Source organism: Streptomyces sp. NBC_00045 (assembly GCF_045041095.1).
Lineage (GTDB): Bacteria > Actinomycetota > Actinomycetes > Streptomycetales > Streptomycetaceae > Streptomyces.
This window is the reverse complement of the sequence record NZ_CP108272.1, coordinates 627,107-680,406: the sequence shown is the minus strand read 5'-3', so window position 1 is coordinate 680,406 and position 53,300 is coordinate 627,107. Positions and strand designations below refer to the sequence as shown.

At 66.8% G+C, this 53,300-nt stretch carries 48 protein-coding genes and 4 pseudogenes; 22 read left to right on the top strand and 30 right to left on the bottom strand.

Features of this window, described 5'->3' with window-relative positions:
- The first annotated feature begins 756 nt into the window (after positions 1 to 756).
- Positions 757 to 3,015, top strand: a complete 2,259-nt coding sequence (locus OHA65_RS38950) for a Helicase associated domain protein (RefSeq protein WP_331736560.1) — start codon at positions 757 to 759, stop codon at positions 3,013 to 3,015.
- A gap of 24 nt (positions 3,016 to 3,039) precedes the next feature.
- Positions 3,040 to 4,220, top strand: a protein-coding gene (locus OHA65_RS38945; protein ID WP_331736557.1) for an IS3 family transposase whose coding sequence is annotated in 2 segments (ribosomal slippage) — positions 3,040 to 3,307 and positions 3,307 to 4,220 — 1,182 coding nt in all. Because the reading frame shifts where the segments join, the coding sequence is not laid out codon by codon here.
- A 657-nt stretch (positions 4,221 to 4,877) separates the two neighbouring features.
- Here OHA65_RS38945 and OHA65_RS38940 read toward each other — a convergent pair.
- The 5 genes from OHA65_RS38940 to OHA65_RS38920 all read right to left on the bottom strand — a co-directional run bounded on the left by OHA65_RS38940 (position 4,878) and on the right by OHA65_RS38920 (position 9,199).
- Positions 4,878 to 5,177 carry a hypothetical protein gene (locus OHA65_RS38940; RefSeq protein WP_327286529.1) on the bottom strand — a complete coding sequence of 100 codons (300 nt, stop codon included), beginning with the start codon at positions 5,175 to 5,177 and terminating at the stop codon, positions 4,878 to 4,880.
- A 103-nt stretch (positions 5,178 to 5,280) separates the two neighbouring features.
- Complete coding sequence (locus OHA65_RS38935) at positions 5,281 to 5,712, bottom strand: hypothetical protein (RefSeq protein WP_327286528.1); 432 nt, start codon at positions 5,710 to 5,712, stop codon at positions 5,281 to 5,283.
- A gap of 473 nt (positions 5,713 to 6,185) precedes the next feature.
- Complete coding sequence (locus tag OHA65_RS38930; protein WP_327286527.1) at positions 6,186 to 7,274, bottom strand: type II CAAX endopeptidase family protein; 1,089 nt, start codon at positions 7,272 to 7,274, stop codon at positions 6,186 to 6,188.
- 738 nt (positions 7,275 to 8,012) lie between these two features.
- Positions 8,013 to 8,891 carry a hypothetical protein gene (locus tag OHA65_RS38925; RefSeq protein ID WP_327286526.1) on the bottom strand — a complete coding sequence of 293 codons (879 nt, stop codon included), beginning with the start codon at positions 8,889 to 8,891 and terminating at the stop codon, positions 8,013 to 8,015.
- Complete coding sequence (locus tag OHA65_RS38920; RefSeq protein WP_327286525.1) at positions 8,888 to 9,199, bottom strand: hypothetical protein; 312 nt, start codon at positions 9,197 to 9,199, stop codon at positions 8,888 to 8,890. The genes OHA65_RS38925 and OHA65_RS38920 overlap by 4 nt, the downstream gene beginning before the upstream one ends.
- 223 nt (positions 9,200 to 9,422) lie before the next feature.
- Here OHA65_RS38920 and OHA65_RS38915 point away from each other — a divergent pair, with 223 nt between their 5' ends.
- From OHA65_RS38915 to OHA65_RS38905, 3 genes are all read left to right on the top strand, one after another.
- Positions 9,423 to 10,574, top strand: coding sequence for an ISAs1 family transposase (locus OHA65_RS38915; RefSeq protein WP_327286055.1), 1,152 nt, complete (start codon positions 9,423 to 9,425; stop codon positions 10,572 to 10,574).
- Positions 10,575 to 10,805: 231 nt separating this feature from the next.
- Entirely contained in the window at positions 10,806 to 12,347 is a 1,542-nt protein-coding gene (locus OHA65_RS38910) for an FG-GAP-like repeat-containing protein (protein WP_327286524.1), read from the top strand.
- Between the two features lie 321 nt (positions 12,348 to 12,668).
- A complete protein-coding gene (locus tag OHA65_RS38905; RefSeq protein ID WP_405763671.1) occupies positions 12,669 to 13,949 on the top strand; it encodes an IS256 family transposase in 1,281 nt (426 codons plus the stop codon).
- 836 nt (positions 13,950 to 14,785) lie between these two features.
- Here OHA65_RS38905 and OHA65_RS38900 read toward each other — a convergent pair.
- The 4 genes from OHA65_RS38900 to OHA65_RS38885 form a co-directional block, all read right to left on the bottom strand.
- Positions 14,786 to 15,121, bottom strand: a complete 336-nt coding sequence (locus OHA65_RS38900; protein WP_329317130.1) for a hypothetical protein — start codon at positions 15,119 to 15,121, stop codon at positions 14,786 to 14,788.
- A 155-nt stretch (positions 15,122 to 15,276) separates the two neighbouring features.
- Entirely contained in the window at positions 15,277 to 16,524 is a 1,248-nt protein-coding gene (locus tag OHA65_RS38895; RefSeq protein WP_327286518.1) for a helix-turn-helix transcriptional regulator, read from the bottom strand.
- 838 nt (positions 16,525 to 17,362) lie between these two features.
- Complete coding sequence (locus tag OHA65_RS38890) at positions 17,363 to 17,776, bottom strand: SUKH-3 domain-containing protein (RefSeq protein ID WP_405763668.1); 414 nt, start codon at positions 17,774 to 17,776, stop codon at positions 17,363 to 17,365.
- Between the two features lie 1,367 nt (positions 17,777 to 19,143).
- Positions 19,144 to 19,341, bottom strand: a complete 198-nt coding sequence (locus tag OHA65_RS38885; protein WP_329317079.1) for a hypothetical protein — start codon at positions 19,339 to 19,341, stop codon at positions 19,144 to 19,146.
- Between the two features lie 156 nt (positions 19,342 to 19,497).
- Between OHA65_RS38885 and OHA65_RS38880 the strand changes: the two genes are divergently transcribed.
- Entirely contained in the window at positions 19,498 to 20,220 is a 723-nt protein-coding gene (locus OHA65_RS38880; protein WP_329317077.1) for a GntR family transcriptional regulator, read from the top strand.
- A gap of 70 nt (positions 20,221 to 20,290) precedes the next feature.
- Here OHA65_RS38880 and OHA65_RS38875 read toward each other — a convergent pair whose 3' ends face one another.
- A complete protein-coding gene (locus tag OHA65_RS38875; protein ID WP_329317075.1) occupies positions 20,291 to 21,136 on the bottom strand; it encodes a GntR family transcriptional regulator in 846 nt (281 codons plus the stop codon).
- 259 nt (positions 21,137 to 21,395) lie between these two features.
- Here OHA65_RS38875 and OHA65_RS38870 point away from each other — a divergent pair, with 259 nt between their 5' ends.
- From OHA65_RS38870 to OHA65_RS38850, 5 genes are all read left to right on the top strand, one after another.
- Positions 21,396 to 21,722: a hypothetical protein gene (locus OHA65_RS38870; RefSeq protein ID WP_329317128.1), complete on the top strand. Its 327-nt coding sequence runs from the start codon at positions 21,396 to 21,398 to the stop codon at positions 21,720 to 21,722.
- Entirely contained in the window at positions 21,722 to 23,050 is a 1,329-nt protein-coding gene (locus OHA65_RS38865; RefSeq protein ID WP_329317073.1) for an FtsK/SpoIIIE domain-containing protein, read from the top strand. The genes OHA65_RS38870 and OHA65_RS38865 overlap by 1 nt, the downstream gene beginning before the upstream one ends.
- Positions 23,051 to 23,186: 136 nt before the next feature.
- Positions 23,187 to 24,527 (top strand): replication initiator, encoded by a 1,341-nt coding sequence (locus tag OHA65_RS38860; protein WP_329317071.1) that lies wholly within the window; start codon positions 23,187 to 23,189, stop codon positions 24,525 to 24,527.
- Positions 24,520 to 24,705, top strand: coding sequence for a helix-turn-helix domain-containing protein (locus tag OHA65_RS38855; protein ID WP_329317069.1), 186 nt, complete (start codon positions 24,520 to 24,522; stop codon positions 24,703 to 24,705). Before OHA65_RS38860 ends, OHA65_RS38855 begins: the two co-directional genes overlap by 8 nt.
- On the top strand, positions 24,702 to 25,970 hold the full coding sequence (locus OHA65_RS38850) for a tyrosine-type recombinase/integrase (RefSeq protein WP_329317067.1): 1,269 nt from the start codon (positions 24,702 to 24,704) through the stop codon (positions 25,968 to 25,970). Before OHA65_RS38855 ends, OHA65_RS38850 begins: the two co-directional genes overlap by 4 nt.
- Before the next feature lie 93 nt (positions 25,971 to 26,063).
- On the opposite strand, the gene OHA65_RS38845 is transcribed toward OHA65_RS38850, so the two are convergent.
- The 4 genes from OHA65_RS38845 to OHA65_RS38830 form a co-directional block, all read right to left on the bottom strand.
- Positions 26,064 to 26,525, bottom strand: coding sequence for a hypothetical protein (locus OHA65_RS38845; RefSeq protein ID WP_329317065.1), 462 nt, complete (start codon positions 26,523 to 26,525; stop codon positions 26,064 to 26,066).
- A gap of 78 nt (positions 26,526 to 26,603) precedes the next feature.
- On the bottom strand, positions 26,604 to 26,996 hold the full coding sequence (locus OHA65_RS38840; RefSeq protein WP_405763648.1) for an AHH domain-containing protein: 393 nt from the start codon (positions 26,994 to 26,996) through the stop codon (positions 26,604 to 26,606).
- Between the two features lie 100 nt (positions 26,997 to 27,096).
- Positions 27,097 to 27,627 (bottom strand): hypothetical protein, encoded by a 531-nt coding sequence (locus tag OHA65_RS38835; protein WP_329317063.1) that lies wholly within the window; start codon positions 27,625 to 27,627, stop codon positions 27,097 to 27,099.
- Positions 27,628 to 27,639: 12 nt separating this feature from the next.
- Positions 27,640 to 29,649, bottom strand: a complete 2,010-nt coding sequence (locus tag OHA65_RS38830; RefSeq protein WP_329317062.1) for a polymorphic toxin-type HINT domain-containing protein — start codon at positions 29,647 to 29,649, stop codon at positions 27,640 to 27,642.
- 76 nt (positions 29,650 to 29,725) lie between these two features.
- Here OHA65_RS38830 and OHA65_RS38825 point away from each other — a divergent pair, with 76 nt between their 5' ends.
- From OHA65_RS38825 to OHA65_RS38810, 4 genes and pseudogenes are all read left to right on the top strand, one after another.
- Complete coding sequence (locus tag OHA65_RS38825) at positions 29,726 to 30,034, top strand: transposase (protein ID WP_327280916.1); 309 nt, start codon at positions 29,726 to 29,728, stop codon at positions 30,032 to 30,034.
- The gene (locus OHA65_RS38820) at positions 30,031 to 30,951 is read left to right on the top strand and encodes an IS3 family transposase (protein ID WP_327286476.1); all 921 of its coding nucleotides are present in this window, start codon (positions 30,031 to 30,033) and stop codon (positions 30,949 to 30,951) included. Before OHA65_RS38825 ends, OHA65_RS38820 begins: the two co-directional genes overlap by 4 nt.
- Before the next feature lie 32 nt (positions 30,952 to 30,983).
- A pseudogene (locus OHA65_RS38815) lies at positions 30,984 to 31,154 on the top strand (IS630 family transposase); the annotation flags it as partial.
- Between the two features lie 313 nt (positions 31,155 to 31,467).
- Positions 31,468 to 31,836 (top strand): hypothetical protein, encoded by a 369-nt coding sequence (locus tag OHA65_RS38810; protein WP_331736546.1) that lies wholly within the window; start codon positions 31,468 to 31,470, stop codon positions 31,834 to 31,836.
- 165 nt (positions 31,837 to 32,001) lie between these two features.
- Here OHA65_RS38810 and OHA65_RS38805 read toward each other — a convergent pair whose 3' ends face one another.
- Both OHA65_RS38805 and OHA65_RS38800 read right to left on the bottom strand, forming a co-directional pair.
- The gene (locus OHA65_RS38805; protein ID WP_329317057.1) at positions 32,002 to 32,676 is read right to left on the bottom strand and encodes a DUF721 domain-containing protein; all 675 of its coding nucleotides are present in this window, start codon (positions 32,674 to 32,676) and stop codon (positions 32,002 to 32,004) included.
- A gap of 136 nt (positions 32,677 to 32,812) precedes the next feature.
- The gene (locus OHA65_RS38800) at positions 32,813 to 33,028 is read right to left on the bottom strand and encodes a hypothetical protein (protein WP_329317055.1); all 216 of its coding nucleotides are present in this window, start codon (positions 33,026 to 33,028) and stop codon (positions 32,813 to 32,815) included.
- A gap of 688 nt (positions 33,029 to 33,716) precedes the next feature.
- On the opposite strand from OHA65_RS38800, the gene OHA65_RS38795 reads away from it, so the two are divergent.
- The 3 genes from OHA65_RS38795 to OHA65_RS38785 all read left to right on the top strand — a co-directional run bounded on the left by OHA65_RS38795 (position 33,717) and on the right by OHA65_RS38785 (position 36,071).
- Entirely contained in the window at positions 33,717 to 34,607 is an 891-nt protein-coding gene (locus OHA65_RS38795; protein ID WP_331736542.1) for an SDR family NAD(P)-dependent oxidoreductase, read from the top strand.
- Between the two features lie 66 nt (positions 34,608 to 34,673).
- Positions 34,674 to 35,252, top strand: a complete 579-nt coding sequence (locus OHA65_RS38790) for a TetR/AcrR family transcriptional regulator (RefSeq protein ID WP_329317051.1) — start codon at positions 34,674 to 34,676, stop codon at positions 35,250 to 35,252.
- A 294-nt stretch (positions 35,253 to 35,546) separates the two neighbouring features.
- Entirely contained in the window at positions 35,547 to 36,071 is a 525-nt protein-coding gene (locus tag OHA65_RS38785) for a hypothetical protein (protein WP_327286498.1), read from the top strand.
- On the opposite strand, the gene istB is transcribed toward OHA65_RS38785, so the two are convergent.
- The 5 genes and pseudogenes from istB to OHA65_RS38760 form a co-directional block, all read right to left on the bottom strand.
- Positions 36,068 to 36,841: an IS21-like element helper ATPase IstB gene (istB, locus tag OHA65_RS38780; RefSeq protein WP_331736537.1), complete on the bottom strand. Its 774-nt coding sequence runs from the start codon at positions 36,839 to 36,841 to the stop codon at positions 36,068 to 36,070. The two genes, OHA65_RS38785 and istB, sit on opposite strands and share 4 nt — an antisense overlap.
- Positions 36,841 to 38,303, bottom strand: a pseudogene (istA, locus tag OHA65_RS38775) (IS21 family transposase). The gene istB and the pseudogene istA overlap by 1 nt, the downstream one beginning before the upstream one ends.
- A gap of 114 nt (positions 38,304 to 38,417) precedes the next feature.
- On the bottom strand, positions 38,418 to 38,942 hold the full coding sequence (locus OHA65_RS38770; protein WP_329317047.1) for a hypothetical protein: 525 nt from the start codon (positions 38,940 to 38,942) through the stop codon (positions 38,418 to 38,420).
- A gap of 39 nt (positions 38,943 to 38,981) precedes the next feature.
- Positions 38,982 to 39,602, bottom strand: a pseudogene (locus tag OHA65_RS38765) (helix-turn-helix domain-containing protein); the annotation flags it as partial.
- A 40-nt stretch (positions 39,603 to 39,642) separates the two neighbouring features.
- A complete protein-coding gene (locus OHA65_RS38760; RefSeq protein WP_327286497.1) occupies positions 39,643 to 40,008 on the bottom strand; it encodes a S24 family peptidase in 366 nt (121 codons plus the stop codon).
- Positions 40,009 to 40,190: 182 nt separating this feature from the next.
- On the opposite strand from OHA65_RS38760, the gene OHA65_RS38755 reads away from it, so the two are divergent.
- The 4 genes and pseudogenes from OHA65_RS38755 to OHA65_RS38740 form a co-directional block, all read left to right on the top strand.
- Positions 40,191 to 40,598 carry a hypothetical protein gene (locus OHA65_RS38755; RefSeq protein ID WP_329317045.1) on the top strand — a complete coding sequence of 136 codons (408 nt, stop codon included), beginning with the start codon at positions 40,191 to 40,193 and terminating at the stop codon, positions 40,596 to 40,598.
- Positions 40,595 to 42,082 (top strand): hypothetical protein, encoded by a 1,488-nt coding sequence (locus OHA65_RS38750; protein WP_329317043.1) that lies wholly within the window; start codon positions 40,595 to 40,597, stop codon positions 42,080 to 42,082. The genes OHA65_RS38755 and OHA65_RS38750 overlap by 4 nt, the downstream gene beginning before the upstream one ends.
- On the top strand, positions 42,079 to 42,690 hold the full coding sequence (locus OHA65_RS38745; RefSeq protein WP_329317041.1) for a hypothetical protein: 612 nt from the start codon (positions 42,079 to 42,081) through the stop codon (positions 42,688 to 42,690). The genes OHA65_RS38750 and OHA65_RS38745 overlap by 4 nt, the downstream gene beginning before the upstream one ends.
- Before the next feature lie 932 nt (positions 42,691 to 43,622).
- Positions 43,623 to 44,001 (top strand): annotated as a pseudogene (locus OHA65_RS38740) (site-specific integrase); the annotation flags it as partial.
- A 49-nt stretch (positions 44,002 to 44,050) separates the two neighbouring features.
- Here OHA65_RS38740 and OHA65_RS38735 read toward each other — a convergent pair.
- The 9 genes from OHA65_RS38735 to OHA65_RS38695 all read right to left on the bottom strand — a co-directional run bounded on the left by OHA65_RS38735 (position 44,051) and on the right by OHA65_RS38695 (position 53,059).
- Positions 44,051 to 44,440, bottom strand: coding sequence for a barstar family protein (locus OHA65_RS38735; RefSeq protein WP_405763645.1), 390 nt, complete (start codon positions 44,438 to 44,440; stop codon positions 44,051 to 44,053).
- Positions 44,441 to 45,084: 644 nt separating this feature from the next.
- A complete protein-coding gene (locus OHA65_RS38730) occupies positions 45,085 to 45,372 on the bottom strand; it encodes a hypothetical protein (RefSeq protein WP_327286506.1) in 288 nt (95 codons plus the stop codon).
- 172 nt (positions 45,373 to 45,544) lie between these two features.
- A complete protein-coding gene (locus OHA65_RS38725; RefSeq protein WP_405763642.1) occupies positions 45,545 to 47,188 on the bottom strand; it encodes an ISL3 family transposase in 1,644 nt (547 codons plus the stop codon).
- A gap of 79 nt (positions 47,189 to 47,267) precedes the next feature.
- On the bottom strand, positions 47,268 to 47,615 hold the full coding sequence (locus OHA65_RS38720) for a hypothetical protein (RefSeq protein ID WP_331736527.1): 348 nt from the start codon (positions 47,613 to 47,615) through the stop codon (positions 47,268 to 47,270).
- Positions 47,616 to 48,873: 1,258 nt separating this feature from the next.
- Entirely contained in the window at positions 48,874 to 49,305 is a 432-nt protein-coding gene (locus tag OHA65_RS38715) for a hypothetical protein (RefSeq protein WP_331736525.1), read from the bottom strand.
- 620 nt (positions 49,306 to 49,925) lie between these two features.
- A complete protein-coding gene (locus OHA65_RS38710) occupies positions 49,926 to 50,516 on the bottom strand; it encodes a hypothetical protein (RefSeq protein ID WP_331736524.1) in 591 nt (196 codons plus the stop codon).
- On the bottom strand, positions 50,513 to 51,772 hold the full coding sequence (locus OHA65_RS38705) for a hypothetical protein (protein WP_331736522.1): 1,260 nt from the start codon (positions 51,770 to 51,772) through the stop codon (positions 50,513 to 50,515). Before OHA65_RS38705 ends, OHA65_RS38710 begins: the two co-directional genes overlap by 4 nt.
- A 3-nt stretch (positions 51,773 to 51,775) precedes the next feature.
- Positions 51,776 to 52,528, bottom strand: a complete 753-nt coding sequence (locus OHA65_RS38700; protein WP_405763638.1) for an ATP-binding cassette domain-containing protein — start codon at positions 52,526 to 52,528, stop codon at positions 51,776 to 51,778.
- A 111-nt stretch (positions 52,529 to 52,639) separates the two neighbouring features.
- Positions 52,640 to 53,059: a hypothetical protein gene (locus tag OHA65_RS38695; protein ID WP_331736518.1), complete on the bottom strand. Its 420-nt coding sequence runs from the start codon at positions 53,057 to 53,059 to the stop codon at positions 52,640 to 52,642.
- Positions 53,060 to 53,300 lie beyond the last annotated feature (241 nt).

The following is a 53,300-nucleotide window of genomic DNA, read 5'->3' as shown; positions in this document are numbered from 1 at the left end:
CGCTGCGCGCGTAGGAGAGAGACCGCCTCGCTGCGCTCGGCGGGCTCGGCTTCGCCGAGCTAGGGCCGGCCCTTCGGGCCGGTGTCCTGCGCTTCGCTCCGGACTGGTTCGGGCTTCGCCCGAACGGCTCGCTCCGCGAGCCGGGGTGACCCCGTTTCACGGGGTCTGGGCCTTCGGCCCGTTGGGGTGGGTCCGCTCCGCTCCCCCACTCTGAGCCCTTCCGGCTTCGCCTTCAGGGCGGCCCGCTGCGCGGGCTGCGGGCTGGAAAGGGGAGTGTGTTCCTGTCGAATCCCGGCAGGGGTTGTCAGGTCGAGGATCCCCAGGTGTCCCAGGTCTCGTCCGTTGGCATCCTTCGGCTGTGGAGGCCTGTCTCTCAGGCTCTTTGAGCTGCTCCGTGGTGGGTTCATTCCCCTCAAGAGGAACGTACGACCCGTGATATACGACGCAATCGGTGGGGACGGGTTGAAAGCCGTATCACCCGACCATCAACAGGGTGGCCAGCGCCAGGGAGCCGATGACGTACCCCCGCTCGGGAGGCTTCGAAAGAGGGTTGATCATGTCCCGGATCCTACCGATCACTTCCTCCCGCCGGAGTCGGAGTTGTCCTGGACGACTCTGGTGGACCTCGTTCGCGGTACAGTCATCAGTATGCATCATGCGGGATGTGATGCGTGTAGCTGTGTAGGATCCCGAGAAAACCTCTACCTCCTCCCCTGGTCGGGTTTTCCCGCCGCTTCGTTTTCAGTGGAGTGCCGAATGCAGAAGTCTGGTGACATCGTACTGCGTCCTCACCAGGAGGAGGCGGTGGAGGCGATTGTCCGGGGGCTCGATATTCCGCCCGGGAAGCGGATTCCGGAGGCCGGTCTGCGGGCGACGGTGGTGGCCGCGTGCGGGACCGGGAAGACGTTCATCGCCGCTGCGGCGGCGCTTCGTCTGGCCCGGCACGGACGGGTGTTGGTGCTGCTGCCAACACTGGATCTGCTGACGCAGACGGCCCGGGAATGGCGGCTGGCCGGCCACACCGGGCCCGCGGTGGCGGTGTGCTCGCTGGCGGACGACCCCACCCTGTGGGACCTGGGGGTGCGGGCGACGACGTCGGCGCCGCAGCTCGGACTGTGGCACGGCCGGGGTCCCGTGACCGTCTACGCGACCTACGCCTCCCTGCCGGTCCTGGCCGAGGCACACGAGGGCGCGTACGGGCTGCCGATGGACGTCTTCGACCTGGTCGTCGTCGACGAAGCCCACCGGACTTCGGGCTCGGCCGGTAAGGCGTGGGCGGACATCCACCACCAGGAGGTCATCCCGGCCATGCGCCGGCTGTACATGACCGCCACCCCCAGGATCTGGAAGGAATACCCTCCACGCTCGCGGGCGGAGCAGGAGCTGTACGAGGCGCAGGTCGCCGTCGTGGACGAGGAGACACCCGGTCGGACCCGGCGGGTACGGGACCGGCTGCCGCGTGAGCTGGCCTGCTCGATGGACGACGAGAGCGTGTTCGGGCCCGTCGTCTACGAACTGTCCCTTGCATCGGCCATCTCCCGGGGTCTTTTGGCGAAGTATCAGATCGTCGTCGCCGAGCTGACCGACCCCGTCGTCACCCCGGCCCGGCTCATCGGCGTGGAGCGGTACGAGGAGCAGCTGCGGGGTCAGAGGCTCGCGGCGACGCAGACCGCGCTGTTGGAGACCATGGCCGCGCACGGCCTGCAGACGACGATCACCTTCCACCACCGGACGGTCGAGGCGGAGGCCTTCGCCGCCGGGCTGCCTCGGGTCGCGGCGCGGCTGCATCAGGTGGACCCGGACCGGCACCCGGAGAGGGTGTGGTCGGGGTGGCTGTGCGGGGAACACGAGGGCGTCCACCGGCAGTCGGTGCTCTCCGACTTCGGGCGCCGGGCGGGGCGCGCCGTGCTCAGTAATTGCCGGGTCCTCGGTGAGGGAGTCGATATCCGAGCGACCGACTCGGTAGCCCTGATCGACCCGAAGGGGTCGGCTGTGGACATCGTCCAGGCGATCGGCCGAGCCCTGCGGCAGCAGCCGGGGCAGGGCAAGATGGCGACGCTGATCGTTCCGGTGTTCTTGGCCGAGGATGAGAAGCCGGAGGACATGCTTTCCTCGAACTCGTACCGCCCTTTGATTCGGGTTTTGGAAGGGCTTCGGGCGCACGATGAAAAGGCCGTGGAAATGCTCGCCATTCCACAGGAGGTCCGGAAACGCGTTGTCGATCCGTCGCTTCCGGTCGGTCCGGAGCCCGCCGAGGGCGCGGAGGACGACCGGCTGCTGCTCCGGTTCGCGACCCCCCGAGACCCCGGGCTGATCGCGAAGTGGATCAGCTACACCGTCATCAACACCGAGCGCCAGGACTGGAAGCGGGGCGCGGAAGCCGCGTACCGCTACCGGCAGCGCGAGGAACACCTGGACGTGCCCTACGAACACACCGAGGGCACGTACCCGCTCGGACGGTGGCTCTCCGACCAGCGGCGCGCGTACCGGGCGGGGCAGATGACCGGGGAACGGGCGGCCGAGCTGGAAGAACTGGGGATCGTGTGGGACACCGCCGACGCCGCCTTCGAGCAGAACCTCGCCGCCGCGCGCGCCTACTACGAACTCCACGGAACCCTGGCCGCCCCACGGCACGCCACCGCCCTGGACCGGGCACTCGGGCAGTGGCTGACGAACATCCGGCGCCCCGGCGGGCTCGGGAAAGACCTTGGCCGCGCACGTCGGCGGGCCCAGGAACTCGCCGCGATCGATCCGGACTGGAACCCCCGCGAACTGCGGTGGACGGTCGACTGGCAACGCCACTACGCCTACCTCACCCAGCTCCTCACGGGCGGCGCCCGGCTCGCCGACGTCGTACCCGGGGTCACCCTGCACGGCGAAGACGTCGGACGCTGGCTCACCACCCAACGACGCGACTTCAGCAAGCTCAACGAGGAGCAGCAGCGCAGGCTCGGCAAGCTGGGCGTCAAGGGGCGTTTCCCCGTGATCGTGGACACCCTGATCATTGGATCGTAAGGATCCATAGGACAGGAGTTCCCGTTGGGGACGTCGAAGTACTCGCCTGAGTTCCGGGCCGATGCCGTCGCGCTGTACCACGCCAGTCCGGGTGGGACGTACGCGTCGGTGGCCAAGCATGTGGGCGTCAACCACGAGACGCTACGCACGTGGGTGCGAGACGCGGAGCAGGCAGCCAGTCCGGGGGCGGTGGAGGCCACCGCCATGGAGAAGGAGAACCGGCAGCTGCGGGCTCGGGTGAAGGAACTCGAGCTCGAGCGGGAGATTTTGCGGAGGGCCGCGAAGTATTTTGCGGCCGAGACCAGCTGGTGAGCAGCCGCTTCCAGTTCGTCGACGATCATCGTGGCGCCTTCGGCGTCAAGCGGCTGTGCCGAATGCTGCGGGTCTCGCGTTCCGGCTTCTACCGGCACCTGGCCGGCGCGGACGCGCGGGCTGCCCGGGCCCGGGCGGACGCCGAGCTCGCCGAACGCATCGTTGGAATACACCAGGAATCGGACGGCACCTACGGGGTCCCGCGCGTCACTGCCGAGCTGAAGGACGCCGGGCAGGGGGTCAATCACAAGCGCGTCGAACGCGTCATGCGCAAGTTCAACATCGTCGGGCTGCACCTGCGTAAGAAGGTCCGCACCACCATTCCCGAGCCGTCGGCGACGCCGGTCCCGGACCTGCTGCGGCGCGACTTCACCGCCCAGGCGCCGAACACCAAGTACGTGGGCGACATCACGTATCTCCCGATCGGGGGCGGCCAATTCCTCTATCTCGCAACGGTGTTGGATCTGCATTCGAAGCGACTGGCCGGCTGGTCGATCGCCGGCCACATGCGCACAGAGCTGGTCACCGACGCGCTCAAGGCAGCCGCGGCGGCCCGCGGTGCCGGCGGCCTGCACGGGGCCATCTTTCACAGCGACAACGGGGCGCAATATGTGTCGAAGGAGTTCGCCCAGGTCTGTTCGGAACTCGGCGTGACCAGATCACGCGGCGCGGTGGGCACGAGCGCGGACAACGCCACCGCGGAGAGCCTGAACGCGACCATGAAACGCGAGACGCTCCAGGGACGGAAACGGTGGAACGGGGCCCGGGAGGCCCGGCTCGCGGTCTTCCGATGGGCGACCCGCTACAACACCCTCCGCCGGCACTCCCGCCTCGGCCAGATCAGCCCGATCGCCTTCGAGCAGCGATCAACTACGCTGACCAGCGCCGCATAGCAACCGGTGTCCACGATCAAGGGGAAGCCCCCGTGCGGTGAAGCGATCCGCTGGATCTGGTCGGCCGTGGCCACCTTCAGCACCCCCAGCACGCGCAGCACATCGCCCCGCAGGTCGTTCGAGGATCCCGCTGGATTCGTCAGCCGCTTGCCAGCCATCAGCTCCACCCCTTCGCCGTACGCGACCAGCTGCACCGGTACGCCACAAGCCGGACCCGTCTGGTCGTGGAGGGCGCCGGGCCCCCCTGGAACCCGATGATCTCCTCCCACACGGACAACAAGAGGGGAGAAGAGGGGTGTGACGGCGCAGGCTTCACGCCGATTCGGGCGCTGACCTGCATGTTTGCCACCCTCACGGGTGTCGGGCTCCCAAGTGGGTACCGAAGGAGACTCCGAAGTGCCCCCTCAAGGAGCCCACTTCGGCTTGCCCAGCCAGCGCGGGGCTTGCCCACGTCCCCCGCTCGCCCCAGAGGAAGTCGACCGCGCTTTCGACACGTCCTCGCTCTTCAAATGGGCGGCGGGAACCGCGCCTCCGGCCGCACCGTCTGCTCCGGAGCTGGCCTGCCTACTGCTGCGACTCGCCGAGAACCTAGTCTTCCCCGGGCATAGCAAGGTGGCGGAGCAATTCTTGGGGGTATTCGTCGGGGGCAGTCCGTGATCAGTGGGGCAGGATGCCTCCTACAACCGCCAGTGATGTGCCCAGGCCAAGGTGCGCGACGATCAGCAGCACCCACTCCATGGGGGGCATACGCCACCGGCTGCGGGCTGTCAGCCGCCACTCGTACGTCGCGGAGCCGACGGCAAGGCCGAGCAACGGAGCCCAGAGGAAGGCCCACCAGGACCAGGTGTCAGTGAGGCGGAGCAGCAGGGACAGTGCGCCGATGAGTGCCGCAGTCAGGAACCATCCCGGCTTCTGCTCCCTTTCGCTGGCGTGCGGCACAGCTGAAGAGGTGTTCAACGTCGCATGTCCTCTCGGGTTCGCGGATGGGATGCCGCAAGAGGCGTGCTGCAACCGCAGTTGCAGCACGCCCCTACCGATCAATCAGAGATCGGTTTGTTCGTCAGTGGAACATTTCCCAGATGGTGTAGAGGTTGCCGGCGGCGTTCATGGCGACCAGCGGAGCCTTCCAATACCAAGAGAGGCCGTTGTACCAGGCCTGGAAGTCGCTGAACTTTCCGCCGACGGCCTTGGCGAAGCCAGGCACCTTCTTGAGCAGCTTGACAAGCCCGTCGAACTTGCCGGCGGTAGCGGCCTCGCCGTTCGCGATCGACTGCAGCTCGGCGCGCTCGGCCGCGGTGTACTCGACGGGGGAGTTCAGCAGGGCGGCGGCCAGCGACTGGACGGCCTGCTGCTGCTCCGGCGTGGTCACCGTGATGGTGAGGGCAGGGGTGGCGGAGGGAGCCGTGCTCGCCTGAGCTGCAGTGCCGCCGAGGCCCAGAGCAAGTGCCGCGAGTACTGCGACGCCCCCGATGCGTAACGTGTTGCGCTTCACGTATTCTTCCTTTGCGTTGTGCACAAAGGGGTGCGGAGATCAGGCGCCTGTTCGTGGAGCCGTCGGCTTGGACACTTTCGGCCCCGAACCGCGTCTGACTCCGCCCCCCGTGCAATTTGGCTTCTACCGCGTCAAGTCGACCTGGTCCGGGTCAACTTGATGCGTTCATTGCGAACGTAACGCACCAGTCTGATCTTACCCAAAGAGATACCGGCGTGACTCAAGTCACACGGCGCATTCCGGACGCGGCCTTCAGCTCGTGGATTTCTTCGTTCCGCCCGCGCCGGTGGTTGCTATCAGCGGCTTACTCCGGAGGACGAGCGGATTGCTGCAACTCGGCGATTCGAGAGATGGCTTGAAACGCCTTCTCCGGTTTCCGACAGGAGCACTGCGCCCCTTCCGCGCCGTCGGGGTACTCGCCGGAGCCGCGAAAAGGGCGGACAAGTGCCTGGCGGGCGGAGCCCGGGCAGCCTTCAGCTTGCACGACCGCTGCGGAGGCCGAGGCCCTCTGGTCGACGCGAAGCGACACCACGGGCACTGCTCAGCCGTGCCATCAGCAGGCAGTATGCCGGCGCGCTCACCAGCTCCAGGACCAGTGCCTCCCAAGGCGCGTCCGCGGCGGTGCCCGTCTCTGCCAACTGCCCCAGCGCCATCGCCAGCCCATAGGACAAGATGTTGTTGGCCGCGTGCATGGCGATCACGGCCTCAAGCCCGCCGGTCCGGATGACGAGCCACCCCCACCACAGCGCCGAGTACAGCAGGAGAAGGAAGCCGCTCCAACTGCCGAACCCGTGGGCCAGGGCGAAAAGCACCGAGCCAACACACACCCCCGGCCACGGAGAGCGCAGGAACCCGCCGAAGAACTGCGCGATCCAGCCTCGGAACACGAACTCCTCGGCGGCAGCCTGGAACGAGATGAGCACGGCGAGGAGTACCAGCCCGAACAGAAACTTCCCGAGCCCCGGGGCGTCCCCCTCGAAAACCTCGTCTCCCTCCTCCATCCAGCTCCACAGCGCCAGAACGCCCAATTCCAGGGCCATCAGGGGGAAGGCCACGCCGGCACAGATCCCGAACCAAGCCCACCGCACCCCACCGGTCACCGCCGCCACGGTCCCCGCCGGGCGGTCGCCGCACCACCGCACGGCCAAGAGCACCGCTGGTATACCGGTCGCCAGCGCGAGCAGCCCCACGGCTTCGTCCGCCAAGGGGTTGACCAGCAGTCGGGTGCTGCCATCAGGGGCGAGGTCCAGGCCCACGACCGCGGCCACCTGCATGCTGACCCCGATGGCCACGACGAACCCTGTGACCAGCAGCCCGAACACCGCAAGGGCCTCGCCGAGCCGCCGCGGCCACCGCTGCCGACCATTCCTGGCCTGCTCGTGGTACTCCGTTCCGGACGGCGCCGGGACGGGTCCCGGCCGCGGTCCGTCGGGGTTCAGGGCCGAGCCATGTTGCCCTGGCCAGGACGAGTACGTCCACAGGCTGCCCCCCGACGGCGGGGTGCCGGGCGCGAAGTTCTGCGCGCGGTCTGGTTCCGGCATCTCCGACATGGCCGAAGCCACCTTCCTCTCCTTTACCTCCCCGGTGAAAGGGAGGTCCTGTGGCATAACCGTTCTCGAATCCTGCGCTATCACGTCCCGCTGTGGCGGTGGTTGCGGGGCGAAGGCGGGCTCCTCGGACTTGCATGGCTGCGTACCAGCGTGACCGGCGGACACGTGCAGGTTCTTGCCTGAGATGCGCACGACACTGGCAATGCAGTAGGTGCTGTCACCGCAGACCCCGGTCTCTTGGAAAGGACCGGCCCACCATGGGCAGGGCGTCGAATCGCATGGTCGCCGGTGTCCGCTGGCGCGGCTGCGCGGCATGTCGCCCAAGCTGGCGATCCGGTGCTCGACAAACCTGGCCCGCCAACGACCCGCCGACGACGACCACCTGACGAGCTTGGCATAAAGGCACAGGGGCGCCTCCGGCCCTCTGCGATTGGACGCCTCCGTCGGTCGACAGCTTCAGGGAGGAGCTATCAGACAGCAAATGAACCGTTTGGCAACGGCTTTGCCCATGTCCCGAGGTCAGTTTGAGCATCCAAGCAGTCCGACCAGCACGGGTCTGCGGTTTAAGTCATTTATGGAATCGTTTCAGCCACGGTGAACGACGCACTTATATCGCCGACTCGACTGCTCCCAGAGAGAGAACCGCGCCCCCTTCTCATGGCTTGGCAGGAATAACCGGAACGCGCACCCGACTCGTGCGTACCGCATCTACCACTCGTTTCCGAAGCACACGATACCGACGCTTCACAATCACGAAAGAGGATGGGCGCGCCGCCTCCGCTTCAGGGCATACGCCCCTACTGCAAGCGCGGCAGCACAGATGCCTGCCGCCAGCCAGAGAGCCGTGCCCTTGACCATGTCGACCGGCGTAGGGGCAGGGTCATGGCAGTCAGGGGCTGCGGGTTCCACCCGCAGCCGGGCCCAGACCTTTGACGGCTTGCCCTTCTCTCGCCAGACCACGGTGTAGAGACCCGGCTTCGCGTCGCACCTGACACGGACTACCGCGGAGACCCGCTTCGCTCCGCGCATGACCACCGGTCGCGTGAACGCCGGCGAGGTCAACGTGACGCCTCCGTCGCCGCCCATCACCAGGCCATCGGTGGCCGTCATCTCGCCGCCGGCCCGCACCGACCGCACGTCCCAAGGGCTCGCGGGCCACTCCACATCCGCAGGCCAGCGCTCCTCCTGGGGCTCAGGCGGCAGCTCGGACACCCGCCGCGCGCACGCCGCACGTTCCGTCTCTTCAGCCGGAGGCACCCGGACGCTCCCCCAGAGCCGCGTGACCTCGGCGGGGTTCCGGTCTCCACCCGCTCCGATGCGCACCTCGTAGGACCCGGGCGCAGCGGTGCAGGAGATCGTCATGACCGCGGTGACGTGCGGATCGTTCATCCTCATCCGGCCATCCGCGGTGAACGCTTCGGAGAAGACCCTGTCTCCATTGCCGACGGCGTCCTGCAGGCCCACTGAGACGCTGACCTGCTCTCCAAGCCGAACCGACTGCTCGCCGCCACTTGGAAGCGGCAGTGGCACATCTGTAAGCGGAGCGGCCTGCACGCCCTCCGCTCCGAGTGACATGAACAGCGGAATCGTCAGGATTGCCGCGCCGATCCATGCCCGTAATCGCTTCATTTGTCGCCTATCTGGATTCGTTGACGATCTTTCACACCACTGCCTACTCTGCCCCCTTCGTCGAACTGACGCACTAACGCACTGCGATGCCAGGCGTCATCACTGCACTCAGGAAGCAAGTCATTGAGATCAAAATGGTTGACCGCACTCGCGCTCGGCACCAGCACCGTGCTACTCACCGCCCCCACTGCCCTGGCGGCGTCGGCCGCTCCCTCTCCGGCCGGCACGACGCTCCCTTCACCCTCGGCCTCATCCTCGTCGTCGCCCCCCACACCCAGCCCTTCAGACTTACCCCGCTCCGGCTCCACGCCCTCCGCCTCGCAGCTTCCCCTTCCGGCCGCACCACCGGCATCCGCTCCCCCCTCTCCCTCCGCGTCCACCCCCACCTCACAGGGGCGTTTCAAAGTCCCCGCAAGCGCTTGAGTCCGCAGGTCGCGGCTGTGCAGGGGGCGGGACTGGCCCGTCACGAACGCAACGAAGCTCCGGTTGGACGGGGTGACCTCCAAGTCGCCTCGAACCACCGGAGCTTCGATGTGCCGCAAGTCTGCCACCGTCTGCCTGATCAAGTCGCCGGTCCTGGACAACGTGGCGGGACTGTCGCTGGTGGAGCGGCTGCGGCTGCTTCCCGATCCGCGTCGGCGCCGAGGGGTGCGTCACCCGTTCGTGGCCGTGCTGCTGGTTGCCGCCTCCGCCGTCGTCGGCGGCGCGCAGTCGTTCGCGGCCATCGGCCAGTGGGCCGCGAACGCCCCGCAGCACGCCCTGGCCCGGCTGGGCGCCCGCGTCGTTGGGGCACTCGGCGTACGGGTCACGCCGAGTGTCGCGACAATCCGCCGGGTCGTCGGCATGGCCTGCCCCGGCGGCCTGGCCGATCTGACCGGCGCTGACCCCGCCGGCTCGGAATCACTGGCCATCGACGGCAAGGCCGCCCGCGGCTCCCGGCACGGCACCTCGCCCGCCGCCCACCTCCTGGCCGCGATGACCGGCGACGGCCGGACCGTCACCCAACTACGCGTCCCCGACAAGACGAATGAGATCACCTGCTTCGCGGCGCTGCTGGAGCCCTTCGACCTGACCGGGGTCACTATCACAGCGGACGCGCTCCACACCCAGCGCGGCCACGTCCGCTTCCTCGTCGAGGAGAAGAAGGCCCACTACCTGTTCGTGGTCAAGGCCAACCAGCCCGAACTGCACCGCCGGCTGCGGTCATTGCCATGGAAGGACGTCACCTCGCGCCGCTACGACCGCGAGACCGGCCACGGCCGCCGGGAGACCCGGGCGACCAGGGCACTCACCGTCACCGACCTCGGCCTGGACTTCCCCCACGCAGCCCAGGCCGTGCGCATCCTGCGCCACCGCACCGACCTGACGACCGGCAAGGTCAGCCGCGAGACCGTTTACGCGGTCACGGACCTGACCTCACATCAGGCATCGCCGCAACGGCTCGGCCGGCTCGCCCGCTCGCAGTGGACCATCGAGAACCGGCTTCACTTCGTTCGTGACACCACCTTCCGCGAGGACGCCTCGAAGATCCGAACCGGCCACGCCCCCGAGAACATGGCAACCCTGCGCAACCTGGCGATCAACACCGTCCGCACAGCCGGGCACCAAAACGTCGCCGCCGGCCTCCGACACGCCTCCTACGAACCGTTCACCCGCCCACTTGACCTCCTGGGCATCGCCTGACCAGCCCGCTCACAAGATCATCAGACTTTGCAATGCCCCTGCCCCACCTCACCCCCTGCTTCCGCGGCCTCAACCGCGGACGAGCAGTACTGGACAGCTGAGCGGATGGCCCAGGCCAAGCCAATCGACGCCGCCCGCGGCGCCGGGCCCATCAAAGCTCCATCAGCACCCAACTCGATAGCCGCTGCACCGCCGGACACGCCCCACGCCGCGCACTTCGACGGCCTCCCGATGGTGGGGACGTTCTTCTTCGACGGCACGCCGGTCGGTGGGAACGCCACCTACTGCACTGGCAGCGTCGTGCGTAGCAAGGGAAAGAGCCTGGTGCTTACTGCGGGGCACTGTGCGAACGGCCTGAACGCGGCCACCCACCGTGTCTTCGTGCCGCAGTACCAGTTTCTCAAGATCCCGGCCAACCAGCCGTGGGGACTCTTCGCGGTCGGCGACGTTTATAAGGACCCCCGCTACCCCGACACGGGCCAGACGAAGGCTGCCGTGTCGGACCTGGACTTCGCCTTCGTCACCGTCGCCCCCAATGGCAAGGGTGCGGTCGAGGACGTCGTCGGCGCCCTCACTTTCACCACCTCGACGTCGTACGACCACAACGTGACGGTCATCGGCTACCCGGCCGACGCCAGCGATAACAGCCAGCACAAGGCCATCCGCTGTGACGTGCCAACCCGTCGGCTGTATGGGTTCCGGCAGATGCAGATGGAGTGCGGCGGCTACTACGGTGGTGTCTCCGGCGGTCCCTGGATCAGGGGATACAACGCCTCGGCCAGGACTGGAGAGGTGATCGGAAACGTAGGCGGATACCACGGCGGCGGCAACGACGCCAACGTCGACTGGATCTCGTACTCGCCGCTCTACGGCAAGGACGCCCAGGACCTCTACAACGACGCCAACAACGGCATCGGACCGAAGAACGTCCATCGCGGCACCTACCAGCCTCCGACGGACGGTCCGGTCCTGCCGGGCAGCGGCGAGACGTGGAAGCACGCCAAGCAGATTTCCGCCGGAGATTTCTCCGGCACAGGTCACAGCGATCTACTCGTCATCTGGACCGACGGCGAAGTCACGCTCTACCCCGGTGACGGCAACGGCGGCTTCCGTCCCGAACGGCAGCTCCTAGCGCCCAACGCAGGCTGGAAGCCGGTCGCAACCATCACCGCCGGCGACTTCACCGGCTCCAACCAGTTCGACCTCATGGTCCGCTGGGACGACGGCAGGATGACCCTGCACGGCGACGTCGGCTCCAACGGCCTTGGCGCCGGCGTCGAAATGGCTCCCTCAGGCTCCATCTGGAGCCACGCCACCCAGATAGCCGCCGGCCGCTTCAACGCCTCCACCTACGTCACCGACCTCATGGTGCGCTGGTCCGACGGCGAGCTCAGCCTGTTCACCAACGTGGGCGCCGGCACCCTGGGCCAGGAATACAAGCTCAAGGACCCCAACAGCACCTGGAAGGAAGCCACACTGCTGACCTCCGGGCAGTTCTCCGGCAACCAGAAGTGGGACCTCATGGTCCGCTGGGACAGCGGCGAACTCGACAACTACGTCGGCACCACCACCGGCGGCCTCGGTGGCGAGCAGCGCATCCACGGCCCCAACAAGACGTGGACCCACAGCGTGATCACGACCACCGGACAGTTCACCAGTGACGGTCTCACCAACGACCTCATGATCCGCTGGAGCGACGGCGAAACCACCATGTACCAGGACACCCGCATGAACAGCCTCGGCACCGAGCGGATGATCTCCCCGCCAGCCTGACCCGCCCTGATTGCCCCCTGCGAGCACACCAGGCACCACCGTAGGGTCCAGAGCCAACCGGATCACCGGCGCACCCCTTTGCATGCTGCTGGCTTCGCAGCACAGGAATGCAGCAACGCTGCGATTACCCCGTGAGTGCCACATGCGACGGGGCGGACCCGCCCACGCCGGGCCGGCCCCGTCGTCAATCCGGTCACCACCCGCGACGCGCTCCCATTCTGCAAACTGAGCTTCAAGCTGACGTTGTGCACTCCGCGAAAATGTCGGGTCTGTACGGTCAACGGTGGATCTTCGAATAGGAAGTGACGCCTGATGACAGAAGTGACCGTGTCGCCGGAGGCCATGGCGGAAGTGCAGCCGTCCGGGTTGGTGCCGGACGTTCTGGACGATCAGCTGATCAGTCAGCTGGTGGACCGGGCCAAGGCCGACGGGATCAAGCTGACGGGCCAGGGTGGTCTGCTGCAGCAGTTGACGAAGCGGATCCTCGAATCGGCCCTGGAAGGCGAGATCACCGACCACCTCGGGCACGAGAAGCATGAGAAGGCCGGCTCGGGCAACACCCGCAACGGGACCCGCTCGAAGACGGTGGTGACCGAGGTCGGCCCGGTCGTTCTCGACGTCCCGCGGGATCGCGAGGGCTCGTTCGAGCCGCAGATCGTCAAGAAGCGCCAGCGCCGGCTGACCGGCGTCGACGAGATGGTGCTCTCACTGTCGGCCCGCGGCCTGACCCACGGCGAGATCTCCGCCCACCTCGCGGAGGTCTACGGCACCGAGGTCTCCAAGACGACCATCTCCACGATCACGGACAAGGTGGTCGACGGCATGAACGAATGGCAGAACCGGCCCCTGGACTCGGTCTACCCGGTTTTGTTCATCGACTGTGTCCACGTGAAACTGCGGGACGGGAAGGTCGCGAACAGGCCGCTCTACGTGGTCCTGGCGGTCACCGTCGAGGGCACTCGCGAGATCCTGGGACTGTGGGCCGGCGACGGAGGCGAGGGCGCCAAGTACTGGCTCCAGGTCCTCACCGAGATCAAGAACCGCGGCACGGAAGACGTCTGCATGGTCGTCTGCGACGGCTTGAAGGGGCTGCCCGACGCGATCGCGGCGGTCTGGCCACAGGCGATCACGCAGACGTGTGTCGTTCACCTGCTGCGGGCCTCGTTCCGTTACGCGGCCCGGCAGGACTGGGACAAGATCTCCAAGGCCCTCAAGCCTGTCTACACCGCGCCGACCGAGGACGCCGCGACGGAGCGGTTCCTGGAGTTCCAGGAGGAATGTGGCCACAAATACCCCGCGATCGTAAGGTTGTGGGAGAACACGTGGGCCGAGTTCGTGCCGTTCCTCCAGTTCGACACCGAGATACGGCGGATCGTCTGCACGACAAACGCGATCGAGTCCGTGAACGCACGGATCCGCAAGGCCGTCCGGACCCGCGGACACTTCCCGAACGAGCAGGCCGCCATCAAGTGCGTCTACATGGCCATCATGAGCCTCGACCCCACCGGCCAGGGACGCAAACGCTGGACCCAGCGCTGGAAGGCCGCTCTGAACGCCTTCGACATCACCTTCGACGGCCGGCTCTCAGCCGCCCGCCGCTGAACCCCCAACAACCCCAAAACCACCGTTAACTTTACGGACCCGTTGAGTCCTGGCCGATCGGCACTGATTCCAGAAAATACCTGAGATTCTCATCCCAATCAGGCCAGTCGAAGGTAGGCGCCAGGGTCGACCAGGTTTCCGGCGTGATCTCCCAACGCCCGACCTCCCCGTTTGGAACACCCAGGTCGACCATGGAGCGGGCGATGGCCAACTGCTTACGACTCGAAGGAATCGAGAGCCGCACGCACCCCTCAGGTTGGTACCCCCGGAGAAAATATCGCAGTTCACTCTTCAAGACCGCCCCTACCCTTTTCTGCCATTTCGATTCAACCACCTGATGAGATCCAAAGGTTTCTCGGGGTCAGGATGCGGCGCATCCACCCCTCCGGCCCTGAGCACCGAAGCACAGTAGGTCAGACAGTCGTTCTGATTCAGCACATACGGATTTCCGGTCGAACCCAGCTGCTTTTGGAACTCCATTGCACTGGACGCGTCAGGCAATTCGAAAGTGAAAGACCGTCGAGGTGTTGTGGAGTTACCTCTGAGCTTTACGAGGGTATTGGAATCGTCAGCGTTCGGCACCAGGTGAGTGTGTGCGCTGGAGCTCCCATCCGAGACCTCAACGCTGAAGTGCGTGTCATTCCCTACCCCATACTGATGGATCTGCGCAGTCCCGCAATTGTGCACCAGGACCGGAGCGGCACCTGCGAGCACATAGTACGTGTGCTGGCAGCCCCTCCCTTAGCTGCCTTTATGCAGGTGGGGAGGGGTTTCGCAGTCCGCTGGAGTCCGTGGTTGTGCGCCGGAATCCGTGGTTGTTGCCGTCGCTACTGCCGTCAGGAGTTGGGGTTCTCGGGCGGGGCGGGGATGCGGTCGCCGCGTGACTCGGCGACCCGGAGTGCGTCGGCCAGGGCTTCGGTCAGCCGGCAGGCGAGCCACCGGTACTCGACGGCCGACAGCTCCTTGGCTCCGGGGGCCACGACCTGACGGGCGTACCCCAGGAGTTCCTCGCCCATGTCGAGTTGTACTTCTTCGATGCTGTCGGCGAGGGAGGAGAGGTAGCCCCTGCCGTCGGTGCTGAGGTAGCAGGGGTTCCCGTCCTGAGTGGTCCATGGCAGTAAGCGAGGACCGGTCACGCCTGCTGCCGCGTCGTGGAGATCTCTGCGGCGCATGCGGTCCGCGTCGGTCCTGGATGTGCTCACCGTGCACCCCCACCTGGGTCGCCGAATGGAATACGGCGACCGTAGGGGCCGACTGTCCGTCACTCCATCTATGAGGCATGCCAGTTGACGACGGAGGGTGCCGGAAGTATCGCGCTGCGTGGCATCTATCCGACGACGGCCAGGTAGGAAGCCATGTCACGCATCTCTGCGGTAAGGGTGCGCTTGCGCTTCTTCAGGATCTCCTGCATGGTCTCGGCGGCCATGCGCTGATGCCTCAGCCACTCCGGGGATGCACGGCGGACTCCGGTCAGCTCGTCCATCGCCGCAGACAGGTCATTGGTCCGAGCGTGGGCACGGGCCACGTCCAGGCGGTGGCGGTTCCAGTTTTCGCCGCTCGGCCGCCCGGCGCTCTTCCAGACCTTGGGTGACATGGCGTCCTCGCCGGATTTGCGAACGACGGCACGGGCGTCTCCCACGATCATGTCGTCTTCCACGCCCTTCATGCCGACGGTGAGCGGCCCGAAGGTCGTCCAGTGCCGGAAGGACGAGCCGGTGTACTCCCGTCCCACGGCGGATGCCGCCGTGTTCGCGACGCGGTGGTAGTGGCGGGCTTCCTGGGGCCGGTTGTTGCGGCCTGCGGCAGCCGCGGCGCGCAGCGCCAGCCATCCCCATGCCGCGCATTCGTCCGGCGTCGCGCGGGACAGTCTCGGTTCGATCAGGTCGGCGGTCTGGGAGGCGAGCTGTTCGGCTTCGTCCAGCCGGCCCTGGCGCAGGAGTAGCCAGCACATTCCGATCACGCCGGATGCCCCGGTGAGTGTGTCCCGGGCCTGGCGTGCGTCGGTGATCGCGCCGGCCAGGGCGGTGTAGGCGAGGTCGTACTGACGTACCTGCGTCAGGTACCGCCCGGCCAGCTGCAACGCCTCGGCACGGGCCAGGAGCGCCTGACTGTGGTCCTCGCCGCTGTCGAAGTGCGCAACCGCGCTGTTCGCATCCCGCAAGAGCGCGGGCAGTTGGGATGCGACGCTCTTGTAGCTGTCGGAGTGGTAGAGCACCGCACCGTCATGAACGGTACGGCGGAAGCGGCGCAGGTTCGGCTCCTCCTCCGCGCTCTCGCCGTCCGAATCTGTGAGTCCCACTGGCGGGGTGAGGGCTGCGCGGAGCTGGATCAGGTTGACGCGGTTCGGATCCTCCGAACGGCCCACGGGCTCTGGGGCGTCCGGCGCCAAGAGCGTTGCTGTGGTTACGCTCAGCGCGCGGGCGAGGGCGTGAAGGGTTTCCATGCGGACCGTTCCGCCCTGCTCCACCTTGCGTACCGTGCCCGGCGAGACGGCCGCGGCGTGGGCCAGTTCTTCCTGGCTCATCCCGGCCCGACGCCGGTACTTACGGACGTTGTCCGCCAGTTCCGTAGTCATCTGCTGACCACCTCCAGCGCCACGGTACGCCGGTCCGACGAGTCAACCGAGGGCTATCCGGCAGATACCCGCCGGAAGCGGTGGCCCATCACCGCACTTGGTGCCGAGCAGGTGGCCAGAACCATGCAGGGCCGGGGCGCCAGCAGAATCGGGGCCTGAGCGGGAGGGGTCCCTCGTCGGTCGGGCAGCTTCGCCGTACCAGGGTTCTCCGGGGGCCGCCAAGGCTCACCGGGTGACGCTTGCGCTTGGCCTTGGCGGCCCCCGGGGGTTCCTGGTACGCCTCCGGTGACCGGGCGACGAGGGACCCCTCCCGCGACCCGACCACCCATCACTACGACGGAGCCGCACCCGCATTCGGCCTCCTCCCCCTCGGAGAGAGGGCCGGGGCCTGGGGCAGAGCCCCAGAACAGACACCGCTGGCTGCTGTTGCGCGCCCGGACCAGCGGGGCCGCCGGCAAGCGGGGCGGAGACAGGAGCGGGCGGCGGCCCCGAGGGGCCGGAGCGCGCGCGGGCCGCGCCAGCGGGCCGCCTTGATCAAGTAAAGAAACTCTGAACAGCTCACCCTCCGGCACCGGTTCCAGCGCTACGCCGCTAGACCCTCAGCGTCCCCTCGATGGCCCGACCGGTCCCGAGGCGGCCAGGAGCGACGGTGACGAACCGCCATACCGGCGCTGCCCCGTCCAATGACGTTGCCGTCAACTACTGCCGTCACCTCATGAAGAAGCCCCGCCAGGGAGTCACCTGGCGGGGCTTCCATTTGCTCGCGTCACAGTGCGATCGGTGCTCTACTACCGAGCCAGGGAAGCTTTATAGCAGCACACCATGGATGCCCTATGAGTCAGATCGGAGACAAGTTCACTCTTCGCTCGATGGCTTGAAGCGCATGATATCCATCACCCGCCACTTTCGCCAAAAAATGGTCGTGCCCACCATACGTTGCCCCATCCGGTGCCATATACAGGAATAGGTTCCCGCTTGCCGCATAGCCGATGGGGCAAAGTTCGTAACCAAGCCTCTCTTCGTACTCCCTCACGAGCGGCCGTGCGACCTGTTGGACTGAAGAGACCCCAGAGACCAGGCATACATGCGTGCCGCCGACTGCCGGGTGTCGAGGGTACTCGAATCGGAGGCCGCCGCATTCCCTCATGAATTCTCGAACGGGGCCAGCAGAAATGTACTCATCCGTCGACCATGCATCGAGATCATCCTGCAGATCGATGTGGCGCCCGGGGAACCACCCGATTCGCTCCATGAAGCCAATCAGGTCGGCATCCTTAGCAGGCAATCCGAGCAAACTCATTAATTCACCGCCTCTCGCGCACCGCCGCCACCCAGCAAGAATCGACAGTTGTCGCAGGATGGGAAGTTCAATCCAGTCTTCCTGATGATTGTCGCATACTCGATTTCATCAAGACGCGTCGTAGGCATCTTGAATAGTAGATTATTGCAGGCGTTGAACTCTGCGCATTCGCCAGCCGGCCATGATTCCAGGGACCCTCCATGCTGCTGCGTCAAATCATCGAGACGCTCACGAAGTTGAGGATGGATCTGGGCAGGCACCGCGCCACTCTCGCCATAAGCCCACTCCCCTGTGTACGTGTCACGGGCGACCGCCCCAGCAGTGTTGGACGTGGTTGATTTCGCCGATTCGGCCCTGGCCAAATCATGCAGATCGCAGTTGTGAACGAGAACCGGCGTGGCGCCAGCCAGCACATAGTACGTGTGCGTGTTGAGTAGCTGTCATCTGCGTTTTCGCAGGTCAGCGGAATTCGGCCAGTCCGTGGGTGTGCGTGGAAGTGCCGTGTTGTGCGCCTCTGTTGCCGTCGGCGTTGCCGTCAGACGGCTACGCGCGTGAGCGCGGCGGAGTGGGCTTTGGCCGGTGTCCTGCCCGGGTTGGGGTCGGGCATGGTCAGGGGGCCGTACGCTGGCCCGGCAACTCGGGCAGGTCGTGATCCTGCCCGGAATTTGAACGAGTGGCCCCCTGGCCTTGCCCGACGCGGGCCCCAGCCCGGGGAGGTGGGTAAAGCCCACGGAGCCGACCGACCCCACCTCCGGGCCTCCGCCCCGGCCAACTCCCCTCCGTCGCCTCGCCGTCGGCCTGGCACTCGCTGCGCGGGCGCGTCCGGCTTCTCCGCGCTTCCGGCACAACGCTGCGCTGTTTCTGCGCGGCCTGGTCGCTGGCCGGCCCGCGGTGGCGGAGCCGAGAGCGGGCCGGAGGGCGGCCGTGCCGCGCGCGACCCGCGTCAGCGGGTCGCCTTGAAGACGTAGAGAAAGTTTGAACGCATCCCGCTTTGGCGGTATGCCCTGGCTGCCGGTTGAGCGTTCGGCTGGGGCTGCTGGCCTGGTGCGATGGCCTGCGGTCGCGGGTCCTGCTACAGCTGCCGGTGGGACTCTACTCGGCGCGGCTCACCTTGGCGTGGTCGGTGAAGACCCGTCTGAAGAGGTCGTGGCCCGTGCTCCCGGTGTGACGGAGTGCCCAGTCCTGAGCAGCTTCCTGCTTATCGTGAGGGCCAGATTCGGCCTGGCACCCATCGGTGACACAGAACGCTTCGTAGGTGACGCCACCTTCAGGAACGTGGCGGATGGCGTGGGAGACGAATCGGTAGACGGCACGCGTGGTCACTGGTGGCCCTCCGGGTGGCGTCGCATATAGACGTTGCAGTCGGTGACGGTGGTCATGTCTCCGACCGTGCGGGCCCGGTCGCGTACGTTGGCCAGTTCGGCACAGCCCGCGCAGCCCTCGACGGGGGCCGGCTCCGGTTCCAGGCGCAAGGGGAGTTCAACCGGCGGGGTCGAGTACCTGGTCGGCTCCGTCACTGCACATCGCCACCTCTCGAACGTCACATGGCCGACCTCTTGACAGGTCGGTGCTCTAGTTCAGTATTCGAGTGACCGAAGCACTCCCGCTACGGTTCGTAGTGCACTAGTGTGCTTCCACTGACATCACGTCAACTCAACGGAGGGGCACGCCTTATGCCCAGTCCCAAGACGTTCACGAAGATCGCGGATCACTTCCGGGAGCGCATCCTGTCGGGAGAGCTTGAGCCGGGTGCCAAGCTGCCGACGAACCGGGAGATCGCCGGGCAGTGGCAGGCCGCGGCGGCTACTGTCTCCCGGGCTTTGCAGGCCCTTCAGGTGGAGAACTTCATCCGCACCACCCCCCGGGGTACCTACGTCGCCGATGACCCGCGCTGGACGCTGTCGGCGCGGGACCGGCTGGCCCGGGTCCAGCGGGTGAAGTCGTTCCTGGCAGAGGGTGAGACGAGTCGGGTGACTGCCGCCGAGCTGATCACGCCGCCGCTGTACGTGGCGGAGATCTTCGACCTGGAGCCCGGGGATCAGGTGGTGCGGCGCGAGTGGCTGGCCGGCCGAGGCAAGACCCGGACCGTGTTCGCGGTCACCTGGTACCCGGCCCCGTTCGCCGCCCTGGTGCCCGACCTGCTGAACACCGCCCCGGGCCGTAACCACGGACTGTCCGCCCGGGTCCTGGAGGCCACCGGGCGCACGATCAACCACGCCCGAGACGACATGCACGGCCGCCCCGCCGACGCCCGAGAGGCGAGCGCACTGGGGCTGCCGGTAGGCTCCCCGATCCTGGCCGGCGCTCACCGCTGGTCGGACGCGGAAGGGATCATCGAGTACGGGGAATGGTGCCTGCCGCCCCGGTTCACCATCGGCTACGAGTACCAGCCCTGACCGATCCACGCGAAGCGTCCCCGAAAGCCAGCCTGCGGCCTTCGGGGACGCTGCCGTTGACGTGTCCGTCTCAGTCCGCGTCGCGGCCTTCGAGGCGTTCGACACGCGCCTCCAGCTCCTCGATCCGCTCCAAGGCGCGTTCCAGCTTGTAGGCCAGATCCGCTACTCCGGCAGCCGCCGGGAACTCCTTCTGCGGGGCAGCCGACGCTTCGTCCGACTCGTCCACCGGCTGCACCGCAACCGGTACCTCTGTGCCGAACTCGCCTCCCACGACGACATACGCCATCGAGCCATTCCGCTGGTGGGCCTTCTTCATCCTTCCCTCCAGGGTGAGGAAGGTCAGGGCCTGATCTGCGGATTCCGGGTCTCCGCCGATCGTGTCGACCACCTCGTCCACGGTGACCCTGGCCCCCCTGGCCAGTGATCCGTCCCTAATCTTGCGGACCAGGCGGCCGTGGATGAGCTGGGTCGCGAAGCCGTGGTCATCCCAGTCCCGCACGTAGACCTCGTCGCCGGGCAGCTCGCCGGGGAAGCGCAGGAGGAAGTTACCAGCCAGCAGGGCGATGGCGTTGGTGACCACGTTCAGAGGCACCGAGTAGTGCTCCGCCAGGACCTCGCGGGCCGGGAGCCTTGCCCCGGGTGCCAGAGTGCCGGAGTAGATCTGCTGCTGGAGATCGCCGGCGACCTTCTCGAAGGCGTCCTCGAAGTCGGCCGAGCGCGTGACGAAAGTGCCGCGCCCTTGGCGGGCGATGACCCAGCCCTCGTTCCTGAGCAGCCGGATCGCCTTCTGCACGGTCAGGCTCGATGCCTTGTAGGTCTGCATGAGCTGGCTCTGCGTCGGCAGGAGCTGGCCCGGACGCAGTTCGCCGTCCCGGATCTGCTGCCGCAGGTCGTCCGCGATGCGTTCGAACGTCAAGCGCGCTTCGTCAGCAGCAGCCATGTCCATCCCTGGTCCCAGTCCGATTCCACCCGCCAAGGGCCGCCCGCTGCCTGTCGTGTTTCACCAGCTCAGCGGCCTCACGGGGTCAGGGTAGCCGCCTGATGGATGGACCACCCCAAGAACGAATGGAACTCAATAGGGATAGACTTCGGATGGAATGAAGGTAGGGTTGCGGCACGCGATCACCCACACGGGTGACTCGCACCCCTCTACCTGGAGGTTTGCCGTGAAGACCATGCCCATCGACCAGTCCCAGGCCCTGGTGGTCCTGGCCTCCGAGTCCCGGCCGCACTTCAAGGACCGCGACGGCCAGCAGCCCGCGATCGACCGGGCCACCGGCGCCCACCTGCACCTGGTGGACGTGATGTTCGCCTTCAACGGCCGCGCCGAAGTGATCACCGTGAAGGTCCCGGAGCCGGGTCTCGGCAAGGGCCTGAAGGTCGGCCTGCCGGTCGTTTTCACCGGGCTTGTCGCGGCGGCCTGGGAGAACGAGATCAACGGCAAGGACCGGCACGGCATCTCCCTGCGCGCCGACGCCGTCACCGCCAAGGCGGGTGCCTGATGACCGGGAACTCCCTCGGACTCGCGCTCCTGGCCGTGGTCGGCCTCGGCGTGCTCGGGCTGCTGGGCTGGGCCGGGTACTGCTTCGCCCGCTGGTACCGGGCCGATGCCGAGACCCGGGTCAGTCTGCGGCAGGCGCGGCGGCTGCGGTGGGGCTGGAAGCGGCTCGCCCCGATGCTGGGCCTGGCGGTCAAGGACGCCACCCCGACCGTGCTCCAGCAGTACGGCCCGCAGGACCAACCGACCAAGCCGCGCGTGCTGGTGCCGGGCCTGCGCACCCGCGCCGACGCCTTCGGCGTCACCGTCACCGCCGATGCACTGCCGCAGGTGGGGCTGAGCGCCTGGCAGGACGCCGGAGAGGGCCTGTGTGACGCCTGGGGGATGCGTCGCATCCGGATCAGTCAGCCCAAGCCCGGAGTGATCGTCGCGCGCGGCTTCCGGCGTGAGCCGCTGGAGGCGGTGATCCGCTCACCACTCCTCGGGCCGGACGGCTCCCCCGTCTGCCGACCGGGTCAGTTCGTCTCCACTGATGATGTGCTGCTCGGCTGGGACGAGGACGGCACCCCCATCGTGCTCAACCTCGCCTACTCCGCCCACGCCCTCGTCGCCGGCCTCACCCGCTCCGGCAAGTCGATCACCGTCAACAGCCTGCTCGCCTACGCCTCGCTGATGCGGGACGTGCGTCTGATCGTGATCGACCCCAACCTCGGTGCGGTCGCGCCCTGGTGGCGTACCGCCTACAAGGTCTCCGACGCCATCCACCCAGACGAGCCCACCGAGATCCTGCGCTGGGTGCGCGAGGAGATGCAGCGCCGGGAGCGGTTGTTCTGGTCCGGCCGCACCGACCGCATCACCGAGTTCAGCCCCGAGCTGCCGCTGCTGCTCGTGGTGATCGACGAGGTGGCGAACTACACCCGGCACCCGGACCGCAAGGCCCGCGAACGCTTCGAGGCCGAGCTGCTGGCCATCGCCAGCCAGGGCGCCAAGTTCGGCATCCGGCTATGGCTGCTCACCCAGAAACCCTCCGCGGACGTGCTCACCACCGCCGTACGCACCAACCTGTCCGCCCGGATCTGCCACCGCGTCGACACCGTCGAGGACTTCCTGCACCTTTTCCCCGACGGCCGGGAACTGGACATCACCGCCGCCGACCGCACCATGCCCCAGGGCGTGTCCATCGCCTCCGTCGGCGACATGCGCACCCCCGTCCGGCTGCGCTCGGTCTACCTGCCCACCGAAGCCTGCTGGCAGATCAACGACCTGATGTGCGCCGAAGGGCTCAAGGTCCGCGACCTGCCCGACCGCGTCGACCTGGACAAGGCCGCGTGACCGCCGCCTCCTGGTCCCGCTTCGCAGTGATCCCCGGCAAGGGCGTGTAGTCGCCAAACCCTCGCCCCTGCCGGGGCCTCCCTCCCTTACTCGTCCACGGCACGTGTGTGCCGCAGTGCAGAGAGGTCCCGCCAGGATGCCACCGCACGACCCAACCGCCACAATCCCCCGCCCCGAATCGGCCGCACTGCCCGCGTTCACCGGGTATCGCGACCTGCTCGGCCTGGTACGGCAGCTGTCCTCGCTCGGCGGATGCGCCCAGCCGATCCGGCTCGAAGGTCAGCGCACCGAGATCGACGCCTCCACCGGCGAGATCCTGCGTGAACTGAAGTCCAAGGAACTGCCCGCCGGGCATCTCCTGGTCCGCTGCGGCAACCGCCGCACCACCCGCTGCCCCTCTTGCGCCGAGCTCTACCGCCAGGACACCTACCACCTCATTGCCGCCGGCCTGCGCGGCGGCAAGAACATCCCCGACCAGGTCGCCACCCACCCCCGCGTCTTCGCCACCCTCACCGCGCCCTCGTACGGGCCGGTCCACGGGCGACGCACCAGCGGTTCCGCCCGCTGCCGCTGCGGACGCACCCACGCCAAGGGCGACCTGCTGCTCGGCACCCCTCTCGACCCCGAGCGGTACGACTACACCGGCGCCGTGCTGTGGAACGCCCACGCCCCGGCCCTGTGGGCCCGCTTCATGCTCCACCTGCGCCGCACCATCGCCGCCGTTGCCGGTGTCCCGCAGCGCCTGCTCTCCAAGGTCGTCCGGGTCTCTTACGCCAAGGTCGCGGAGTACCAGCAGCGCGGGCTGATCCACTTCCACGCCGTGATCCGCCTCGACGGCCCCGCAGGCCCCTACACCTCGCCACCCGCCTGGGCCACCCCCGAACTTCTGGCCGACGCCATCCGGCTCGCGGCCACCCGTGCCCACATTGACGGGCCGGAGATCAACGGCCGTGCCCGCTCCTTCGCCTTCGGCGAGCAGATCGACACCAGGATCATCCGGTCCACGGCCTTCCAGGGCGGGACCACGATCACCGAGGGCAAGGTCGCCGGATACGTCGCCAAGTACGCCACCAAGGGCACCGAGGCCGCCACCGGCACCCTCGACCACCGGCTGAAGAGGATCACCGACCTCTGGTTTGAGTCCGTGCCCGAGCACGCCGCCCGCATGATCCGCACCGCCTGGGCCCTCGGCGTCCGCGACGATCTCAAGCACCTGAACCTGCGCAAGTGGGCCCACATGCTCGGCTTCCGCGGTCACTTCTCCACCAAGACCCGCGCCTACTCCACCACCCTCGGCGCGCTCCGGGCCGCCCGCGCCGCCTGGCACCGTCGCCACACCCCTCCTCCCTCCCCGACCACCCTCGTCCTCGCCCACTGGGCCTACGACGGCACCGGCCTCACCCCCGACCTCGAACGCCTCGCCGCCCTCGTCAACGGCGGCCCGACACGCGAACAGGCGGTGACAGCCAGTGCGTGACGACGAACTCCTCACCGTCCCCGAGACCATGGCCCGCCTCAAGATCGGCCGCTCCGCCCTCTACGACCTCCTGCGCACCCGGCGCCTGGCCTCGCTGACCATCGGCCGTGCCCGCCGCATCCCCGCTCACGCCCTCGCTGACTACGTCCAGCGCCACCTGGAAGAGGCCGCCCGATGACCGCCCCCAAGCGGAAGAAGGCCCGTGCCAACGGCGAAGGCACCATCTACCAGCGCAAGGACGGCCGCTGGGAAGCCGCCGGCTACGTCCTCGCCGCCGACGGCAGCCGCAAACGCGCCCGCGTCTACGGCAGCACGCGGAGGGAAGCGGCCGACAAACTCGCAGAAAAGATCAGCGACAGCAACCGCGGTCTTCCCGTCGCCACAGCCGACAGCACCGTCGGCGACTACCTCACCTACTGGCTGGGCAGCGTCGCCGTCCACCGGCTCCGCGAGAACACCCACACCCGCTACGCCACCTGCGTCCGCCTCCACCTCATCCCCGGCCTCGGCACCAAGAAGGTCGCCCGCCTCACCGCCAAGGACGTCCGCACCTTCCTCGACCGGCTCCGCACCACCTGCCAGTGCTGCACCCAGGCACTCGACACCGAACGGAAGAAGTGCTGCACGATCGGCGAGTGCTGCCAGAAGCGGCTGTCCGCTTTGACCGTGGCCTATGTGCACTCGGTCCTCAAGTCGGCGCTGGAACACGCCGTCCGCGAAGACGAGCTGCCCCGCAACGTCGCCCGCAACGTCAAGACCACCACACCCCGGCCCAGGCGGTTCCAGCCCCTCACCACAGCCGAAGCCCGCCAGTTCCTCGACGCAGCCCGCGCCGACCGGCTCCACGCGCTGTACGAACTCGCCCTGCGTACCGGACTCCGCAAAGGCGAACTCCTCGGCCTCCACTGGGAAGACCTTGACCTCGACGCGGGCACCGCCACCGTCCGCAGCTCACTACAGCGCACCCGTACCGGCGGCCTCACCCACCTGCCCACCAAGACCCGGGCGTCCGAACGCCGTATCGCCCTCCCTACCGAATGTCTCCACTTGCTCAAGGAGCACAGGGAACGGCAGGACACGGAGCGCGAGACGGCAGGGTCAGCCTGGAGAGACAGCGGCCTTGTCTTCACCACGCCGACTGGCCGCCCTCTCGACCCGGCCAACCTCACCCGCCGCTTCCGCAGCTTCCTCAACCGGGCCGGACTCCGACGCATCCGCTTCCACGACCTCCGCCACTCGACCGCCACCCTGCTCCTGGAACAGGGGGTCGACCTCGTCGTGATCAAGGAGCTGTTGGGCCACGCCCACATCGGCGTCACCGCCGGCGTCTACGCCCACGTCCGACTCCGACTCCAGCGCCAAGCCATCGACACCCTGGGCCACGCCCTCGGCACAACCGACGACGACCCCGACGATCCGCCCTCGACAGCAGTCGTCCGCTGACGTTGCCGTCAGCGTTGCCGTCAAATACGCCAGGAGGCCCCACCGGAATCAAGCCGGCGGGGCCTCCTGCTGTCGAGAGACTCGACGATCTAGCTAAACCATCTCTTGCCAGATCGCGAAATCACGGGGACTTTTCGCGGCGAGACGATGCGAAATTTCAGCTCGATCCACAGCATCCAACCAACTGTCGAACGAGACCTCACCGCCAGGGAACCACCACTCCGAATGGCTGCCTACAGAATCGAGGTCGCCATCCAAGGGGTACCTGAGTTCGAATTGCACCTGAACATAAGACTCATGCTCGCCCGCCGCATCAACGACTTCAAGCTGTCGGACAATGCCGAGAGCGAAGGTAGGCTCGGGGAACCAGTTGACCTCGCCGTACTGGAAGAGGTATCCGTCCGCGTCGGGGAGTTCCGGTACCTCAAACTCGATCGCCGAAAATCGCCTCACCAGTCGAGTCAACCCCGAGAGCGACGGGTCGAAACCACCCATCTCCTCGACGAGTCGGCGTGCGACACCTTCCGCCGAATCTACCTGCTGCTTCCTAGCCATGATTACCTTTCGAGTCCAGCTGTACGCACCCTGACTAGTGCCCGCCCGCCTCCCCCTCGGCGGGCGGGCACTTTCGGCCTACGGCCAGTGACCACCTTGCAGCTGCCGTCTGACGTGGTCTATGACGTCAAGCGCTTCACTCCTATTCCTGGCTCCACTCATCAAGTTATTCACATAGGCGTAGTAGTCATTTGTGTGAACCTTCGAGTGCACCGACAATCCATTCGGATTGGGAGATGAACTGCTCCGCGGCAGCCAGACACCATTCTCGGCGTCGTTCACGCCGATTCCGAATCTGTCCAGCTGTGCCCTTGCAGGCGCAGCCTTCGGTGAATTTCCTGCCACAATGTGGTGCGGGGAGTGAGGCGTTGCCGGTTCCATGTCGCCAGCAGCATTGAGGGCATTCCTGAGCTTGTTGGCGCAACCCGCGTCAGCATTATGCACCAAAATCGGTGTTGCCCCAGCCAGCATATAGTACGCGTGCTCGCAGCCCCTCCCCTAGCTATTCCTATGCAGGCGGGGAGGGGCGCTTCAGCAGGTGCAACGTGGATATGTTGCCTAGCCGTCTCTGCTATCCGACGAGCATCTCCGCTGCCTTGCGATAGTGGCCGGCTTGTATTGCTGCGAGTTTCCACAGGGCAGGAAGACCGCCCTCGCGCAGCCGTTCATGCGCCTCCTGTTGGCAGGCCAGCTCAAAGCCAGCGAGCCCGATGCCAGCATCCCCCTGGACCATGGCCGGCCACTCCGTCGCTGCCTCCAGGGCGTGCTCTAGCCCTTGTTCGGGAGTAGCCTGCCGCCCCGGGCGGGTGGCGACGAGCACGATGTCCACAATCCTTAGAGCTGATCGGAAGAATGACCCGCCCGGCAGCTCTATTGGATATCTAGCACCCAGCGTCCAATTCGCTCCGAATGCCCTCCCGAGAACAGCGGTGTCCAGCGACTGTCCCCCAAGGGACGCGATGACGCTCTCTACGCCTGCTACGACCTGGTTGTAGCGGTCGGATAGCTGAGCTCGGTCAGCGAGTACAGCCAGCGCCCCGTCCAACCGGACGGCCGCAGCGCAGCAGAGGGCTTGGCTCATCTCGTCAGAGATCTCGGACATCAGGCTCCCCTATTAGAACTTGCTGAATAGCCAGCCTGTGAGTGCATCTGTGTCCATCCCCGGCGGCAGTTCGTCAGGTCCGACCCCACCAGCACGCAGAACGTCTGCACAGTAGGTCACACAACTTCGCGTATCGAAATCGTAGGGGCCGAAGTTGTGACCTTCCGTCCCCCTTTGGTATGCCTGCGCCCTCTTTGCGTTGGGTAGCGGGATCCTAATGGCGAATGAATTCTCGGAGACTTCCCGGCCGAAGAAGGCGCCCTCGGCGTCTGTGCCTGGAATGCCAATCTGCTCACTATGAATAACTACCCCTTGGTGCTCCACTTCAATTGTGGCGTGTTTGGGGTTAACACCTGCGTCCAGGTGGATGGTCGCCATTCCGGATGCATCGTCAGCAACACCACAGTTGTGGACGAGGAGCGGAGCGATGCCCGCCAGCACATAGTACGTGTGGAGGTCGGCGACTGTGAGGTTGTGGACCGTTGCGTGCTGAGCCGTGTAGCGCTTGACGGATTTGACCTGGACGTGGACGCCCGCGCTGGTCTGAAGCCACTGGCCAGGCTGGAGATCCGTGGCATCGACCCATGCAGCGACGTCCACAACCCAGAACGGGTGCTTGTCCGTAGCAGTTATGGCATCGGCAGCTGTTCCGGTGTTGCCGTCAGTGGTAACGGTGATCTCAACGAGGTTCTTCGAGCCTTCGCCGAGGATTGATGCAGTTACGTCCTTTGTGACAGTGTCACCGGACTCGGGATCGGTGGCGAGGACCTTGTCACCCGGTTCGAGGGTCTCGATCGGCTTGCTGGAGCCATCGGCCATCAGGACGGGCGTTCCGGAGACAAAACTGTTGGCAACGGGGCATGAGCTGCCCCCCTCGGGCCTGAGTTTGGACCCGAGCTTGGAGAGGGCAGGGCCTATTCCCTTGCCGATCGCTTTCCCCAAAGCCTGGAGCGCAGGACCGGCAGCCGCGCCCGCCGCGCCGCCCGCCGCACCCCAGAGGGCGCCCTTAGCCTCGGCTTTCAGAATGCCCATGACGCTGTGGTCAGCGTTGGGGTCCATGGCATTGGCCACGGCGGCGCCGGCAGCTCCCGCCAGGGCTCCGCAGCCAGCGGCCGCTGCAAAGCCGACGCCGCCAGTTGCCACTCCCGCTGCACTCGCGGCTGCCAAGCAGGCGGTTCCGACCACCAACTCGGTCGTGATCGAGGCGATCGCGACGCGGTTTTCGTACACGAACGTTTTGACCTGGCTGACCCTCTTGTTCCAGTTGCACTTCGAGAACCAGCCGCAGCCCGTGCTCTTGTGGCGGGTCGTCGTCGCGCCCTGTCCACTGCCATCGCCGATGGGGCTGTCGCCGCCATCGCGGTGCGTGGCGCCCGGCGTCCACGGGTTCGCGGGAGAGCTGCCGTCCGGCTTTTCTCCGTGGCCTGTTCCATCGTCGAGGCGGAGGCCGGTGGGGTCTGAGTAGCCGATCGGGTTGCCGTTGGAGTACGTGTAGCCGTTCATCTGCACCGGGTCGGTGATGTCGATGATCGGGTCAACCGAGATGAAGCGGCCCGTGGTGGATTCGTACTCGCGGGCACCGATATGGGTCAGGTCTGTATTGGTGTCGTCGATGCCCGTGCCGAGGAAGGTATGGCTGCCCGGCCAATTGCCGGGCTGGGCACCGCGGGGGTTGCCGTACGGGTCGGACTTGCGGCGGGTGACCGACTGGCCAGCCGCCATGTCCACGGAGGTGGTGGCGGTGTTGTGGTGGTCGGCGAGCAGGGTCGAAAGGCTGTGGCCCGTCATCTTGCCGCCGGTGCGGCGGACCGTGGTGGGGGCGCCGGGGCTGCTGTAGTAGCGGACGGCGTCCATGGCCTGGCCGTCCTTGTTGACCGTGACCTCGGCTTCGCCGAGGTGGAGGGTCCGGGAGGTACCGTTCTCCTCGATCAGCCGGTTTCCGCCGGCGTCGTAGACGTACTTGGTCGCGTTGTCTGCGAAGTTCCACTGCTGGTTCGCATCGCCACTGCCGCACTTGTACATGAGCAGGTGAGGTTCCCCCGAGATGCGGGGATGAGTGACGGATGGTCAGATGGGTCTCGCGAGAGGAGCCCAGACGATGCCCGCACCGAGGAAGTACCCGTTGGAGTTGCGTGAGCGTGCGGTACGGATGTATCGGACCGCCGAGCCGAAGCCCGTGATCCGCCGCATGGCCGAGGATCTCGGCGTGCACCACGAGGCCCTGCGTAACTGGATCCGGCAGGCCGAGGCCGACGCCGGCGAGCGAGGAGACCTGCTCACCACCGCCGAGCGCGAGGAACTGGCCGCCCTGCGGAAGGAGAATGTCCAGCTCAAGCGGGCGAACGAGGTCCTGCGGACGGCCTCGGCTTTTTTCGCGGCCCAGCTCGACCCGACCCGGCCCAGGTGACGGCGCTCGTCGACGAGCACCCGCACCTGGGGGTCGAGCCCGTACTCCGGGAACTGAACATCCCCTCCACCACCTACTACCGTTGGCGCCAGGCCGAGACCGAGCCGTGCGAACGGCACCGTCGGGACGCCGAGCTGACCAGCAAGATCCGTCAGGTCCACGACGAGTCCGGCGGGATCTACGGCTCACCCCGCGTGCACGCCGTCCTCAAGCGCGAGGGCACGCGCGTCGGCCGCAAGCGCGTCGAACGGCTCATGCGCCAGGCCGGCCTCGCCGGGATCAGCCCTCGCCGGAGCAAGAGCTTCACCCGACGCGACCCGGACGCGGATCTGGCCCCTGACCTGGTGCAACGCGACTTCACCGCGAGCGGGCCGAACCGGCTGTGGGTCACCGACCTGACCATGATCACGACGCTGGAGGGCCCGCTGTGGCTCTCCGCGATCCGCGACGCGTTCTCCCGCCGGGTGGTGGCCTGGGAAACCTCTGCCCGCGCGGACGCGGACCTGGTCCTGACCACCCTGGAGTACGCCCTGGCCAGCCGCGAAGCCACCCCCGGCGAGCTCATTCACCATGCGGACCACGGCTGTCAATACACCTCCGTGAAGCTCACGACACGCCTGGTCAGGGCAGGGATCCAGGCATCCATGGGCTCGGTCGGCGACTCGTTCGACAACGCCCTCGCGGAGAACCTGTGGATGCTGATCAAGACCGAGGGCGTCCGCGGCCGCACCTTCGCCACCCGGGCCGAGGCGAACCTCGCGCTCTTCGAGTACATCGACGGTTTCTACAACCCCCGCCGCATCCAGAAACGGCTCGGCTACCTCAGCCCGATCGAGTACGAGGAGAAGCACTACGCCGACCAGGCAGCAGCCGAACAAGTGAACCTGACACCACGTCAACCCGCCCTGGCCAGCTAGTCAACCGCTCCCGCACAGCGGGGGAACCTCACGTCGAAGGAATCTGGTCCCTTCTGCGACGCGGCTGGCTTTCCAACGTCGCCTTCTCCACCCCCGAACACCTCGTCCAGCGCATCCGACGGGGCCTACGCCACATCCAATACCGCAGCCAGCTCATAGACGGCTGCCTCGCCGAGACCGGCCTGACCATGAGACCCGCCTGAGCAACGACACAACACCACGGGTTCAACTTCATCAACCCTGGGAGGTCGTGCCGTGACGACCGGCTATCACTGTCCCGGCCGGTCGTCTCACCACCCCTGATGGACGGGTCGTGAACCGGGTGAACGATCATCGTGTGATGGATACGGGTATGTGGCCGGTGCTTCCGGACCTGGAACGGGATCAGTGGGACTACCTCCCCGGGCGGACCCTGGGGCCGCTGCGGATGGACATGCATCAGGAAGAGGTCATCGCGGCTCTGGCCGCGCACGGCTTCACCACCGGTCAGACAGATACAGCCCAGGGTGGGACCTCGTGCGCTTCGCCAAGGAGGACACCCCCACGAGCCAGGCGCCGGTGGAGTGCTACTTCCATGCGGACCGAGAGCTGGCCTATGTCCTTGTCGACGGACGCCTCGGCCCTCAGGTGACCTGTGAGGGGATCCGGCTCATCGGCCGTGTACCTTCGCAGCTCGCGCAGGAAATGGAAGCCCACGCCCTCAAGTACGACACCGGCCTGCGGTTCAGTCCCACTGGCGACCTCTTCTGCGACGGCTTCCAACTCGAAATCGGCGCCCAGCGCGCCGGCGACAACGTCGTGTCCTGGTCCCTGTTCTTCGTCGCGGGAGATGACCACTCCGTCACGCGTGACGCCGCACCCGAAGCGGTCTGGCACCGCTGGTAGACGGCATCACACACACCTCGCCACGTCAAACGCCTACATAGGGGACGGGAGACGGACATCGTGGAACTGGGTCCGGGGTCGATCAGCCCTTACGACATCCCGAGTTCAACCTCAGTAACTCAATCCTGCCACTCACGAGGTTGGTCCCACGGGCCGTCGCAGTGATCAGGCCGTCGTGCGCAGCAGGGCAGGATTCGTGACCAGGGCCGCTGTTCCAGTCCGCTCAGCGCCGCGTTCTGTGCGGGCCCGCTGCAGGGCGGCGACCTCGGTAGCAGCGGCTTCACGGCGACGCTGGACGCGAACGGTATCGATCGGGGTCGGCGCATCCTCAGTTCCAACTTCCGGCTCGGGGAACGCCTTCCGGCTTAACTCGCCCATCACCCTGGTCTGCCGCTCCACCGCTTCCGCGATGCCCGAATCCACGCGGCGCGGCAGCGCTGCCCTCTGGTACGCGGCGAGCGCGCGGCGATAGCCCTCACACGCCGTCTCCCTGGTCTTCGCCGGACCCGTGGGCTCGGCCGGGGCCGCCGGTTTGGCGTCGGCCGGGTCGGCCGTGGGTACAGGTGGCAGGATCCGCAGGGCGCGCACGGCCGTACGGCGTGCCGCCTTGTTGGCGGCCTCGATGACGCGGGTCCGCTCCAGGCGGGTTTTCGTCGCCCATGCCGTTGACTCCGGGCACACGGTGAGCCGACCGGATTCGGGGTTATACCGGACAGCGGCGACGTGCCCGGCGAGGTCGGGGGCGATGGCCGCCCACCGCTCCCTCAGGGAGGCGCTGGCGGCCGGGAGCTCCCAGGCCCGCTCGGTGACCAGCGCGCCGAGCGCGGCACCGAGGCTCATCGGCTCGCGCTCCTCCCGTCGCACCGTACGTACCGGCCGCGGCTTCGGCTTCTGGCCGCTGCCGTTTTCCGCGCCGCTTCCATCGCGGCCCGCAGCGCGACCCGCGCCAGGTCGACGCCGGACACCTTGCTGCCGCTCATGCCTGCCCCCACGGCGTATAACCGAGATCCAAATGCCCGAGCCCGGAAAGGCGCTGACGGTCGCGACGAAACGCCCGGGTGAACAGGCGCTGTGCTGAGTGCTCGCCGTACCGGGCGATGTGGTCGTGGACGATCTGATGGTCAGCGGACGCGCGATCGCGCCAGTTCAGGACCTGCTCCCGGGTGAGTTCCTCGAGGACCAGCGTCCGCACGCTCCGGGATCGGGGTATCGGCGGCCGGGCGCGGCGCGGGCACCACGACTGGGGCCAGCAGCGCGGTCGGGACGTCAACGTCCGGCTGCGCGGTCGCAGCTTCGGCACGGGCCCGGGCGGCGGCGGCCTGCTGCACACGGACCATGGCCCACCGGTGCTCACGAATCCACGCCTGGGCTGTCACCGCCTCGTGCAGCTGACGGTCGGTGGCCGCACGGCGTTCCGCCTCGGAAGCACCGGGAATCGAGGCGTCAACGGCCGCCGCGACCGCGCAGCGGGTGGCCCGGCGGTCAGCCTGCCGCTCCTCGCAGCGCGGGCAGTCCTGACCGGAGTCGAGCAGCACCCGGTCGTCACACCTCACGTCGGAGCACTGCTGGCGCTGGGGCAGGGCCCGACCTCCGTCCTCGCGCATGCACGCATGGTCCGGCAGATCACCGGATCCCTTACGGCCTTCGCCGGAAAAGCCACCAGAGAGCCCAACAGACCCACCAGGAGTAACCACAGAAGCGTGGAGAGCGTGGTGCTGTGCAGTAGTGGCGAGGTCTGCCGCTCCGGCCAACTCGCCCGGCCCCGGGCCCGCCACCCCAACCTGATCCGGCCCAGCAACCGCAAGCGGATAGGTCATCCGATTGTGTGTTACGGTCCCGGTAAACGGATGAGCTATCCGCATAACCGGGTGGAGGAGCGCATGAAGAAGACAGCTGTGGTCACGGCGGGGACAGCCGGTATCGGACTGGAGACAGCCCTGGGGCTGGCCGACGCCGGGTTCTTCGTCACCGTGGTCGGACGCAACGCCGACAGGGGTGCCCAGGCGGTCGACCGAATCAACGCGATGAACCCGTCCCATCCCGCGCGGTTCCTGCCCGCCGACCTCGGCTCGCTCGACCAGGTGCGCGCGCTCGCCGACCAGATCGCCGCCGAACATGCCACCTCTGGTGACCCCCTGACCGTGCTGGTCAACAACGTCGGCGCGATGTTCCCGGAGCCACAGACCCTGGACGGGATCGAAGCGTCGTTCCTCGTCAACCACCTTTCGCCGTACCTGCTGACGGAACTGCTACTGCCCACGCTGACGGCCGACGCGCCCAGCAGGATCGTGAATGTGACATCGAGTGCAGTCGGGCTCGCGAAGCGGTCCTTCGACACCGTTGAGCCGCCCGGCGGCTACTACGGCTTCCACTGGTACGCCCGCGCCAAGCTCGCCAACCTCGCCTACACGCTCGACCTTGCCACCCGACTCCAAGGCACGGCCGTCTCTGTCTTCGCAGCCGACCCCGGAGGCGCCGCAACCGACATGACCAACGGCACCATGACCGACCCGAAGATCGTCTCACCAGCCCTGCGACTGCTGTGGCCCCTAGTACGCCGCAAGCTCGAACGCTCCACTTCGGGTCCGGCGTCCCTGGCTGCCCGGCCCTCGATCGTCGCCGCCACCGACGCCACCCTTGCGGGCCGGACCGGCATCGTCATCGGAGCCCAGACCCACCCGGTGAAACCTCTGCGCACAGCCACAGACCCCCGCGTCGCCCAGGACGTGCGCCGGCTCAGCGAACGGCACGCACCCCTCACTACAACCTGACCCGCCAAGCGGCACGGGTACCAGCGGCGGCATCATCCGGATGAGCCATCCGATTAGCATGTCCCCATGACGACGCCCCTTCGCAAGGACGCAGCCCGCAACTGGGACCGCATCGTCGCTGTCGCCCGTGGCCTCATCGACCAGGGCACACCCCTGCAACTGAACGACGTCGCCAGCCGCGCCGGACTCGGAGTCGGCACCGTCTACCGCCACTTCGCCACCCCCGAGGCGCTGCTGGAGACCGTCGCCACTCCCTGCCTAGAAGCCCTGACCGCCCACGGCCAGCAGGCGCTGGCCGACACTGACCCCTGGCACGCGCTCGAAGCCTTCTTGTTCCGCACCGTCGAAGCACAGGTCACCGACGCGTCCCTGGCCCCGGTCGCCGCCGCAGCCACCGACACCTTGCCACGCACCACGGAACTCAAAGAGACGCTTCAATCGGTCGGCACCGCACTCCTCGACCGGGCGCGCAACGCCGGGGCGCTCCGACGTGACCTGGCCGCCACCGACCTCGTCCCGCTCATGTGCGGTATCGCCTACTCCGTAAACGTCCACGGCGGCGCACCCGCCGACCGGCTCGACACCGCACACCGCTACTTGGCCGTACTCCTCGAAGGGCTGCGTGCCACACCACAGCACCCGTGAGAGCACCGCCCGCACACCAACAGGGGTGCTTCGGGTGCCCTCCGCCGGTGTGGTCAGTCCGATCACCAGCAGGAGACGGCCGCCCGCCCCGACGGCTGCATGGCGCCCAGGTCCGCGACCGTCGTCCCCCTGGGGAACCGTGACCGCGAAGGTGGGGAATTCCGTGACGCGGAACCGGCCGAAAGCGGGGAATTCCTTGACCGTTGACAAATGTGAACGTTCTCGTTATTCCCCAGGGGTAAGTTCACGTAATTCCCCAGGCCCTGGCCTCGGGCGGGGGTTACGTTGGCCAGCATGAACTTGCTGGGGTGGAGCTATCGCTATGTGGGACCGCCTGATCTGCGGGCCCTTGTCCGGCCGGAGGCGGAGGGCCGAAGCATCCTCTCGGCATCGGACTTCGCCGACTGGGCTTCGTCTCTGGCGGCGGTGGAGCTGGCCGAGCCTTTCACGTTCGTCATCGACTCGGCGGGTGTGCTGCGGCTCGCGCCGCGCCGGAGCGAGCACGTGGTGTGTGCCGGCGGCGGCCCCGTCCTCGGTGCCGGAGAGATGAGCTTCCGCAAGGAGTCCGGGCAGTGGGTGGTCGCTGAGGTGAGCAACCAGTCGACCGGATTCTGCCCGGACGTCAGTTCGTGGCCGGCCGTCGCGAAGGCTCTGGACTCAGCCGGGATCGAGCACCCTTCCGGCTTCACCCACGAGGTGGTGTTCCGGCGCTGTCCCGCCTGCGGCCAGCTGAACATCGTTCGGGAGGAGGACTTCGCCTGCGTCTTCTGCGATGGGGAACTGCCGCGGGAATGGAACGTGGACGGGTCCGGGGGTTAGCGGACCGGGGGCTTGTCGGGCTTGTCGGTGGGGTTCTTGGGGCGCTTGTTCGGGCGGTAGCTGGGGCCGTTCATGATGACCTGGTGGCTGGTGTTGATCAGCCGGTCCAGCAGCGACTCGGCGACGACGGGGTTGGGGAAGAGCGGATACCAGTCGCTCGGTGCCCGGTTGCTGGTGATGATCAGGGATCTGCCCTGCCGTTCGCTGACCAGCTCGTAGAGGTCATCGGCCGGGGCCGCTCCGAGCTGGCGCATGGCGAAGTCGTCGAGGATAAGCACGTCAGGCCGGACCAGTTCACGGATCTGCTTGTCCCAGGTGCGATCCGCGTGGCCGCCAGCGAGATCCGCGAGGATCCGGCTGGTCTTGGCGAAGCGGACCTGGGCACCCTGGCAGACGGCGAGGTACCCGAGGGCCTGGGCGACGTGTGTCTTTCCGACCCCAACCGGTCCGACGAGGATGACCGACTCGCCCGAATGGATCCAGCGCAGGGCCCCGAGGTCGCGGATCTGGGCCGCGGGCAGCTTCGAGGAAGCGGTGAAGTCGAACTCCTCCAAGGTGACCTGCTGCTCTAACTTCGCCCGTGCCAGGCGCCGTTGGAAAGCGACGGTCTCGCGGCGGGTGATCTCGTCCTGGCAGAGAACCTGCAGGAAGTCCAGGTGCCCGAGCTCACCCCCGTGGGCCTGGGCCAGGCGGGCATCGAGGGTTTCCAGCATCCCTGAGAGCCGCAGCGACTTCAGCGACTCACGCAGGGCAGAATCCATCACGCTCATCAGCGGCTTCCCTCAACTTCGCCGTGGACCTGGTCGTCAAGGAGCTCATCCGCCGTCTCAGACGGGGCGACGGAGGCGAACAGCCGCTGGGGCCCGTGAAGGAATGCCGCGGCGCCCACGTCCCCACTCGATTCGGGCTCCGGATCGGCCTCGGTGCCGGCAATCAGGATGCCCTTGATGGTCCGGTAGGACGGATCTCCAACCGTGATGGCCCTCGCGCAGGCGGCCTCCAGCCTCGCGTCGCCGTACTTCTTCTTCAGTCCCAGGATCCCTTGGGCGGCGCGGAGCCGGTAGAGCGCGTTGACCTCCAGCAGCTGGTCGACGACGGTCCGGCAGGAGTCCCCGACGTCGGATGCCTGGGTGCGGCACCAGATCGGCGTGCGCATCTGGAAGGCGATCTTCTCCGGCGGGTAATCGGTCCTGTCGGTTCGTTTTCCCTGGTCAAGGGCCACGTGGGTCTTGACCAGGGCGCCGTCGAGGAAGACCTGCACCATCGTGGCGGTCGAGCGGACGTCGACCGGCGGCCGATCAGTTTCCAGGGCACCGAGTAGAGGGTGCGGCCGACTTTGATGTGGATGTCCGGTCCGACCACCGCCGTTGACCAGCGGGCCAGGACGAACGGGGTGGGCGGCAGCGGCAGCAGGGTCTCGACTTCGATGGTCTCGAACGATGTAGGGCATCGGCCGTTCGACCCGCGGCTTGTCCTTGGGCCGGGCAGCGCGGGCCGGATCGACCAGGGCCCCGTAGTGGGTGGCGAGCTCGGCATACGCCTTGTTGATCTTCGGGTCGTAGAGATCGGGCTTGTCGACGCCGGTCCGCAGATTGTCCGGCACCAGCCGGCGCGGGACGCCGCCGAAGTAGCGGAAGGCGGCGACGTGGGCCTCGGTCCAGGCGTGCTGGTGCAGGTAGAGGATCGGGCGGACGAACATGTGCCGCGAGCACGGCAGCACCATCACGAAGGCCCAGATCCGGTGCCGCTTGCCGGTCTTCGGATTGGTCCACAGGCCCAGGTGCCCGTAGTCGATCTGAGCCTCCGAACCCGGCTCGACATCATCACGCAAGACCGTGACCTGCGACCTTGCCGTTTCGTCGGGGAGCGTGGCATGCACCCACCGGCGGAACGAGGAGATCGACACATCCAGCTTGTGCTCGTCCCGCAGCCGCTGGTGGATCGTCGAGACCGTCACCGTCCCCAACAGATCCTTGATGTAGTCGCGGTGCTGGTCGATCTCCGGCCACGTGATCTGCCGCAGCCTCCGGTCAGCGAGTTCGGGAAACCAGCTCTTGATCAGCTTGGCCCAGTCGGCCTCCCGCATCGGCGGCCCACCCGACGTGATCCCGGACGCCTCCGCCGGCTCCAGGTACTTCCTGATCGTCTTGCGATCCACCCCAGCGACGCGGCCAACTCGCTCTTCGAGCGGCCCGCGTACCAGTGGACGTAGATCTCGGTGATGTCGACCACGACGAACGTTCTCCTCGCCATCCGGGCTGCCCATCGGCCATCCGAACCACAGGCCCACCGCCCACGCGCCTCCGCGATGACCAGGTCCGAGGGCATGGTCTGGGCCAGGGCACGTCAGCGATGCTCGGGTGCCAACCCTGTGTCTGCGAAGTCGGCGACGACCTGCTGAAGCTGTTCGAGGAAGTCGACGAAGCTGGGGGCGATCGGTTCGAAGGCGTCGAGCCAAGACGCGGTGGTGGACCGATGGACGGTCCCGCTCGGGTCGACGGCAAGGAGGTTGCCTCCGCCGTCGCTTCCGAACACGATGCCGACCGCGTCGTCTGCAACGTGCACGGCGCCGTACTCAGCGAGGTCGTTGAGCACGTGGTCGGGTGAGTGGATGAAGTGCCCGTTGTCGATGTCGGGCAGGGCTGCCTCGGAGATCGTGTCGTAGAACGCGATCAAGGTGGGTGCGGCTGCGGGGTGCTCCTTGAACCGTGAGGATGCTGATCGACTGGCGGCATTTGCCAGGATGATCTCGTTGTCGCCAGGCGGGTAGCCGTGGGTGTCCTCGAAAGAGCTGAGCACACGCTGAAGCGACTTGGTGATCTGGTGCTGCCAGACGACGAGCCAGTCCGCGTCGAGCGAGGGAGCCTGCATCTGGATCTCCTATTCGGTGGCTTCTGCCGGCCTTGAGGTTCGGTTGCTGGGGCGTCGGCTGACTTCGGCGGCGTAGAACTCGTCCATGCAGAAGACGACTTCGGGCTCGCTGTCCTCGGCCATGACCTCACCGTCGGCGATCGCGTAGAGGTGCTCGACGCGGGCCTTCTTGGCCGCGTAGTCCGGATCACGGGAGGTCTTCCAGGTCTTCAGGCGTTGAAGGTAGACGCCTTCCTCGCGGAGCAGAAGGCGCAGGCCCTCGTGGCTGATGTCGTCGACCACCCCCTCAGTGACCAGGAAGTCGGCCAGCTTGGTCAGGCTCCAGGTCGAGAACGGCAGATCATGCTCGGTCGGCTTGGACTTCGCGATCTTCTTGATCTCGCGGCGCTCGGGCAGCGTGAAGGTCTTCGGCCGGCCACCGGAGACTTGGGGTAGAGCGAGTCGAAGCCGTCGGCGTTGAAGTTGTGGATCACGTCTCGGACCCGGTCGTCACTGGTGAACGACACCTCGGCGATCTTCACGACCGGCATGCCCTGAGCGGACAGCAGCACCATCTGCGCGCCGCCAGGTCACCACGGAGCCCGTTCCCCTGCGGACTATCCGCAGTAACCGCCGGCCCTCGTCGTCATCGATCTCGCGAACGCGCACTCGTTCTGCCACCCGCATAGCTTGGCGGCCCGATGCCGCTGGAGCGTCAGGTTCAGGAAGAGTCGTTGGAGTCGGCCGCGAGCGTCTTGCCCTCGCCCCCTGACCGTGTGACGCCGTCGACTGCCACACAGATACCGAAGACACGATCGTGGCTGGTCCAGCCATTGGTGCGGCCACGGTTATTGCTGATCTGCACCCGCTTCTTGGCGGGGTCCACGGACGACACCAAGTGCAAGTAGACCGTCCCGGCGACACGGGCGAGGACGATGTCCCCGACCTCCAGCTTCGACGGGTCGACCGGAGCAACGACCACTTGCTGCCGACTGCGTATCAGCGGGACCATCGAGGAGCCGCTGGGCCGGAACGCCACAGTGGCGCCGCCAGCAACCCTGCCTGCTACTGCATCCAATGCACCCATCCGGTGATCGTGGCAGATTCCCCTGCATCACCCCACCGATTTACTTCTCCGTCTCCACAGGCGAGGCGAACGTTGCCTGATGCGGCACTAGGTGACCAGACGGACGCACTGAACGCCCTCTGATGTACTGCTTGTTAGGGTGAATCCCTTCTGTGTCGTGCATCAGCTGCTGAGGGGGCCCAGTGACGTTCGATGAGGAATGGGCGGGCGCCAAGAGAACGGCGTCGGCAGGCGGCTCTTCCTTCGACCTGGTCGTCACGCAGGACGACCTGGGGGCGGTCGGGCACGAGGCGTTCCTCATCCACGGCCAACTGCGTGCCAAGGCGGACATCGCCGGCACCGGCGCGACGGCCCGTGCCGCTGCCGAGTGCTCCACCAGAAACCTAGCCATGGGGTCTGAGCTGTCAGTGACCCTGTCCACCTGGGACTCCCAGGTCAAGACAGTGCTGCAGATGTATGCGCACATCTCCAACCACCTCGACTTCTCCAAGAAGGCCCACGCGAACGACGACGAGGCCATTGCCGCCAGCATGCGCCACCGCGACGGTTCCGCCCTGTCGGTCTCCGAGATACAGAGGTACGTGAAGTGACCCTCACCTGGACCGACCTCATCTCCCTCGACCTGGGCAAGCTCAACGAGGCGGTGGCGGAGTGGAAGACGGCCGCGGAGGAACTCGCGAAGCTGCACGCCACCGTGCGCGACGGCCTGGTGAAGCAGTCCGAGGCAGCGCGGTGGGAGGGGGTCAACGCCACCGTCACCCGGGAATTCGTGCGCAGCGCCGCAAAGGAGGTGGACGACCTCCAGCGTGAGGCCAAGAGCATCCACCTGATCCTCGCCGATGCACACGCCGAGCTGACACAGATCCAGAAGCAGGCGAAGGCACTGGCCGACGAGGCGAGGCAGGGCGACCCCTCGCACACGCCCGAGCCGGATCCGGGGCTGCTGGTGTCCGACGGCGGCGGTGGCAAGGTCAGGGTGGAATCATCCATCTGCGATGCGAAGGGCCCCAACCAGCGAACCCAGGACATGGTGCGCTGGTACGCCGAGACGCTCACCGGCCTGGTCAGTCATGCGTCCGAGGTGGACGCCGCCGTCACCCGGGCGCTGCGCGCCTCCCACGGCGCCGACCCGTACAACGCCGGGCACGCCGAGTACACCTCGCTCGACCAGGACCAGCTGCCGCGGGCGATGAAGCTGGCCGCTCTGGGCAAGGACGCCAAGCCGGCCCAGCAGGCCGAACTGCGCAGACTGTGGCAGTCGCTCAGCCCTGATGCCCGTGCGCAGCTGTGGACCGCCCACAGGGACGATCTCCTCGCCGCCGGACTCTTCAACCCGTCGGTCAAGCGGGCGGCGCCCGACCGGGGATCGGGCAAGCACGGGGCGGAGGACATCGAATGGAACGACTGGGTCACCAGGACGAAGATGCAGGCACTCGTCGTCCTGGCCGACAGCGGTGACCTGAACGACGCCTCGCGCCACATGAAGCACTACCTGGACAACACCGGCACCCCCATGGAACTCCCGGTCGACAAGATGCTCACCGACAACAGGGGATTCCAGGCGCACGTGGACCAGCTGTTCCTCCAGGGAAATGAGAAGGAGTGGCGGGAGCAGGCGCTGGCGGAGTACGAGAGAAACGGCGGCCGCCCGGTCGTGATTCCGGTCGAGACACCCAATGAGGGCTACTACTTCGGCGATGCGGCAGACCCCAACTGGTACTACGCAGTGGGTGGCGCCCAGTCGAACGTGACGGGGGTGGTGACCGTCATGCCGGGCGCGGACGGCAAACCGGTGGTCGGCCTCGACTACCAGGTCAACGTCTGGGACCGGTACAACTGGGACCAGGGCAAGGGCGTGCACATCGGGAAGCTTGAGATACCCGACGGCGAGCCGAGTCAGCAGCACAGGGTCGGTCTGGCCCAGGAGTTCAACATGGCGGGAAGCAGTTCGGTCAAGCACTACGAGCTGGGCAGCGCAGCGGCAGTGCCCGCCCCCGACGAACCCGGGCGCGCCGGCGAGCGGAGTGATCCGGGCCGCCATGCCCGGGACGGCGGAGGGGATGTCGACCGATGAACGGTCCTGCGGCTCCGGCCGGTGCCGGGAGGCGCAAGCCCTGGCACCGGCGCCTCGCCATCGGTGCCTGGGTCTTCTCGGGCCTGTGCATTCTCGGGGTCCTCGGGATGGTCCTGACGGGCATGTACGGGTTGCGGTATCCCACCGAGGATCAGAAGAAGTGCTGCTGGGAACAGAACGCCACGCCCGAGTGGGTGGCGAAGACGATGGGCCTCCAGGTACCGCAGACGGCGACCGACCGGCGGGCAGGGCTGCACACCAACGTGCAGTACGACGTCGTGCTGCTCGCCTTCACAGTGCCGACCGCGGAGGCAGACCGGTTGTTGCAGCCGCTTCTACGTGAGGGCACCCAGATGGCCCGCAACCGGCACCCGGAAGAGCCGGGCTACACCCGCAGCGACGGCTTCACCCACCTCGGCCTCCCCGAGCCGGAAACCCTCGTCGAAGGCATGCGCATCACCAGCGTCTGCCCTCGCGACGCGAAGACGCCCGAAAGCGACGCGCTCCGGCTGTGTACGAAGATCCACGCGCATGAATTCCAGCCCGGCACCACGCGCATCTACCTCTGGGCGGGCAGCGAAGCGCCCATCAAAAAGCCACCGGCCTGACCGGCCCAGCGGAGCCGCCCAAGGCGCATTTCGGTACAAGAATGAGGGGAAGAGTCCTCTCGGTGTAGGCGGACTTTTGGCCTGGAGAGGGGCGACGGCTGCCGGTTGTGGGATCAGTCAGGGAGTGAGTGCCGCTGGCCGGGGCGCCTCACGAGCCGTGGCGTCCGTGAGTCGCGGGTACAGCGGAGGCTGAGGAAATTGCAATTCATACGGGAAGTCTCTTCGGCTGTTTGGCTTGCACCGGCTCACCGAGAGGGTGTCCATGCCAGCGCGAGCACGCCTCTTGGCCGGGTCTCTTTGGCTCGGGGCCCAGGTGATCGCATCCATCCCGAGTCCGCCGCCGACGCATGGGAGGACTGGCTCTTTTCCCTTGCGGGGGAGCCTAGATTGAAGGTCTGCGGACTTTCATCTCCTGGGTTCCTTTCGCGTAAGCTGCTCAGGAGAGGTGTTGTAGCCGTCTTGGATGGCAAGGCGTGCCAAATTACAACTCACTCGGCTCTTTCCCGGCCGAAACGCTCAGTCCGACTTTCTGGGGAGGCGGTTGATTTGGTCTTCTCGGTTAATGGATTGAGTGTCGAGTTGTCGGATAATGGTGAGCTCAGAGGTGTAAGGAGAGCCAGAAGGTGGGAACTGTCCACTCCCACTGCACATGCCATCCTGGGTGCATGCCTGTTCGAGTGGGCGGGCATGGACCACTTTCTTCGTACACCTGGCCTTCGACTTCTGTAGTCGAGGTGGACGGGTCGTTGCATAGGTGAGAAGGCAGCACGGCGTCATCCAGGAATAGGGCGGCGTCCGCAACCCACGAGGATCGCGTGCCGTTGAGAGTGGTGTTCGACGTCTCGACTCATCAGGACAGGATCCTCGTGGGCGCGGGCTTCCAGACGCTGATGGAGTAGCGTCTGGGCTTCTCGTATGAGCTGCCGAAGCACGCTGGTACCGCCCGACTGCTACCCCGACTACTCGAGGGCCGCACCCGCCGGCCAGTGTTCGTGACCCACCGCCGTCCCGACGCCGTCAAGGTGGTCAGCCCGCGCGACGTCTGCCCGGACACCGGGCTCGCCCATCTCTCCCACGGGTGGCCCGCGTACTGCTGGACGAGCACACCACGGGCCGGGCACGGGCTGGGACCTGCACGAGTACCGCCATTCCGGTCTGACCCGCCTTGGTGAGGCCGGGGCCAGCCTGCTGATGCTGATGGCGAAGTCGCGGCACAAGAAGACGGAGAGCGTCCGCCGCTACTTCAAGCCGTCCCCGGAGGCGATCGCCGAGGTCACCAGCCTGCTCGCACCCGGCAACAGCAGGCGCTGAATCTTGCTCAGCTCCGTCCCTGAGTCGTAGTCGCTCGGGTGCCGGCGGGCTACCGGAGCACGACCATGACGCCGCGGCGTTCGAGGAGTTGCACGATCTCCTCGAAGTAGGAGAGCTGACCCTCAGGATCCTCCACAACATCCGCCAGTGCGCGGCGTGCGACTTCGAAGTCGTGCCAGGTCAAGGTGAAGGGCGTGGCCACTCCGAATCCACCGCACAGGCAGTCCTCGAAGGCGTCCCACTCCCGGCCGAAGTAGCGGCCAGGTCCGAGCAAGGCCTCGGCGATCGCGCAGTGCAGCCCGGGGACGTCTGTGACGAACCGGCCGTCGAGATGGTACTCGCCGCCAGAGCGGTCCGGTCGGGGCGCGGGCACCCGCCAGGCACGGGTGGTGAGGTCGAGCCAAGCGGCCCTGCCCGGCGAGTCGTACGGCGCCCACATGTTGGGTGCTTCTGGCGGGCCCTGATACCACTCCGCCCAGATCGATCGGGCCGCCGACGATGGTCGATCGGCGCCGCCATCGGTGAGGGTTATGTCTTCCAGGCCCTCGCCGAGCACAGACGGGCGCGCTCCGGTGATGGCCAGGCCCACGGAGCGCGAGGCCATCACTGCGCCGTGGCGATCCAGCACCAAGAGATCGGCCCAGCCCCGTGTCCACCGGCGTGGTCGCTGAGTCCCTAAGAGCAGTGGCTCCGTAGCCTCGCAGCCGATCAGCTCCATCGGGACAGGGGCCGGGTCCGCTCGCGGCTTGAACAGGCCGTCCACATCGGAGCACCGGCCTGCACTTGCAGCAGCGACCGTCGTTCCCGCGAACAGCTCGAAGCGTGGTGTCGCAGGCACTTCGAAGAAGCTCTCGTCGTTCCTGACGCCGGCACCGAGCACAATGTCATACCGCGCCGGGTCGCCGGGGTGGTGGCTGCGTAAGTCTCAAGCGAGAGCACTTGTCTGTGGGTTCCAGCATCACTCGTCGTCCTGAGAGCGCATGAATGTCGGTGAGAAGTAGGTTCTGGCACAGATCTTGGGGAGTGGTCGCGGAGGGTGAAGGCGTCGTTCGATTCCAGCGAAGGGACACGAGGCCGGGTCCGTCAGCGTTCACGCATCCTGGTCCACCACCAGCCGTCCATTGCCCACTCGATGTAGTTGGGCTCCGGCAAGGTGCGGCGCTCGAATTCCTCATCGATGCGCGTGATCAGTCGATCCAAGTCCCGTTTGGCTCCGGGAGGAAGGTGCAGCATCGCCCGCTCCAGATCGTCACGAGCGTCCTCCACCTCTATCCCAGGCGAACAAGCCTCGGAGGCGTTCAGGTAGCGGCCAGGTTGCTTGAAGGCCCACTCGAAGCGAGAGAGCGCATTCGCGACCGCGTTGGGCCACATCTCCTGGTCTTCGACCTGGCGGATCGCTGCACGAGTCCGCGCGGAGACACCGCGGACCCTCAGGACCGGATACTGCCATCGTGGCCGCCACCGCTCTGCACGGACGGCCTTGGGACGCCTACGCGGCATCGCCCTTTCGGATCAACATGAGGCCATCCTGCCACGGCTGGTGTCACTGGAGCAGGATCATCTTGCGGAGCAGTCCGAATCCGGCTCGGCCGTAGAGCTGCCTTTTGATCTTCTTGATGCGGTTGACGGCGCCCTCGATGCTGCCGGAGCTCCAGTCGAGAGTGAGCCCGGCTGTCACGGCGTCGAGGTCTCGGAGCAGATGGAGCGCGAAGCCGGTGAGACCGGGTAGCTGGCTGGTGTCGACTGCATCGATCCAGGTGGGAAGCGTGGATCCGAGGCGGTCGGTGAGTATCTCGCCGAAGTCGCGGACATGTCCGGTTGCCGTGTCCAGTTCGGGGCAGCGTGCGAGGACCTCCTTCAGGCCTGCCCGGTCCTCCTCGGCCAGGGTCGCGGGGTGACGGGTGATCCAGCCGGTCACCTGCCGCACCGTCGGCGGCTGGGGCGGCGCCTCGGATGGAGCCCCGCGCAAAGTGACGATGTACGCGCGGACCATGCCGTAGGTGACAGGAGCGAGCTCAGCAACCAATTCGTCGTGCAGTCGGGTGACGCTGGTGCATCCTGCGGCGAATCGCCGCTCCAGGTAGGGCTTGTAGGGGTCCAGTCTGCTGGGCCGGGGCCGGTTGTCGCGGAGGGTGACCTGCCAACGTGCGGCGTTCGCGTACCGGAGCACGGTGTTGAGGCCCCAGCCCAGGTGCCGGGCGATCGCCCGGCGCGAATGGCCTTGGGCGAGGAGCTCGTGGACGAGGGCATGTGCTGCCTTCTTCCGCTCGGCCCGCCGGCCGACGGGCGCCGAGTCGTCCTGCGGCCGACCGGGGTCTGGACGGGTCGCGCCTGGCAGCGTGCCGGTGGGCGATGGGTTGCGCAGGCAGTCGCGGTGGGCGGCGACACAGGTCTCAACGGCTCGGCCGAGGCCCTGCCACAGATGGAACCGGTCTGCGACCTGCAGAGCGTCGGGGGCACCGCGGCGGGCGCCCTCGGCGTAGGCGCCGGCTCGGTCCCGGCAAATGATCTCCACGCCTGGGTGCTGGATTAGCCAGGCGGCCAGTGGCCCGGCTTCGCGGGTCGGGAGTACATCGACCACGCGATGGTCTTCGACGCTGGTCAAGACGGTGGAGTAGGTCTGGCCTCGACGGATCGCAAAATCGTCCACACCCAGCACACGCGGCGTGCTGAACGTGGGATCGGGCAATGCCATGACCCTGCGTAACAAGGTCATCCTTCCCGCGCCGAAGCCAAGCTGGGCAGCCAGCCGAGCTCCGGCCCGCCCGGCCAGCGCGAGCCCCACTCGCTCCAGGACGTGGTTGAGCCGTGTCGTGAACCGTGCGTGCGGTGCGGCCAGCCGGGAGAACGGCTCGGCGAACGTCCGGCGCGGGCAGTCCGCCGCTCCGCAGATGAAGCGCCGGACCGTCAGCCGGATCACGAAGCCCTGTTCAGCGAGCGGAAGGTCCTTCAGCCTGCGCTGGTATCGGTCGTGGACTCGTTCCGAGAAGCGGCCGCAGTCCGGACATGCAGAGCCGGCCGCGCGGCCTCTCGCCACCACCTCGACCGTGCCGAACGCGGCCGTCACCGCCTCGATATCCACTTCGTCGATCCCGGCGAACACCAGCGAGTCCCAGAACGGTGCATCGGTCTGCATGACCAGCACCATCACCGTCCACAACCGACCGCAGCAGCCGTCGGCAGACACCTGAGGGAGCGTCAATTCTGATCGTCGGACGACAAGGCGTACGCGGTCTCACGCGAACCCGTCTCCTCACAATCGAACATCAAGGTAACGCTCTGCGACGACTCCCCAAGATCTGTGCCAGAACCCGTAACTCACGAACAAAGCCAGGGTGGGGCTGATGGGCTACCACGACCGCATCGACGAGAGTCCACCACTGCACGGGCTGCTCGTCGTCCCAGACCTCGACGCACACGTCGCCCAGACCCCGAAACGAGATGCCGGGCTCGGCCAGGACCTCGCTCAGGAGGCCATCGGGGCTGCATCCGCGGAGGGTGAGGAGCTCCCGTGGCGGCGGGACCGGGTCGACGAACAGCCCTTCGACGCCCGCGCACCTCCCCCAGAGCTGCTCCACGCCGTCCTCGTCCTCCTGAACCAGGAGGTACTTCACCGGAAAGCCCCGATCCCACCGAGCGTGATCTGTGATGCGCACCCAACCCCCGAACATGTGAGCAACCTTCACGCCCAAGATACGGACCCGCCTGGCCCGGGGAGGACGGAGGACGGCGAGTCGTCAGACGGTCGTTTGACAGCAGGCCGCAGACGCGTCCAAATGAACCCATGGAATCACAGGGTTCGCGACGGCTGGGGGCCGATCCTCCGCACGGAAGGGGCCTTCGGTGGCGCGCTGACTTCCTCCGCACCACCGAGCTGGAGCCGGTCGAGCGGGCCGTTGGCGAGCTGTGGAGCCGGTTGTCGTCGGGCATCACCCCGCCGTACTGGTTGACGAGAAGCGGTGCGGCCTCCGGCTTGGTGTGACCGATGATGATCTACGGGTGGTCCTGAGGGGCCGAAAGCTCGCCCGGAGACCCCTGGTTCTCAGGCAGTCGCCCTACGCCGATGGCCGGCCTTTCAACGTGACAGTGCCTTGTGCACTCTGATGTCGATGGCGTCGGCCCGAGGTAGGAGGGCGGTGCCCCTTGAGCGGCTCCGCAGGCGCACTCGACAGCGGGGCCCGCCCAGCGGCCCAGCCTCCGTGCAGGGAGTACTGACTGCCACCTCCCTGTTCGGTCGGTTACCGGATTCCGCTGTATGGCAGCTGTACGTGCCGTGGGCGCCGACAAGAGTCGTGGTGAGTAGGACGGTTAGGACCGGCCAGGAGTGGGTTGCGTCATCGGGACAAGTGCCTGCCACAAAGGGCGTGGCCAGCCAGTAGTCCGCGGCCAGCCCAGTCAGGAACACGGCCGCGAGCGGTCTTCCCAAGGAGAGTGACGTGCCGTCCCCGCGGCCGCAGGGCAGGGAGCAGACGAGGCTGGCGTCCTTGATCTCGTTAGCGATGGAGGCATCCCCGCGGCCACGGGGAGCAGACTTACTGACCAGCCACTTTAAGTGGGCGAGACCTCAATCTGAAGCACTTTCACAGAATTGCGCCGTTCCGGCAAAGCGGTCATTCCACCTACCGTGCATACGCCGCCGACACCGTAGGCGAGGGCGGCACGTCACGTGGCCGTCCCGCCACTGACCTACACCCCGTCCGGGTACGCGTAACGACAGCACTCGGGCAGCCGACGGCGCGTCAGCGGCGCCATATGGGCAAGGAGCCGGAGAGCTGAGTCTGGCGCTGCACCGGGCGGGTGGGCACTCTGCTCGCCAACCGCGATGGAGTCAATCTCTCCGGGTCCAAATCTCCATCTCCTCGCCCAGGGAATCTAAGCGACTGGTTTACCATTTCGCATGACCTCCACCTGACGCTGAACTCTCGAATTGACGCCGCTCTTGCTTCCCGTATAACCAGCGAGAATGAGCAGCGGAAATTCCTTCCCTTCGACAGTCCTGATCACAGGCGCCTCAGACCCCATCAAGTCTCCACCCAGAGCAATGGTCGACAATTCTTCAACGCCGGACCACGCAAAGGTCTTCCACTTGAACACCCCAAAGTAACGGATAGCCTTGCCGTCTACGCGAACACGAGAAAGTGGCGCCATGCAGAATACCCAACCACCAAACCCGAACGCCATGGAAGTGGTGAAGATGTTAGCCGTCAGCCTGTCAGGATCCAGCGTCGCAACCCCTATCAACAAGAAAGCAGCACCCAGGAGCCATACAAAAAAGCTCCACGGGCTCCTAAATGACGAAGCCACGGCATTTCCCTCCCAATCATAGAGATCGGCCCACCCAGGCAAGCCGGGCAGGCCGATCTCACCATCAGAACTTCTTAAATATCCCGGCTATACTCGGGGCACCGACCGCAAGCGCATACAGAGGATGATACGCCTCCGCTCCCTTATATGCCGCCGCTCGATAGAATCCAGGGACACGCGCCCTTTCGACAAACATGGAAAGATTTCCAAATTTCGCCCAGCGCAGCGCTGTGCCAACGCCAAACGTCGACGCAGTTATAATTCCGTCAGCCGTGTTTTCTTTCCATGTTTCTTCCAGCCGCCCCCTTCCGCAGCGCGTTGCTCGGCACGGAACCCATAGGCAGCTGCTTGGAGTCCCGCGCACGCAGCCCATCCGACCTCTGGCACAAAGCATCCGATCGTCGCCCCAACGCTGGCAAGCATTCCACGGTTGTTCTTGATCCAGCTCCAGGCACGACTCACCTTCTCCTGATTCCTCGCGCGGGCGAGCGCCTTCGCCTTGGCTTCCGCTACCGCCGGTTCTATCCAGTAAACGGCTCTGTCTCACATTCGGACGGGCCGCCCCAGGTTGAGTAGGACGGCCCGTCTTGTTGGTTGTGTGTTCAGTGGAAATCGGTCTCTTAGCGGGCGCCGCGCGGCGGCTTGAGGCTGCTGAACGTCGCTCCGGCAACCAGGACCGCGACGCCCGCCAGGAGGGCGGGCAAGCTGGTTGCGGGGTGCAGGATGACAGCCCACGGCTGCGCTCCGCGGCCGCCGCTCCTCCATCCTCCGACGGCGAGGACCAGGGGTATAGCGGTGAGGACTGGGGCTGCGATCCGGGCGCCGGTGAGGGGGTTGAGTAGGAGCGCCAGGCCGAGGTAGAAGGCGGTATTCCGGCCGATGGCCAGGGCCACTGGCGCAGCGCCCATGAAGTGTCCGAGGACGGCCATGCCTAGGGCGGCAAGGGCGCAGGCAGCGGCGAGGGAGGTATCGAAGCGGTGGACGGCCCGCACGGCGACGATTTCAGCGGCACCCCGGGCGCGGCCGGTGAAGGAGAGCCATGCCACAGCGGGGATGACGGTGATCAGCGCTGCGAGAAGGAAGTGTCCGGCACCGCCGACCATTGCGGGTACGGGGATGCGGCTCTGTCCGAATGCCAGGCCTGCGCCGGCCGTCACGGCGGTGATGGCGGCGAGGGTGGGGACGTTACGGGATGCGGCCCACCAGTTCACCGGCCTGCTCCTTCAGGGTTCAGGCTCGGCTTCTGGTCGCAGCCCGTGAGCGCGGCCCGGTTCGTTTCGTACCAGGCGTGCTGACGGTCGGAGGGCAGCGTGAGGACCTTCTGGGCGAGTTTCGCGTCGTCGGGGGAGACGCGGCCCTGGACCGGCGCCGGGGGAGCTTGGGTGGCGATGGCGGTCAGCCATGCGGTGAGCGGTCCGCGGGCGGGGAACCCCGGGTACGTGTGGCTGGTTCGGGCGCATTCGGGGATGGGGGGCAGGAGGGTGTTGGTGAGGTTGGCGGCGATGCCCTGCTCGCGGACCTGCCCTTTGCCTCCGAAACCGGCCTGCCCGGGCTTGAGGTCACGGTTTTGGGTGAGGGAGGAGAGCACGGGAAGCCCGGCGTCCTTAAGGCGGCCGCTGTAAGTGCGGGTGGTCGCCACGATCCGGGAGCGTCCGGGGGTCTCGGGCCACAGGCACACTTCCGGGACGCCGGCGGTGTCGCAGATCAGAGCGTCGGGGTTCCGGTCGGTGACCGGGTCGTAGCCCATGTCCACGACCAGAAACACCGAGGCCACGGACGCGGCGACAAGGGCGGACAGAGGCTTCCAGCGGTCGGCCTGGGCGATCGCGAGGAGGCACGCGGTAATGATTCCGCAGGTGAACAGGAGCGGCGCCCACACGGCCACAGGGTCGATGACCGATCCGACCGAGCAGCAGCTGTCGTAGGCGCCGGCGACCAGATGGCGGGGCCACGGGGTGTCCCAGGATCCGGGGAACGCGGTCAGGCAGAACCCGGTGACCATCGCCAACGGTGCGGCCGCAAGGTGCGGGAGACGGCCGCCCAGGAGGTATCCGGCCAGCGTGGCGGCCGCCATCAGCAGCGCGTACACCACGAACATGCCCAGGTGGGAGAAAGACGGGAGCGTTCCCGCGGCCGAGACCGCGACACCGACCGCGATGAGCATCCCGACCACGCCCATGGCCCAAACGGGGACCAGCAACGGCAGTGCGATGGCGAGCCGGCTGCGGGAAGGAGTCTGCCCGAAGACGTTGCCTCGGCGCAGGCGTGCGCTTTCCCACGCTCCACTCGCCGCGCACGCCGCCGCGGCGAACGGGATCGTGTAGGAGGCGTGGCCGAGGACGGACGGCCCGTAACCAGGGACGGTGCCCGTGGTTATCGGTTCCGACAGGAGCAACAGGACATAGCCGGCGAGGAAGACAAGCATGAGTCCGGCGGAGGATGATCGCAGGAGAGTGGCGATACGCATCGGTCAGATCTCCCGTCCGACGAGCATCAAGTAGGCGGCTTCGGCCTGCTCGCGTCCGCGTGTGGTGGCCGGTGCCAGGGCGTGAAAGTCGCCGGGGCTGCCCTGGAAGCGGATCTTGCCGTGGGCGAGGACGGCCACGTGCGTATACAGGTCGGCGAGGTCTTCGGTCTGGTGCGTGGAGACGATCACCTGCACGCTGCCGGCAAGGTCGGCAACCAGCTCACGGAACACCAGGCGCTGCGTGGGGTCGAGGCCGGCGGTCGGCTCGTCCATCAAGATCAGCTCACTGCGGTGGGTCAGTGCCCCCGCGATGCCCATGCGGCGGAGCTGCCCGCCGGACACCTGGTGGCTTTTACGCTCCGCGAGACGGGTGAGGTCGACGCGGCGCAGCGCGTCCTCGGACGCCTTCCACGCTAAGTCTTTCGGCATGCCCTTGAGCCATCCCGCGTAGGCGACCTGTTCTCGTACGGTCAGCCCGGGCATGGGGGTGATCTGCTGGGGGATCCACGCCACGCTTTTGCGGTAGGTGGCCAGATGGCGTCCCTTTGCCGCGCCTCCGTTGAAGGTGACCGACCCGGAGGAGGGGGGCAGGTGGGAGGCGGCGATGGCCATCAGTGTGGACTTGCCAGCTCCGTTCGGGCCGAGGAGGACCGTTGCCCGCCCATCAATCCGGAGACTGAATTCATTGAAGACGGGGGTCTTCCGCCCGTACTGGAACGCAACATGATCAAAAATCAGAGGCATGGAGGAACGCACAATCCGCCACCCCACCGCCAGTGGGATGGCTTTGGTTGTGGGACAGTGGACAGGCGAGGGTCCCGGTGCTGAATCCACCGGGACCCTCGTACTACTTGTTCAACAACCGTACTACCAGGCGACCTTCACGTAGTCGACGGAGATGAACGAGCCGTGGGACACGTCCGTCAGCGCGAAGTAGTAGTTGCCTGCGTCGTTCGGGTCGCCATAGTCGACCCACCCGCAGTAGTTCGTACGGGTCCCCTTGGAACGGTCCGGAGCGGAAGAGATGTCCTTCCATAACTGCAGCCCGGCATAGTTGAACCCGCCACCGCCGTCCGCGTAGCAGCCGGAGAAGTAGATACCCGTGTAGTCCCCGGTGTCGTTGTTGTCCCACCAGCGGCGCGACTCGTTACCTGCCCGCCACGAGTTGATGGACGACTCGAACTGACCCTCCGCCGTCACACCGGCGTGCGCCGGAATCACCGACACCGCACCCAGCAGCGCGGCACCGGCCATCGCCCCGGCCCACGACTTCAAACCAATCTTCACTCGATCCCTCTTCCGTGTTTCTGGCACCGCCTCTACCGGGCGGCGCCCTCGCGGGTCGGAAGTCCGACCCCTGATCCGGCTAGCGACTACCAGGCGACCTTGACGTAGTCGATGTTGATGTAGTCGCCGTTACCGACGTCCGTCAGCCCGAAGTAGTAGTTACCCGCGTCGTTCGGATCGCCGTAGTCAACCCACCCGCAGTAGTTGTTGGATTGCCCACTTCGAGCACACCAGGTACCAC

Bases quoted from the DNA above. Each gene is read 5' to 3' on its own strand.
- OHA65_RS38925 (WP_327286526.1), bottom strand. From the start codon at position 8,891: ATGAAGCGATTACGGGCATGGATCGGCGCGGCAATCCTGACGATTCCG.
- OHA65_RS38900 (WP_329317130.1), bottom strand. From the start codon at position 15,121: ATGCGCCGCAGAGATCTCCACGACGCGGCAGCAGGCGTGACCGGTCCT.
- OHA65_RS38770 (WP_329317047.1), bottom strand. From the start codon at position 38,942: ATGCAGGCTCCCTCGCTCGACGCGGACTGGCTCGTCGTCTGGCAGCAC.
- OHA65_RS38825 (WP_327280916.1), top strand. From the start codon at position 29,726: ATGCCCGCACCGAGGAAGTACCCGTTGGAGTTGCGTGAGCGTGCGGTA.
- OHA65_RS38735 (WP_405763645.1), bottom strand. From the start codon at position 44,440: ATGTGGGCGCCGTACGACTCGCCGGGCAGGGCCGCTTGGCTCGACCTC.
- OHA65_RS38790 (WP_329317051.1), top strand. From the start codon at position 34,674: ATGACGACGCCCCTTCGCAAGGACGCAGCCCGCAACTGGGACCGCATC.
- OHA65_RS38845 (WP_329317065.1), bottom strand. From the start codon at position 26,525: ATGGCTAGGAAGCAGCAGGTAGATTCGGCGGAAGGTGTCGCACGCCGA.
- OHA65_RS38830 (WP_329317062.1), bottom strand. From the start codon at position 29,649: ATGTACAAGTGCGGCAGTGGCGATGCGAACCAGCAGTGGAACTTCGCA.
- OHA65_RS38785 (WP_327286498.1), top strand. From the start codon at position 35,547: ATGAACTTGCTGGGGTGGAGCTATCGCTATGTGGGACCGCCTGATCTG.
- OHA65_RS38910 (WP_327286524.1), top strand. From the start codon at position 10,806: ATGGTGGGGACGTTCTTCTTCGACGGCACGCCGGTCGGTGGGAACGCC.
- OHA65_RS38705 (WP_331736522.1), bottom strand. From the start codon at position 51,772: ATGCGTATCGCCACTCTCCTGCGATCATCCTCCGCCGGACTCATGCTT.
- OHA65_RS38760 (WP_327286497.1), bottom strand. From the start codon at position 40,008: ATGGGTGCATTGGATGCAGTAGCAGGCAGGGTTGCTGGCGGCGCCACT.
- OHA65_RS38895 (WP_327286518.1), bottom strand. From the start codon at position 16,524: ATGACTACGGAACTGGCGGACAACGTCCGTAAGTACCGGCGTCGGGCC.
- OHA65_RS38870 (WP_329317128.1), top strand. From the start codon at position 21,396: ATGCCCATCGACCAGTCCCAGGCCCTGGTGGTCCTGGCCTCCGAGTCC.
- OHA65_RS38950 (WP_331736560.1), top strand. From the start codon at position 757: ATGCAGAAGTCTGGTGACATCGTACTGCGTCCTCACCAGGAGGAGGCG.
- OHA65_RS38860 (WP_329317071.1), top strand. From the start codon at position 23,187: ATGCCACCGCACGACCCAACCGCCACAATCCCCCGCCCCGAATCGGCC.
- OHA65_RS38745 (WP_329317041.1), top strand. From the start codon at position 42,079: ATGAACGGTCCTGCGGCTCCGGCCGGTGCCGGGAGGCGCAAGCCCTGG.
- OHA65_RS38880 (WP_329317077.1), top strand. From the start codon at position 19,498: ATGCCCAGTCCCAAGACGTTCACGAAGATCGCGGATCACTTCCGGGAG.
- OHA65_RS38915 (WP_327286055.1), top strand. From the start codon at position 9,423: ATGTGCCGCAAGTCTGCCACCGTCTGCCTGATCAAGTCGCCGGTCCTG.
- OHA65_RS38890 (WP_405763668.1), bottom strand. From the start codon at position 17,776: ATGGAGCGAATCGGGTGGTTCCCCGGGCGCCACATCGATCTGCAGGAT.
- OHA65_RS38850 (WP_329317067.1), top strand. From the start codon at position 24,702: ATGACCGCCCCCAAGCGGAAGAAGGCCCGTGCCAACGGCGAAGGCACC.
- OHA65_RS38795 (WP_331736542.1), top strand. From the start codon at position 33,717: ATGAAGAAGACAGCTGTGGTCACGGCGGGGACAGCCGGTATCGGACTG.
- OHA65_RS38840 (WP_405763648.1), bottom strand. From the start codon at position 26,996: ATGCTGGCTGGGGCAACACCGATTTTGGTGCATAATGCTGACGCGGGT.
- istB (WP_331736537.1), bottom strand. From the start codon at position 36,841: ATGAGCGTGATGGATTCTGCCCTGCGTGAGTCGCTGAAGTCGCTGCGG.
- OHA65_RS38835 (WP_329317063.1), bottom strand. From the start codon at position 27,627: ATGTCCGAGATCTCTGACGAGATGAGCCAAGCCCTCTGCTGCGCTGCG.
- OHA65_RS38805 (WP_329317057.1), bottom strand. From the start codon at position 32,676: ATGAGCCTCGGTGCCGCGCTCGGCGCGCTGGTCACCGAGCGGGCCTGG.
- OHA65_RS38865 (WP_329317073.1), top strand. From the start codon at position 21,722: ATGACCGGGAACTCCCTCGGACTCGCGCTCCTGGCCGTGGTCGGCCTC.
- OHA65_RS38730 (WP_327286506.1), bottom strand. From the start codon at position 45,372: ATGTGGCCCAACGCGGTCGCGAATGCGCTCTCTCGCTTCGAGTGGGCC.